Here is a 54,847-nt window from a genome sequence, read left to right as displayed (position 1 = left end):
ATCAGCTGAATGCGCTCGGTGAGGTTGAAAGCGATGAAGTTTTCCGAGTTCAGGCCCTGCTCTTTCCACTGCGGGTTGGTGCACTTCGCGCCGTTCATCACGATGAAGTCGGGCGTGAATTCCGCCAGCTCTTCGTCGCTCGGGCGGATGAACATGTTTTTAACGAAGTGCGCCTGCCAGGCCACTTCGGTAATGAAACGTACGCTGAGACGGGTATCGGCGTTAGCGCCGCAGAAGGCGTCGACGATAAACAGGCGTTTACCGGACAGCTGCTGTGTTACCAGCCCTTTCAGATGCTGCCAGGTTTCCTGCGAAAGCGGCTTGTTGTCGTTTTTACCCTTGCCTTTATCGGACCACCAGACGGTATCGCGGGTGGTGTCGTCGCGCACGAGGTACTTATCTTTCGGAGAACGACCGGTAAAAATGCCCGTGTCGACGGCGATAGCACCGAGACTGGTTAATACGCCACGTTCGTAGCCTTCCAGGTTGGGGTCGAGCTCTTCCTGAAACAACATGTCGTAGCTGGGATTGTGGACGATATCCTGAACGTCATTGATACCATAAGCCTTGAGATCCTGCGGGGTTAAACCATGATTAACGCGCATGTCACTGCTCCTTAGCCAAGATGTACTGCTGTAAATTGTAGGGTTTATTACCGGGTATTGACCGCGACCAGGCTCATAGATTTACGTATCTCGACATTCTTCAGAATGACGAAAAAAACGGTGACTCCTGTCACGAAGTGAAGTGGATTATCTCAGGAAATGGCCGGATGGTGGGGTTAGATGTTTCTCAATGGTTAAAAAGTAATTAAAAAAACTGCTGAAATGTGAATGTAATCGCTTTCCTGGAATAAAATTACGTAACTCTTTCAGCGAAAATCGATTCAACTCGTGAATAAAAAGTCAGGCACCGGGCGACATACCACATCGCCGCCCGGTGCCTGAAGAAGAAGTGAGGATTAATGGACCTGCGGATCGGCCGGAGAGGCGTTGTTACGGATCTCGGCGATGTCCATGGCGTTGAAGATATAGTGGTTACCGCAGTAGTCGCAGTGCATATCAATCTCGCCTTCGTCGGCAAGGATGCTATCTATCTCTTCGTCCGGCAGGGTTTTCAGCGCGCCGGCGCAGCGTTCGCGGGAGCAGGTGCACTTGAACTCCACGCTCTGCGGATCGTAGACCGTGACTTCTTCTTCATGGTACAGACGCCACAGCACATCGTTCGCCGGCAGGGTGAACAGCTCTTCAGCCTTGATGGTCTCGGTGAGCGTCGCCAGGTGCTCAAAGTCGGCAGTCTGGGCATCCTGCGCCGGCATCACCTGCAGCAGCATCCCGCCCGCCATCGGCTGACCTTCATGTTCGCCGGTGCGGATAATAAGGCGCGTCGGCAGCTGCTCTGAACGCTGGAAGTAATCTTCCAGGCAGGCGGCCAGCGTATCGCCTTCCAGACCGACCACGCCCTGATAACGCTCACCCTCTTCCGGGGAGATGGTGATGACCAGATAGCCGTTGCCGACCATCGCTTTCAGATCCGCATCGTCCGCAATCTCGCCCTGCACGCGCGCGACGCCGCGCAGCTGCTGCTGGTTATTGCCATTGATGACCGCCAGCTGTAAAGGCCCATCGCCCTGCAGCTGCACGGTGATGTCGCCGGCAAATTTCAGCGTCGCAGTCAGCAGACTGGTGGCGACCAGCAGCTCCGCCAGCACCGTTTTCACCGGCTGGGGATAAGTGTGATTCGCCAGAATCTGTTCCAGGGTTTCCGACACCGTCACCAGCTCACCGCGCACGGCATAGTTTTCAAACAGATAACGATGTAATTGATCGTGTTGAGTCATAATCATCTCTCTTTCTGGCGCGAGTTACTCACTCTCGCCGTGTTTAAATCTCATCAGGTCGCGGCGCTCTTTCTTGTCCGGACGTCTGTCAGGGTGCGGCATGGTCAGGGCGTTCATTTTGCGCGCCAGGGCCATTTTTTCACGCTTCTCGATACTCTCAGCCGTCTCTTCATACAGGGTGACGGCTTCGCTTGCCGGGCGGCGCTGTTCGGTGATACCGACGATGCGCACCGTCCGCTCGTCGTTGCCCTGACGCAGCGTTAGCATGGCGTCTAGTTCGACGATTTTCCCAGGCTTGCTGCGCTGTCCGTTGTAATGCACCTTGCCGCCTTCAATCATCTCTCGCGCCAGCGCGCGGGTCTTGTAAAAGCGGGCGGCCCAAAGCCATTTGTCCAGTCTGACGGTTTCGGTAGGCTTCTCTTTCATCGCCTCTCCTTCGGGGTAAGCGAAGGGATCAGTCGTCGGTAATCATTCAGCCCCGGATGGCGCAGATACTGCTTTTCCGCCAGCCCGGAGTCGGGATTGGTAATGCCCAGGCAGTAACGAATGCCAAACTCCCTCGCGGCATCCAGAATTGCCTCGCTGTCGTCGACAAACAGCGTTTTATGCGCCTCAAGGCCGGTTTCCTCCGCCACGGCGCGCCACAGACGCTGATCCTCTTTCGGATAACCAAATGTGTGGGTGGAAAGTAATAAATCAAGGTGCGCATCCAGGCCGGTGTGTTTGAGTTTCACCGCCAGATTGTGGGGATGGGCATTGGTCAACAGAATACGTCGCTTACCGCTGGCCTTGAGCGCATCAAGGAACGGCACGGTATCCTCACGCAGCGTGGCGCGCGGACCCTGTTCGCTGGTCATCGCACAAATATCCAAACCCAGGCGCTCGCTCCAGTAATCCAGACAGTACCAGTTTAGCGTATGCTGCACGGCGTGATACTCCTGGTGCATGGCCTCTTTCGCCTGTTGCAGATTGAGGCCGCGGGCGGCCCCCCAGGTTTCCGGCACCAGCGTTTGCCAGAAATAGTTGTCGAAAGCGAGATCCAGGAGCGTGCCGTCCATATCCAGCAGAACGGTATCGACCTCCTGCCAGGCGATATCAAAATGCATGATGACTCTCCAGCGAGCGGGAAATGGGCGACAGGGTATCACACCCAGTCGCCGGGAAAATTAATCTTGCGGGTCAGACGAGGGGAGCAGCACCGGGTTCAGGCAGCTTTCGTAATATTTCTGAATCTCTTCCATACGCTGGCGATGGCGTTGATAACGACGCAGCGCCTGCACCCCGTGGTAAGCCATGCATCCCACCATCGACAGCAGCAGCAGGGTGATGCCCAGATAGCGCCACAGGCCGCTGCGGTCAGGAATGCGGTGCAGGTTGATATGCTGAGTGCCGTTGGCGTCAGTAAACAGATTGGTGACTATCCCTTCGGCATGGAAGGGGGTATGCATCAGCATACCGGCCAGCCGCCGCAGTTCCCCCCACTGCTCATGCGCCGGGTAATCATACAGGCTCACCGCCGGCCACGGCTGATTGACCAGCACGCTACCCTCGTCGCTGGCGATGAGGAAGCCGCCCGGGGCCGGGCTGTTGAGCGCCTGCGCCGCCCGCGAGGTTTCACGCATGACAAAGGGGGCGGTTGAGGTGGTCACCAGATTCTCCAGCGACTCGGCGCTGACTGGCCGCAGCAGCACGTTCACGCCATCCAGTTTCCCGGCGGACGCGCGCTTAGTTAACGTCTCCCAGTTACGGGTATTGCCGAGATTAACCAGCGCATTCTTCAGCCGCAGGCAATCATCGGCAGCGGAACAGAGATCGTTGGTTTTCTGAACGATATCGCCGAAATCATCCAGCAGCACCATGCCAGATTTCTGAATGGCGGAGCGCAGCGCCGGGCTGACGCGGGAGTCGTCGTCGGTTTCCGGGTGCAGCTGACGCTGGACGGACTGCATCAGAGCGGTCGCTTTGCTGACAATGTCAGACTCCGGCAGCGGCAGAGGAGGGGCATCGTTCCACACAATCTGAGAACAATCGAAAGGCAGGAACGGCGAATCCTCTTTGGCCGTCCAGCTGCCCGGCGTGCGGATGTTGCACATCCCGGTGCCGGTCAGGCGCAGCGTATCGCCAATGCGCACATGGGCCTTTTCCAGCTGGCTGACGGTCGTGGCTTCAATGGTCTGCGCCCCCTTCAGCCACGACAGGGTGAACTTAAACGGCATATTCAGCGGTACGCTGGCCCATAGCATGATTACCACCACCAGGGCGCCGGCGGCGATAATCGCGCTGCGCAGCCAGTACTGCAGCGGGAAGTTTTTCACTTCATCATGAAGCGACAAGTAGCGTCCCTGACGGGCTACATGGCGGTTGAGATAGATATCAATATCGGTCTGCTGTCCGAGGTCCTGGGCGATCCAGGGCTGCCAGTGGCGCGGATAGATGAGATCGATAATGCCCAGCGAGATATTATTGATATGCTCCTGATCGTTTTCGCCAAACAGCCCCCAGCGCTTAGGGACGCCGCGCAGGCAATGGATTTCGCGCAGCGAGGCGCGGCGCGGCGGGGCATAGATCCCCAATAGGCCGGCGGCGAGCAGCAGCAAACCGGCGGCCACCAGCCATGGGGTAAAGACGGCAGGCCCAATCAGACTGAAATAAAAGAACAGGAAAGAGGCGACGATCAGGATCGCTTCGCGCAGACCATCCGGGCGGTTCAGGGCGTGTTCTTCCGGGCTTTCCCGACGGATCTGCCGCAACTCTACCTGTTCGCTCTCTTCGCCGCGAATTGAGGCCTGGGTGGCCGAGGCGCGTTCCAGCGCGTAGCTTTGCGCTTCCTGACGATAGTCGCTCAGGGTATGGCCGTTAAGGGTGATAACCAGCGGCAGGCTGTCGGTGGGGATCAGCTCGACGCTGTTTTCATCGTTGATATGCTGTTCCCAGAACGGCGGCAGATGTACCTCCACCGAATCGAGAAAATAGCGCCATTTATTCGGCGCGTCGGTAGTGATCCCGTAGCGGGTGATGGCTCGCGTCACCCCATAGACGGTATCGCTCTGTTCGTTTAGCGCCAGAGCGACGGGCGCGCTGGTGGCGCCGGACGCGGGAACCTGCTGGGCGCGGCTCAGTTCGGCAAGATACTTTTCGATGGCCTGGCGCTCATCGGCCGCGATCGGCCGCGTGGTGGCATCGCTAAAGGCGTGCAGTAGAGGGAGCCGGCGGCGTCTGGCGTGCGTGCGATACCACCATCCAATGAGCAATACGCAGATTAGCAGAGCTGTAAGGAATATCAGAAAGGTGCCCATGCCCATCCCATCATAGTTATATTTTTCTTACGAAATCGTCGGTGAACGTGAAGACTAACGTCAAGCTGCAGTGTTAGCGGCGCACCTGCTTGCAGGGTAGTAAATATGTCATGCAGCAGCGTATTAGCTTACCAAAAACGTTAAAGGCCAGAAATCGGTAAATTCTCAAAGATAATTCAAGCTATTGACTTTTTTATCTTTATTACTTTCCCCTTTGCAGGGAAAAGGTTACAACTCTGTAAATAAGTAGCGATTTGGATTGCCGAAAGCGTGTTGCGTATCGCACAATGACTGCTTAATCACAGCATAGACCGATGACAATGAGCAAATCATTACAAAAACCCACCATTCTCAATGTTGAAACTGTCGCCCGTTCGCGCCTCTTTAATGTCGAAAGCGTCGATCTGGAATTCAGCAACGGTGTGCGTCGCGTTTATGAACGTATGCGGCCTTCCACCCGCGAAGCGGTGATGATTGTGCCGATTGTTGATGATCATATTATTTTGATTCGCGAGTATGCCGTCGGGACGGAATCCTACGAGCTGGGCTTCTCCAAAGGGCTGATTGATCCGGGTGAAACCGTGGATGAAGCGGCCAATCGCGAGCTGAAAGAAGAGGTTGGCTTCGGCGCCAATAAGCTGACGTTTCTGAAGAAGCTAAGTATGGCTCCCTCTTACTTCTCCAGCAAAATGAACATCCTGGTGGCGGAAGATCTCTATCCGGAGTCGCTGCCGGGCGATGAGCCCGAGCCGCTGCCGCAGGTGCGCTGGCCGCTGGCGCAGTTGATGTCGCTGCTGGATGAAGAAGATTTTAACGAGGCCCGCAACGTTAGTGCGCTGTTTTTAGTGCGGGAATGGTTGCAGGCCCAGGGCCGACTCTGAACGAGCGTTTACGCTAAGCAGCAATAAAAAAGCGCCCGCAGGCGCTTTTTTTGTCAGAACAGCTCGTGGGTTTCACCGCCGCCGTCAGTCAGGGTGGTGCCCACCTCATGGACCGCCTGCTGCGTGGGCTGGGTACCCTCAATAAAGTATTCCGCCCGGCTGTTGCCACCGTTCGCCAGCTGACCGGTGCTGCGATCGATATTCACCGTGACGATTCCCGGCGGCGGCGTTAATGGCTCTTCCGGAACGCCTTCCAGCACGCTCTTCATAAAGCTGTCCCAGGCCGGCTGGGCGCTTTTGGCGCCGCCTTCGTAGCCGGAGATCTGATCTTTAATCGCCCCCGATGCGGTGGTCCGGCCAAGATCGCGACGATGATCGTCAAAGCCGATCCAAACCGAGGTCACCACGCCCGGTCCGTAGCCTGAGAACCAGGCGTCCTTCGAGCTGTTGGTGGTCCCGGTTTTGCCGCCGATGTCATGCCGCTGCAGGTCACGTCTGGCGCGCCAGCCGGTTCCCATCCAGCCCGGTTCGCCAAAGATGTTGCTGTTCAGCGCGCTCTTGATCAGGAAGGCCAGCGGGGTGTTGATCACATGCGGCGCGTATTCCTGGGCGCCGCTCTGCGCCACCAGTGACTGATTGGCCTGCTCCAGCTGCGGCTGCGGCGGCACGGTGCCATTCTGCGGTTCCGTCGAGGTGGCGACATCTTCCACATCTTTGTTTTCCAGCACGTTGGATTTTGGCGTATCGCCGTAAATCACCGGTAAATCACACTGCGGGCAGGCGATTTTCGGACGCTCTTCGAAGAGGACCCCGCCCTGATCGTTCTCAATCTTACTGATAAAGAACGGGTTCACCAGGAAGCCGCCGTTGGCCATCACCGAATAACCGCGGGCGACCTGCAGAGGCGTAAAGGAGGCGGAGCCCAGCGCCAGCGATTCGGTGTGGATAATGTTTTGCGCCGGGAAGCCAAAGCGCTGCAAATACTCGGCGGCATAGTCAACGCCCATGGCGCGCATGGCGCGCACCATGACCACGTTTTTCGACTGCCCCAGGCCCTGGCGTAAACGAATCGGACCGGCATACTGCGGCGGCGAGTTTTTCGGCCGCCAGTCGGAACCGGCTCCGGCGTCCCAGCGCGAGATTGGCACATCGTTGAGCATGCTTGCCAGAGTTAAGCCTTTATCCATCGCAGCCGTGTAGAGGAATGGCTTGATGTTGGAGCCGACCTGGCGCAGCGCCTGAGTGGCGCGGTTGAACTTGCTCTGGTTAAAGTCAAACCCACCGACAAGGGCGATAATCGCGCCGTTTTGCGGGTTAATGGAGACCAATGCCGAGTTGACGTCCGGGACCTGCGACAGCCACCAGCTGTCTCCCACTTTGCGAACCCAGATCTGCTGCCCGGCCTGCACGACGTCGTTGACTTTACGCGGGGTCGCCCCCTGCTGCGTATCGGAGATAAAGCGGCGAGCCCAGCGCACGCCGTCCATCGTCAGCGAAACGGAGTCGCCGTTAGCCAACAGCGCGACGGCCTCCTGGGCATTCGCGGAGGTGACCACCGCAGGATAAAGCGGGCCAAAGCCAGGCTGGCGCTTCAGGGCGTCAACGATCTTTTTCGCCTCCCACGGCGTTTCGCCGACCTTCCACAGCACGCTGGCCGGGCCGCGGTAGCCGTGACGCATATCGTAATCCAGCACGTTATTGCGGACCGCCTGCTGGGCCGCCTGCTGGTTTTTGCGGGTAATCGTGGTGTACACCCGGTAGCCATCTTCGTAGGCCTGCTCGCCGTAGCGATTCACCATCTCCTGGCGCACCATTTCGCTCAGATAGGGCGCGGAGAAGGCGATTTTTGGCGCGTGGTAGCTGGCGTCGATGGGTTCGCTGCGCGCCTCATCGTATTGCGCCTGGGTGATGTACCCCTCGCTCAGCATACGCGACAGCACCACGTTGCGCCGGGCTGTGGCGCGATCCATCGAATAGAGCGGGTTAAAAGTGGACGGGGCTTTCGGCAGACCGGCAATCACCGCCATTTCGCTGAGGGTCAGCTGGTCGATAGGTTTGCCAAAATAGACCTGCGCCGCGGCGCCGACGCCATAGGCGCGGTAGCCGAGGTAAATCTTGTTCAGGTACAGCTCAAGGATTTCATCTTTGTTCAGCAGCTGCTCGATGCGGATAGCCAGAAAGGCCTCTTTAATCTTACGCATCAACGTCTTCTCGGGGCTGAGGAAGAAGTTACGCGCTAACTGCTGGGTGATGGTGCTGGCGCCCTGCGAGGCGTGGCCTGAAAACATCGCCACGCTGGCGGCGCGGAAAATACCCACCGGATCGACGCCGTGATGCTCATAGAAACGACTGTCTTCGGTAGCGATAAACGCTTTCACCAGCTCGGGGGGAATTTGCTGCAACGTGACAGGGATACGGCGCTTTTCGCCGTACTGCGCAATAAGCTCACCGTCGGCGCTATAGACCTGCATCGGGATCTGCAAACGCACATCCTTCAGGGTTGCGACGTCGGGGAGTTGCGGCTCTATGTATTTGTAGAGGCCAAAAATCGAGCCTGCTCCCAGCAGTACGCAACAGACTGCAAGGATCAATAGATACTTTACGAACTTCACCGGTGTTTTCCCATTTAGTTTTATTTGGGCAGTTTATAAACAAACGCGCGGTAGTATAAAGGCAAGCCAGGTGCATTGATATAGCCGGACAGTTTTGCCGGATAAGGAGATCGTAAGCATGGCTTTCAGAAACTGGCGGATCGGAATGCATATCCAACAAGATAGCATTGCCATTGTCGCGCTACTGTTTGAGCGCTCACACTGGGCGCTGCGCCGCTGGTGGCGCATTCCGCTGCCGCCAGGCCTGGTGCGGCAGGGGATGGTGGCGGACGTCAGCGCCCTCGGCTCACGGCTGGCAGCCTGGCGGCGGGAGCTACCGGTACAGCATCAGATCAATATCGCCTTTCCCGCGGCTCGCACGCTGCAAAAACGCGTGCCTTATCCCCAGTTCGCCCTGCGAGAGCGGGAACAGGCGACGTGGATAGCCAGCGCCATGACCCAGCAGCTGGCGATGCCCGCCTCCTCTCTCTGTATTGATTATGCGCCCACCTCGCGAAATGACGGCTGGCAGGTTACGGCGGCGCAGCGGCTGGATATCAATGCTCTGCGGGAGCTGGCAGGGCGGCTGCGCCTGCGGGTAGCTGCCATCGTACCGGATGCCAGTGCGCTCGGCGCTTTTTTCCCTTGGGTGACGGCAGCAGAGCAAGGCCTGGCGTGGCGGGATGAAAAGCATTGGCTATGGGCGACCCATGAGGCCTGGGGCTGTGACGCCTGCGATGCGATAGGGTCCTTGAGCCAGCTGGCGGGGCAGCTTCAGGTTCCTCTGCGCTTGTGCGCTGACGCGGGCGACGAGGCCAGTCGTTTTGATGTCTGGCAGGTGGTTCACCGCCGGCAGCCTCCGCTGCCAGCCGACGGCGATCGCTACGCCATTGCCCTTGGGCTGGCGCTGGGGGGCGGGCGCCATGACGCATGTCGTTAATCTTCTCCCCTGGCGTGACATGCGTCGCCGCCAGCGCCTGCGCTACACCCTGTTGTTAGCCATCGGTATCGTGCTGCTGGCGGGGATGACCCTGCTGGTGGGGCGAACGGCTGGTCTACAGCGCGACGCCCTGGCGAGGCTCCACGCGACGGCCGACGCAGCGCTGCTCGCCTCGCTCAAACAACGTGAACAGGCGATGCGCGAAGCGTGGCAGCAGCATCAACGCCAGCGCGAGCAGCTCCAGCGCAGATCGACGATCGCCGCCTGGCAACCCCGACTAATGGCGCTCGCGGCGGACCTGCCCGCTCAGGCATGGCTGACGCGGCTGGAGTACCAGGGGGCGCGCCTGACGCTGGATGGCCTGGCCCTCAACCTGCAGGCGCTGGCCGGAGTGGAGGCTTCTCTGGCCAGCGTCACGGGATTCGCGCCGGCTAAAGCCGGCGGAACGCAGCGCGACGCCGAGGGGCGCTGGCGGTTCAGTTTCACCCTGTCGGGAGCGCGCGCCGATGAGGATTAATACCCTGCGTACCCGGGCGGGGCTGCTGATCCTGCTCGCGATGGGGCTGACGGGGGGCGGCGTGGCGCTTTGGCGCGATGCCCGGCCGCCGCTGGCGGCGCTGTCCCGCGATGGCGCTCTGCAAACGCAGTGGCGGCGGATCATGGCGCTGCGCATCCCTGACGGTGAAAGAGCCGGGGAGCGCATCGACAAGCAGCCGTTCTCGCCCATAGCCATTCCGCTCGCCGGGGCGAAGCTAATCGCCTGGCATCCGCAGGGGAGCGGCGGAGAGATGGAGCTGGCTCTCTCCTGGCCGACGGTACCCGCTCTGTTTTCATGGCTGGCGCGCAGCGGGATGAACCCGCGTTCGTTCTCGCTGGAGCGCGAGGGGCAGGCGCTGCGCATGCGGCTGCAGCTGGAGGCGGAAGATGGTCGGTAAATGCTGGGTTTTGCTGTGGTTGCCGCTGTCGCTGCTGGCGGCCGAGCGCGATCCTTTTCAGCCGGTTGAGGATCCCTGCCGCGCGGCGCAGCTGTCGCAATGGCGTTATGGCGGCGCGGCCGGCGATGGTGCAGGCTGGATGGGTTTTTTGCAGGACGGAAGCGGCACGTGGCGACGGGTGCGCCTGGATGAGCAATTGCCCACGGGCTGGCGGGTGAACCGGCTGACGGACAGTGAACTGGACATCGTCACGCCTCCGGGATGTGAACCGCCAGCGTGGCGCTGGCAACGTAAAGGAAAACAAGATGATGCGATGGATAAGCCTGCTTTTGCTGCTACCGCTGGCGGTGGTCGCCGCGCGAAATGATAAGCCGGTTTCGCTGGTCGTTGACGACGCGCCAGTGGCCCAGGTGCTGCAAGCCCTGGCCGAAATGAACCAGAAGAATCTCGTTGTCGCACCGGACGTCAGCGGCACGCTCTCCCTGCGCCTGCAGAAGGTTCCCTGGACCCAGGCGCTGCGGGCAGTGGCGGATAGCGCAGGCCTCTCTTTGCAACAGCAGGGGACGGTCATCTACGCACATACGCAGGCCTGGCAAAAGGCCAACCTGGCGCAGCGCGAAGCGGAACAGGCGAAACGTCTGCAGAATCTGCCGCTGCGGGCGGAGAGCGTGACCCTGCACTATGCCGATGCCGAGGAGCTGGCTAAAAGCGGCGGTAAGTTGCTTAGCGCCCGGGGAAACCTGATGGCGGACAAGCGGACCAATCGGCTGCTGATCCGCGATGATGACCGCCATCTACCGGCGCTGAAGGCCTGGGCGCAGGAGATGGATCTGCCGGTCGGACAGGTGGAGCTGGCCGCCCATATCGTGTCAATGAGCGAAACCAGCCTGCGTGAACTGGGGGTGAAATGGCGGCTGGCGGAGGCTGAAAGCACGCCGGGATCCGGGCACATCACCACCCTAAGCAGCGATCTGTCAGTCAACGACGCCAGCACCCGCGCAGGCTTTAACATCGGCAAAATTAACGGGCGCTTGCTTGAGCTGGAGCTTTCCGCGCTGGAGCGCAAGCAGCAGGTCGAGATTATCGCCAGTCCTCGTTTGCTCGCCTCTCATATGCAGCCCGCCAGCATCAAGCAGGGGAGCGAGATCCCCTATCAGGTCTCCAGCGGTGAAAGCGGCGCCACGTCGGTGGAGTTTAAAGAGGCGGTGCTGGGCATGGAGGTGACGCCGACGGTGCTGCAGCAGGGGAGAGTGCGGTTGAAGCTGCGAATAAGCGAGAACACGCCAGGCCAGGTGCTGAAGCAGGATAACGGCGAGGCGCTGGCCATTGATAAACAGGAGATCGAGACCCTGGTGGAAGTCCGCAGCGGCGAGACCCTGGCGTTGGGCGGCATCTTTTCGCAGAAAAACAAAACCGCCCGCGACAGCGTCCCGCTGCTTGGCGATATCCCGGTGCTGGGGCGTCTGTTTCGCCGCGACGGGAAAGATAATGAACGCCGTGAACTGGTTGTCTTTATTACGCCACGGATTCTGGCAGTACGTTAAGCAGGTTTTTCATGCTAAACACGTTTCAGGTGTTTGACGTGAGGACGGATTTAGCATACAAGGGGTACCGATTTGAGAGTCGGGTACGACATCAATCCTCCCTTTATTGTCCGGCGATTTTATTCAGTTGCCAAACCAGCCGGAGTATTGAGATAATTTTTAGTCTGACTCTCGCTCTATTGCATATGAGGTTTCAGTTCATGCCCTGCGGCGCTGGGTGTCTGCGAAGCGGGTTTATCATTAACGAATAGTCTTAGTAGTACCGAAAAAATGGCAGAGAAACGCAATATCTTTCTGGTTGGGCCTATGGGTGCCGGCAAAAGCACTATTGGGCGCCAGTTAGCCCAACAGCTCAACATGGAATTTTACGATTCCGATCAAGAGATTGAGAAACGCACTGGCGCTGATGTGGGCTGGGTCTTCGATGTTGAAGGCGAAGAAGGCTTCCGCGACCGTGAAGAAAAAATTATCAATGAGTTGACGGAAAAACAGGGAATTGTGCTGGCGACTGGCGGCGGCTCTGTAAAATCCCGTGAAACGCGTAACCGTCTCTCCGCCCGCGGCGTGGTGGTCTACCTGGAAACAACGATCGAGAAGCAGTTGGCCCGTACGCAGCGCGATAAAAAGCGTCCTTTGCTACAAGTCGATGCGCCGCCTCGTGAAGTACTGGAAGCGCTGGCTGACGAGCGTAACCCGCTGTATGAAGAGATCGCCGATGTGACTATCCGCACAGACGATCAGAGTGCGAAAGTCGTCGCGAACCAGATTATTCACATGCTGGAAAGCAACTGATTCTGGCTTAATAAAAGTGCGTCAGAGTAAAAGACACTGAGGTGGATGTCGCGTTATGGAGAGGCTTACTGTTACCCTCGGGGAACGTAGTTACCCGATTACCATCGCGGCTGGTTTGTTCAACGATCCAGCTTCCTTCCTGCCACTTAAGTCGGGCGACCAGGCTATGCTGGTCACCAACGAAACGCTGGCGCCGCTTTATCTGGATACCGTCCGCTCTGCGCTTGAGCAGGCAGGGGTCAACGTTGACAGCGTAGTCCTGCCCGACGGCGAGCAGTATAAAAGCCTGGCGGTGATGGATACCGTATTTACCGCGCTGTTGCAAAAACCCCATGGCCGCGACACCACGCTGGTGGCGCTCGGCGGCGGTGTTATCGGTGATTTAACCGGTTTCGCCGCGGCAAGCTATCAGCGCGGCGTGCGTTTTATCCAGGTCCCTACCACCCTGCTGTCGCAGGTCGACTCGTCGGTCGGCGGCAAAACCGCAGTGAACCACCCTCTCGGCAAAAACATGATTGGCGCCTTCTGGCAGCCGGTTTCCGTGGTGGTTGATCTTAACTGTCTGAAGACGCTGCCGAAGCGCGAACTCGCTTCCGGACTGGCTGAGGTCATTAAGTATGGGGTGATCCTCGATGGCGCCTTCTTCAGCTGGCTGGAAAACAACATTGATGCCTTGCTGGCGTTGGATGAAAAGGCCATGGCGTACTGCATTCGCCGCTGCTGTGAGCTGAAAGCGGAAGTTGTGGCTGCCGACGAGCGTGAAACCGGGTTACGTGCTTTACTCAATCTTGGACATACCTTCGGCCATGCTATCGAAGCGGAAATGGGCTACGGTAACTGGCTGCACGGCGAAGCGGTGGCGGCAGGTATGGTGATGGCGGCGCATACGTCCGAACGGCTGGGGCAGTTCCGCGCGCAGGATACTCAGCGCCTTATCGATCTGCTCAAGCGTGCAGGCTTACCGGTACGCGGCCCGCAGGAAATGCGTGCGCAGGCGTATTTGCCCCATATGATGCGCGATAAGAAAGTACTGGCTGGCGAAATGCGGCTGGTGCTCCCGCTCGCAATAGGAAGCAGCGAGCTGCGCGGCGGAGTGCCGCACGATGTGGTTCTTGGCGCGATTGCTGACACTCAGCAGGCGCAACAATAAGAAGGTCTGGCCGCGTTCGCGCGGCGTTATCATTTCGGGTGATGTGCAATAATCGTGAGCATAAGCCTTTTAGTGGGGTGTTAAATGGATGATTTCAAACCAGAAGACGATATGAAAGCCGATCGCAACGATCGTCGTGCTGGTCGTTCCCGTCAGTCTTCCGAGCGTGATGCCGATCCGCAGATCAATTTTGACGATGTCGATCTTGATGCCGATGAAGGCCGTCCGACGCGCGCCGGCAAGGCCCGTCGTGAGCGTGAAGAGGAAGAATTCGAAGAAGAACTGGATGCGGAAGATGAGGAGATGCTCGAAGAGCAGCCTGTAGAGCGTCGTCCGCGTAAGCGTAAAAAAGCGCCGGCGAAACCCGCTTCCCGCCAGTACATCATGATGGGCGTGGGCATTCTGGTACTGTTGCTGTTAATCGTGGGTATCGGTTCCGCGCTGAAATCGCCATCTTCTTCCAGCCAGCAGACCGCTTCCGGCGAGAAGAGCATTAATCTGTCTGACGACCAGTCCACCAGCACGCCAGCTGCCGGCCAGGATCAGACTGCCGCCAATACCACCACCCAGCAGGACGTCACGGTACCGCCTATTGCCGCGAACCCGACCCAGGGCCAGGCCGCGGCAGAGCCGCAGGGCCAGCAGCGCGTTGAAGTTCAGGGCGATCTGAATAATGCGTTGACCCAGCAGCAGGGCCAGCTGGACGGCGCCGTAGCTAACTCGACGCTGCCAACTGAACCGGCAACCGTCGCGCCGATCCGTAATGGCGCCAGTGGCACCGCGGCGCCGCGCCAGACGACCGAACGTCAGACGGCGGCAACGCCGCGTCCTGCTGAGCGTAAGCACACCGTCATCGAAGCGAAGCCGCAGCCGAAACCACAGGCGGTGGCAAAAGCGCCGGTAGAAACGAAGCCGGTTCAGCCGAAGCATGTTGAAAGCGCGGCGACCACTGCCCCGGCGCAAACGACCGTCGCGGAAAGCAAACCGGTAGCCACCGCGCAGAGTAAACCTGCAGCACCAGCAACCACCACCACTGCTGCGCCAGCCGCAACGGCGGCCGCGGCAGCGCCGGCGAAGAGCGGTAAAACGGCAGGCGACGTCAGCTCGATGAAATCTGCGCCGTCGGGTAACTATACCCTGCAGCTCAGCAGCTCCTCTAACTATGAAAACCTGAACAACTGGGCGAAGAAAGAGAAGCTGGACAGATATGTTGTCTATGAAACGTCACGTAACGGCCAACCGTGGTACGTGCTGGTGAGCGGTATCTATTCATCGAAAGATGAAGCGAAACGCGCGGTCACCTCGCTGCCGCCGGACGTGCAGGCGAAAAATCCATGGGCAAAACCACTGCATCAGGTTCAGGCTGATCTGAAATAATGCCGTGGGGTAGTCTTAAGCGCAGGATGCTGTCGGAGCTTTCTCCACAGCCGGAGAACGTGTAATTAGTTAGGCAGCATGAAAAAGAATCGCGCTTTTCTAAAGTGGGCAGGGGGGAAGTACCCCCTGCTTGACGATATTAAAAAGCATTTGCCGGAAGGTGAGTGCTTAATCGAGCCCTTTGTGGGCGCCGGGTCGGTATTTCTCAATACCGACTTTTCTCGTTATATCCTCGCGGATATCAACAGTGATTTAATCGGCCTGTACAACATCGTCAAATTGCGCACCGACGAGTACGTCGCTGCCGCCCGCGAGATGTTTACCCCGGAAAATAACGTCGCTGAGCGCTACTACCAGTACCGTGATGAGTTCAATCAGAGCCAGGACCCGCTGCGTCGCGCGGTGCTGTTCCTGTATCTGAACCGTCACGGTTACAACGGCCTGTGTCGCTACAATTTGCGCGGCGAGTTCAATGTGCCGTTTGGCCGCTATAAGAAGCCCTATTTCCCCGAGGCTGAGCTCTATCATTTTGCCGACAAGGCGCAAAACGCTGAGTTTTACTGCGAATCTTATGAAGAGTGCATGCAGCGTGCGGATAGCCGCACGGTGGTGTATTGCGATCCGCCCTATGCGCCGTTGACGGCGACGGCGAACTTTACCGCCTACCACACCAACAGCTTCAACCTGGAGCAACAGGTGCTGCTGGCGCAAAAGGCGGAATCGCTGATGAAGAAACGGATCCCGGTGCTGATTTCCAACCACCGCACGCCGTTGACGCAGGAGTGGTATAAAAATGCGGCAGAAACGCATATTGTGAAGGTTCGGCGCAGCATCAGCAGCAACGGTGGTACGCGTAAAAAGGTGGACGAGCTCTTAGCGCTCTACCGTCCGCCTAAGACCAAATAAATTTCAAGGAGATGCGGATGAAGCAGTATTTGATTGCCCCTTCGATTCTGTCGGCTGATTTTGCCCGTCTGGGTGAGGATACCGCGAAGGCGCTGGCGGCGGGTGCGGATGTCGTGCACTTCGACGTCATGGACAACCACTACGTGCCGAACCTGACGATTGGCCCGATGGTGCTGAAGTCGCTGCGTAACTACGGTATTACCGCGCCGATCGACGTCCACCTGATGGTGAAGCCGGTCGACCGCATCATTCCTGATTTTGCCGAAGCTGGCGCCAGCATCATCACCTTCCACCCGGAAGCCTCCGAACACGTCGACCGCAGCCTGCAGCTTATCAAAGAGCATGGCTGTAAAGCGGGCCTGGTGTTTAACCCCGCGACGCCGCTGAGCTATCTCGATTATGTGATGGATAAACTGGACGTCATCCTGCTGATGTCGGTTAACCCGGGCTTTGGCGGCCAGTCCTTTATTCCCCAGACGCTGGATAAACTACGTGAAGTGCGCCAGCGCATCGATGCGTCCGGCTACGACATCCGTCTGGAAGTGGATGGCGGGGTGAAAGCGAGCAATATCGGCGAAATCGCCGCGGCGGGCGCGGATATGTTCGTTGCCGGTTCGGCGATCTTCGGCCAGCCGGACTACAAGAAAGTGATTGATCAAATGCGTAGTGAATTAGCGAAGGTGAGTCATGGATAAATTACAGGCGATCCGCGGCATCGCGTTTGATCTCGACGGCACGCTGGTGGACAGCGCGCCGGGTCTGACCGCCGCCGTTGATAACGCCCTCTACGCCCTGGAACTGCCGGTGGCGGGAGAAGAGCGCGTCGTAACCTGGATCGGCAACGGCGCCGATGTCCTGATGGAGCGGGCGCTGAGCTGGGCTCGCCAGGAGCGTGCCACGTTACGTGCGGCGATGGGCAAGCCTTCCGTCGACGATCATGATATTCCGCAAGACGAACAGCTGCGCATTTTGCGTAAACTGTTTGACCGCTATTACGCCGAGGCGGCGGAAGAGGGCAGTTTCCTGTTTCCGGCAGTGGCCGATACGCTCGGCGCGCTGCAGGGCAAAGGTCTGCCGCTGGCGTTGGTGACCAATAAGCCGACGCCGTTCGTCGCCCCGCTGCTGGACGCGCTCGATATTGCGAAATATTTTACCGTGGTGATCGGCGGCGATGACGTCCAGAACAAAAAGCCGCATCCGGAACCGCTGCTGCTGGTAGCGCAAAAGCTCGGCCTGACGCCGGAGGCGCTGCTGTTCGTCGGCGATTCACGTAATGATATTCAGGCGGCCAAAGCGGCTGGCTGCTGCTCGGTTGGCCTGACCTACGGTTATAACTATGGCGAACCGCTTGCGCTGAGCGAGCCGGACTATCTCTTCGACCAGTTTAATGAACTCTTACCCGCTCTCGGGTTACCGCACAGTGAAACTCAGGAATTGAAACATGACTAAGCCCATCGTTTTTAGTGGCGCACAGCCCTCAGGTGAACTGACCATTGGCAACTACATGGGTGCGCTGCGTCAGTGGGTAAACATGCAGGACGATTACCACTGCATCTATTGCATCGTGGATCAGCACGCCATCACCGTGCGCCAGGATCCGCAGCAGCTGCGTAAGGCGACGCTGGACACCCTGGCGCTGTATCTGGCCTGCGGCATCGACCCGCAGAAAAGCACTATCTTCGTTCAGTCGCACGTGCCGGAACACGCCCAGTTAGGCTGGGCGTTGAACTGCTACACCTATTTCGGCGAACTGAGCCGCATGACCCAGTTTAAAGACAAGTCCGCGCGCTACGCGGAGAACATCAACGCCGGTCTGTTTGATTATCCGGTACTGATGGCCGCTGACATCCTGCTGTACCAGACCAACCAGGTTCCGGTGGGCGAAGATCAGAAACAGCACCTTGAACTGAGTCGCGATATCGCCCAGCGTTTTAACGCCATCTACGGCGATATTTTTAAAGTGCCTGAGCCGTTTATCCCTAAATCCGGCGCGCGCGTGATGTCGCTGCTGGAGCCGACGAAAAAGATGTCCAAGTCCGACGACAACCGCAACAACGTCATCGGCCTGCTGGAAGACCCGAAATCGGTGGTCAAGAAGATCAAACGTGCGGTCACCGACTCCGACGAGCCGCCGGTGGTGCGCTACGACCTGAAAGAGAAAGCGGGCGTCTCCAACCTGCTGGATATCCTCTCCGCGGTCACCGGGAAAACCATTCCTGAGCTGGAGCAGCACTTCGAAGGCAAAATGTATGGCCACCTGAAAGGCGAAGTCGCCGAAGCGGTATCGGGCATGCTGATTGACCTGCAGGAGCGCTATCACCGTTTCCGTAACGACGAAGCGTTTCTCAATCAGGTGATGAAAGACGGTGCAGAAAAGGCCAGCGCGCGGGCTTCTCAAACCCTGAGAGCGGTATACGAAGCGATTGGCTTTGTCGCCAAGCCGTAAGCGACGCAACAGCTAAACAGGGCGGGATTATCCCGCCCTTTTTTATGCCTGTCGTTCACGCCGCGAGGCGAAGGTTAGTGGTTTGAGAACCAGTTCAGTTTATCCCGCAGGCCGACCACGCGGCCGACAATGATCAGCGCCGGGCTGGCCATCTGCTGCGCCAGAATATCCAGCTGTCCTAAGGTGCCGCTGACCACTTTTTGCGTCACGGCGGTGCCGTTCTCGACGATGGCGGCAGGCATATCTTCCGCCATGCCGTGGGCGATAAGCTTCTCGCGGATCGCCGGCGCCTGGTTCAGACCCATGTAGAACACCAGGGTCTGCTTCTCCACCGCCAGGTTCGCCCAGTCCAGCTCGCCGCCGGTTTTCAGATGGCCGGTGACCAGGCGTACGCCCTGGGCGAAATCGCGATGGGTCAACGGGATCCCCGAGTAGGCGGAGCAGCCGGAGGCGGCGGTGATGCCTGGCACAACCGAGAAGGGGATGCCCGCCTCGCAGAGGGTCTCCAGCTCCTCTCCGCCGCGGCCAAAGATAAAGGGATCGCCGCCTTTCAGCCGGACCACGCGTCTTCCTTTTTGCGCTTCGCGCAGCAGGATCTGGTTGATCTCCTTCTGAGGCACGCAGTGATAGCCTGAGCGCTTGCCAACGAACACCCGGTCGGCATCGCGGCGCACCAGATTCATGATGTCGTCGGAGACCAGTCGGTCATAGACCACCACGTCGGCCTGCTGGATCTGCTGCAGGCCTTTGAGCGTGAGCAGCCCGGCGTCACCGGGGCCGGCGCCAACCAGGACGACCTCGCCGCGATGCTCTAACGGCTCGGTCAGCAGTTGCTCGGTGGTATCCGCCACCGCCTGCCGATCGTCATTGGCCAGCGACTGCGCCAGGCGGTCGTTAACGAACAGCTTCTCCCAGAACCGTCGGCGTTCGCCTACGGTGGCAAACTGCTGCTTGACGCGAGCGCGCAGATGGCCGGCGTAGCGGGCCAGCTGACCAAGATGCAGGGGTAAGATTGACTCCAGCTTCTCGCGCAGCAGGCGCGCCAGCACCGGTGATGTCCCGCCCGAGGAGACGGCGACCATCAGCGGCGAGCGGTCGATGATCGACGGCATGATAAAGCTGGCCTGGCGCGGGGCATCCACCACGTTACAGAAAATACGCCGCGCTTCGGCCGCGTCGCTGACCTGCTGATTCACTGTTTCATTATCGGTAGCGGCGATGGCCAGCCAGCAGTTGTCCAGCAGCGAGGGGATAAACTCCCCCTGCACCAGGGTCAGCATCTGTGAATCGGCCCACACCTGAAACTGAGGGGTAAAGTCGAGCGCATTGACCGTGACGTTTGCGCCAGCATCCAACAGCAGACGGGCCTTGCGTTCGGCGACATCCCCGCCGCCAACCAGTAAACAATCCCGCTGGCGTAACTGGCAGAATATGGGTAAGTGATCCACAGAATAACCTCATAAAAATAAGGGGTAGAAAGTGAGTGGTCGTAGAATAGCAGCAAAGGTAATACAAAACATGCGACATATCCCGCACTCATGCGCTGTCGGTCAGAAGTGTTACTTATATCTCCCCCCGTGACCGGGGGGAGGAAGCGGGACTCACGCTTTAAGCTGAACGTGGCCGTCTTTTACCCGGGCGTCGAAACGGGCGATAGAGTGGCTGGCATCTTCCATACACAGGCCATCGCTCAGGCGGAAGCGCTGTTTTTTCAGCGGGCTGGCAACCCACAGGGCGCCGTCATGCTCGGCGATAATTCCGCGAGACAGTACGCTGGCGTTAAAGAACGGATCAATGTTGCTGATGGCGAACACCCTGTCGTCATGATAGGGACGGAAGATCGCCACCTGCTGCTGACCGAGCAGGGCGCAGACGCCGGTGGCGGGCAGGATGTCGTCAATTTTGCAGATGTTTACCCACTGGCTCATGCTTTTTCCTCCACCAGAGTAACCGGGATACGCTCATATGGCGTGGCCGGGCGATGCTGGTCACGTTCCGGCACCACCTGAACGTTCGGGTCGCGCTGGTCGCTGTTGATAAAGTGTTTGAAGCGAGTCTGCGCCGCCGGGTTATTGACGGTCTCGGTCCACTCGCAGGCGAAGGCGGCGCGCAGCCGAGCCAGCTCCTCTTCCAGATGGTCGTTCAGACCGAGCTTGTCATCGATGATCACGCTGCGCAGATAGTCGATCCCGCCTTCCATGTTGTCCAGCCACGGCGCGGTGCGGGTCAGCTTATCGGCGGTGCGGATGTAGAACATCATAAAGCGGTCGAGATACGTAATCAGCGTCTCGCGATCGAGGTCCGCGGCCAGCAGATCGGCGTGGCGCGGCTTCATCCCCCCGTTACCGCATACGTACAGATTCCAGCCTTTCTCGGTGGCGATGATCCCGACGTCTTTGCCCTGGGCTTCCGCGCATTCGCGGGTACAGCCGGAGACGCCGAACTTCATTTTGTGCGGGGTGCGGATGCCTTTGTAGCGGTTTTCCAGTTCGACGCCGAAGCCGACGCTGTCGCCGACCCCGTAGCGGCACCAGGTGCTGCCGACGCAGGTTTTCGCCATCCGCAGCGCTTTGGCGTAGGCGTGGCCGGTTTCGAAGCCCGCTTCAATCAGCTGCCGCCAGATCTCCGGCAGGTCGTCTTTCTGCGCGCCAAACAGGCCGATGCGCTGGGAGCCGGTGATTTTGGTGTACAGATTGAATTCACGAGCGATACGGCCCACGGCGACCAGCCCTTCCGGGGTGATTTCGCCGCCCGCGGAGCGCGGAATGACCGAGTAGGTGCCATCTTTCTGGATGTTGGCGAGGAAGTTGTCGTTGGTGTCCTGCAGCGGCGTGTGCTGAGGCTTGAGGATGTACTCATTCCAGCAGGAGGCCAGCAGGGAGCCGACGGTTGGTTTACACACTTCACAGCCGTAGCCCTGGCCGTGTTTGGCCAGCAGTTCGTCGAAGGTTTTGATGCCTTCCACGCGGATCAGGTGGAACAGCTCCTGGCGGGAGTAAGCGAAGTGTTCGCACAGGTTGTTGTTGACCTCGATGCCCTGTTTCGCCAGCTCGGCGTTGAGCACCTGGGTGACCAGCGGGATACAGCCGCCGCAGCCGGTACCGGCCTTGGTTTCCGCTTTCAGCGCCGCGACGGTATGGCAGCCTTTGTTGATGGCGGCGATCAGGTCGCCTTTGCTGACGTCGAAGCAGGAGCAGATTTGCGCGCTGTCCGGCAGTTTATCGACGCCGATCGACGGCTTGCCGCTGCCGGCGTGGGCCGGGAGGATCAGCGAATCCGGATTCTCCGGCAGCTCGATGGCGTTGAGCACCAGCTGCAGCAGGTTGCCGTAGTCGCTGGTGTCGCCGACCAGCACCGCGCCGAGCAGGGTTTTGTTGTCGGCGCTGACGATCAGACGCTTATAAACTTCTTTGCTTTCGTCAAGATAGACGTAGCTGCGGGCGCCCGGCGTGCGGCCGTGGGCATCGCCGATGCCGCCCACGTCCACGCCCAGCAGCTTCAGCTTGGCGCTGAGGTCGGCGCCGGTGAAGCTGTTTTCACTGCCGAGGAGGTGATCGACGGCCACCTGGGCCATTTTATAACCCGGCGCGACGAGGCCATACACGCGGTTGTTCCAGCTGGCGCATTCGCCGATGGCATAGATATCCGGGTCGGAGGTCTGGCAGCTATCGTTGACCATGATGCCGCCGCGCTGGGCAACCGCCAGCCCACACTGGGTGGCCAGTTTATCGCGCGGGCGGATCCCGGTAGAGAAGACGATGAAATCGACCTGCAGCTCGCTACCGTCGGCGAAGCGCATGGTTTTGCGCGCCTCGATGCCCTGCTGAACGATCTCTTTGGTGTTTTTACTGGTGTGAACTTTCACGCCCATGCTTTCAATTTTGCGCCGCAGCTGCTCGCCGCCCATCTGGTCGAGCTGCTCGGCCATCAGCATCGGCGCGAACTCGATAACATGGGTTTCCACGCCGAGGTTTTTCAGCGCGCCTGCGGCTTCGAGGCCGAGCAGACCGCCGCCGACCACCGCGCCGCGTTTACTGCGACGGGCGCAGGATTCAATGGCGTTGAGATCTTCAATGGTGCGATAGACGAAGCAATCCTGGGTTTCCGCGCCTTTAATCGGCGGGATCCAGGGGTATGAGCCGGTCGCCATGATCAGCTTGTCGTAGAACACCGTGCGCCCGGCGCTGGAGTGGATCACCTTCTCCTGGCGGTTGATGGTGATGGCCCTTTCGCCGACCAGCACCTTGACGCCGTGTTTCTCATAGAAACCTTCGCGGACCAGCGACAGCTCTTCTGCGGTATGGTGGGAGAAATAAGACGACAGGTGGACACGGTCGTAGGCGATACGCGGCTCTTCACAGAACACGGTAATGTCGAATTGTCCGGCAGGCGCCTTATCAAGAAGCTCTTCGATAAAGCGATGGCCAACCATGCCGTTACCGATAATAGCGATTCTGACTTTGCTCATTTTTGCCTCGATTTCTTTTCTATTACCGCCTACCTTAACGATTCAGCCATCAGGCTTATTGATGCAAATCAATGACAACTTCACCTACCACTTAATGGGTATATAATTGATTTGTCTGTATTTTTCTAAGTTGTGGAAAACGCTGACTTTTCCTTTTTGCTGATTTTGTGTACAAGAATTGGGTGGGTCGCGATTGGGGTTGAGTAGAAAACAAGCCGTATTGAATGGAGAGGTTGATATGACAGCAGCGCCGCTTTGGTTGATTCAGAACGTACGCCTGGCAGACCGCGACGGCCTGTGGCAGATAGCGATAGATAAGGGGCGCTTTGGCGAGATCACGCCGATGGGGGAGGCGCGGGACGAAAGCTACGAAGTGTTAAACGCTCGCGGCGGGCTGGCGATCCCGCCTTTTATTGAGCCGCATATCCATCTGGATACCACCCAGACGGCCGGCGAGCCAAACTGGAACCAGTCCGGCACTCTGTTTGAGGGGATTGAGCGCTGGGCGGAGCGGAAAGCGCTGCTCAGCCATGAAGACGTTAAAGCCCGGGCGTGGAAAACCCTCAAGTGGCAGATCGCCAATGGCGTGCAGTTTGTCCGTACCCATGTCGATGTCTCCGATCCGACGTTGACGGCGCTGAAGGCGATGCTGGAGGTCAAACAGGAGGTGGCGCCATGGGTCGAGCTGCAGATTGTCGCTTTTCCGCAGGAGGGGATCCTCTCTTACCCCAACGGCGAGGCGCTGCTGGAAGAGGCCCTGAAGCTGGGGGCGGATGTCGTTGGGGCGATCCCCCACTTTGAGTTCACCCGTGAATATGGGGTGGAATCGCTGCATATCGCTTTCCGGCTGGCGCGGAAATATGACCGCCCGCTGGATATTCACTGCGATGAAATTGACGACGAACAGTCGCGCTTTGTGGAAACCGTTGCCGCGCTGGCGTTAAAAGCGGGAATAGGGCCGCGGGTGACGGCCAGCCATACCACCGCCATGCACTCCTATAATGGCGCTTATACCTCGCGCTTGTTCCGCCTGCTTAAGCTCTCCGGCATCAATTTTGTCGCCAATCCGCTGGTCAATATTCATCTGCAGGGCCGGTTTGACGACTACCCGAAGCGACGAGGCATTACCCGGGTGAAGGAGCTGATGGCGGCGGGGATCAACGTTTGCTTTGGTCATGATGATGTCTTTGACCCGTGGTACCCGCTGGGGACCGGTAATATGCTGCAGGTCCTGCATATGGGGCTCCACGTTTGCCAGCTGATGGGCTACCAGCAAATTAACGACGGCCTGCAGCTTGTCACCGACAACAGCGCCCGCACGTTTGGCCTGACGGATTACGGCATCGTCAGCGGCAATCCGGCTAACCTAATCATTCTGCCGGCGGAGAATGGCTTTGAGGCGGTACGCTGCCAGGTGCCGGGGCGCTGGTCAATTCGCGAGGGAAGGGTGATTGCGACCACCCAACTGGCGCAAACCTGGATCCAGACCGACCGCGGTGGCGAGGAGCTTTCTTTTATGAGAAACAGCCCCCTTGCGGACGCAAAGGGGCCGAAGGCTTAGTGAGACGCCGCCTGAGCGTTGTTCTGGCGGTGACGGGAGACGAAGCCAAGGATAAAGCACATCACGAACACCACGGCGTAGAGGCCGTTAGCGGTGTGCAGCGCGGCCAGCGGACCGCTGGCCGCCACAATCGGGCCGGTGACCACGAAAGTCAGCATGGTGCCGATGGTGCCGCAGGTGAGGATAAAGTTCACCAGCTTTGGTGAAGCGACTTTAGTTTGCTGCGAACCGAGCGTAATGATCGAGGTGTAGATGGCGCTGGAGAAGAAGCCCAGGGTCAGAATAAACCACGGCATATGCTCCGGCGAACCATTGATAAACAGGTACATCAGCACCGTCGCGAGGCCGGCGAGGACGGTTAAGATGCGCTGCAGGTCGAAGAAGCGCAGGATAAAGCTGAATGACCACATGCCGATCATGTAGGACATCCAGAAATCGCTCACCAGCTTACCGGCATCGCCGAGGCTCATGCCAAGGCTCTTGGCATATTCCGGTACCCAGGAGATAAAGCCCAGCTGACCGAGGATATAGCACAGCGCCGCGACGGAGAGGAACAGCACGCCGATGCCCCACTTCTCTTTCACCACCGGCTGGCTGTTTTCGCTCTGCGCTTTTTTGCCGAGTACCGGGAAGTCACAGCCGAATGTCAGGACGAAAATAGCGACATACACCAGACCGATACAGGCGTAGACCCAGTACCACTCGATGCTGCGCGCCAGCAGGACCGCGGCGACCATCGGGAAAATCATTCCCGCCATGCTAAAAAAGGAGTCGGTAAACAGCAGACGTGCCCCGCGCTGACGGCCTTCATACATATGGGTGATCAGGAAGGTCCCGATCGACATGGTGATCCCGCTCACCAGGCCGAGAACGAACATTGATGCGGAGAACAGCGCCAGGCTGTGGCTGAGCATCAGGCCGGCCACCGCCAGCACCATCAAAATAAAGCCAAAACGCAGCTGAGTTTTCAGCGGCACGATCTCCATCAGCCAGGCATTGAGGAAGATGGAGATCAGAATACCGGCGTTCAGAAAGGTAAAGGTGTTGCTCATACTGGAAACGGGCAGATGGAAATAATCCGCAATGTTACCCATCACCATCCCGGTGACGATCACCAACGCGCCGGTCAGGGCGTAGGAGAAGAAGCTGATCCATGTGAGCTTAATACGGTTGCTGTTAGTCATGACTGGCCTGTGAATAGAAAGGTAAAGCGCGTTGACGCCGCGCCGGGCGGACAGATTTTAGTCGTTCAGGTGATGTAATTAAATGTTTATTGTGAAATACGTTATCTTTTGCATGTTTTAATGTGACTTGAATCACGTTTTTTCGACGCGGGGAGAACGTTTGCGCGGTTACAATTATTACAGCTAAGTAAAATTTGGTAAAAGGCTGGCCCAGGATGCAAAGGCTCTTTAGAATCAAGGCACTCGCTTTTATTCTGCTCCGTTAAGGATTTTCCATGCTCAAATCAACACTGGCGGCGATGGCTGCCGTTTTCGCCATTTCAGCGTTCTCCCCGGCCATGGCGGCAAAGGGCGACCCGCATGTGCTGCTGACCACCTCGGCAGGTAACATTGAGCTTGAGTTAAACAGCCAGAAAGCCCCGATTTCCGTGGATAACTTCCTGAAGTACGTTAACAGCGGCTTCTACAACAACACTACCTTCCATCGCGTGATCCCGGGATTCATGGTGCAGGGCGGCGGCTTTAACGAGCAGATGCAGCAGAAACAGCCTAACCCGCCGATCAAAAATGAAGCAGACAACGGCCTGCGCAACACCCGCGGCACCATCGCCATGGCGCGTACCGCCGATCAGGATAGCGCCACCAGCCAGTTCTTCATCAACGTGGCGGATAACGCCTTCCTCGACCATGGCCAGCGCGACTTTGGCTATGCGGTGTTTGGCAAGGTAGTGAAAGGCATGGACGTTGCGGATAAGATTTCCCAGGTTCAGACCCATAACGTCGGCCCATACCAGAATGTGCCGACTAAACCGGTCGTTATCCTCTCTGCGAAAGTGCTGCCCTAATCCTCCCACGGCGCGGTAGTCTATCGCCGCGCCGGTTGCCTCCCGGCATAACCTGTAATTGCTGCTTATACTTGTGGCACACAGGGGACGATAAGGGGGCGACGATGCGTCCACTCACCGATAAGCAAAAATCCCGACTCTGGGAACAGACACGTAATAGCAATTTTCAGGCCAGCCGTCGCCTCGAAGGCGTATCGGTGCCACTGGTTACGCTGACTGCCGAGGAGGCGCAGGCGCGCCTCGCGACGCTGCGGAGGGAGTATGAGCGATAAATTTGGCGATGAACGCGATCCTTACCTCTATCCGGCCCTGAACGTCCTGCGCAACCGCCTCGGCATCCGCCAGGCCAACACTCTGCAGCAGGCTGCCCTGGAGATGACGTCGCTGCGGGCGGCTACCCTGCCGCTGGGGCCGCGGGTGCGCGGCTTACCCTATCTGTGCGCTATTCATCATCAGCTGTATCAGGATCTGTTTGACTGGGCGGGTAGGCTGCGTGAAGTGAACCTCTACCTGGGCGATACGCCGTTCTGTCACTTTGCCCGCATCGAAGAGGAAGGGAACGCCCTGATGCAGGCCCTGGAGCAGGAGGATTATCTCTGCGGCCTGCCGCGGGATACCTTTATCGAACGCCTGAGCTGGTTCTATGGTGAAATTAATGTGCTGCACCCTTTTCGTCTCGGCAATGGCCTGACCCAGCGCATTTTCTTTGAACAGCTGGCGATACATGCCGGCTACCTTCTTGACTGGCGTGATGTCGATCCTGCCGCCTGGAACACCGCCTGCCAGCAGGGCGCGATGGGCGATCCGGACCCGCTGGCGGCGATCTTTCGCAAAGTGGTAAGCGAAGCGCGGGAATCTGAGTAGAATAGCCCGGTTTGATTGTTCCGGAGCCGCTATGATCCTGCTTATCGATAACTATGACTCTTTCACCTGGAATCTGTATCAGTACTTTTGCGAACTGGGGGCGGAAGTGCTGGTCAGGCGCAACGATGCGTTGACGCTGGAGGAGATAGCGTCGCTGGCGCCGGAGAAGATGGTGATTTCGCCCGGTCCCTGTACGCCGGATGAAGCGGGGATTTCCCTCTCAGTAATCCGTCACTATGCAGGGAAAACGCCGCTGCTGGGCGTCTGCCTCGGGCATCAGGCGATAGCCCAGGCGTTTGGCGCGACCATTGTGCGGGCGGCGCAGGTGATGCATGGAAAAACTTCGCTTATCGAGCATAACGGCGAAGGGGTGTTTCAGGAGCTGAATAATCCTCTGACGGTGACCCGCTATCATTCGCTGGTGATTGACCCGCCGACGCTGCCGCCTGAGTTTATCGTCACCGCCCGCAGCGCCAGCGGTGAGATTATGGGGATCCGTCATCGCGACTGGGATCTCGAGGGCGTGCAGTTCCATCCGGAAAGCATCCTTAGCGAACAGGGCCATCAATTGCTGGCGAACTTTATAAAGCGGTGATTTCGGTTGCCATTGACTGACTTTTTATGCATATTTTGTGATTATATTATCATAATCATATCTGCATAACGAAGAGGGATGGGCAAGACATGGCAACTGAACAACCGGCAATCACCCGCGCCACATTCGATGAAGTTATTTTGCCAATTTATGCACCGGCAGAATTCATCCCGGTAAAGGGGAAAGGCAGCCGCGTCTGGGATCAGCAGGGCAAAGAGTATATTGATTTCGCCGGCGGTATCGCGGTGACGGCGCTGGGCCATTGCCACCCGGCGCTGGTGGCGGCGCTTCACGAGCAGGGCGAAACGCTGTGGCATACCAGCAACGTCTTTACCAATGAGCCAGCGCTGCGCCTGGGACGTAAGCTTGTCGATGCCACCTTCGCCGAGCGAGTGGTGTTTATGAACTCCGGTACCGAAGCCAATGAAACAGCCTTTAAGCTGGCGCGTCACTATGCGGTGACCCGCCATAGCCCATATAAAACCAAAATCATCGCCTTCCATAATGCCTTTCATGGCCGCTCTCTGTTTACCGTCTCGGTCGGCGGGCAGCCGAAGTACTCCGATGGTTTCGGCCCTAAACCGGCGGATATTGTCCATGTTCCCTTCAACGACCTGCAGGCGGTAAAAGCGGTGATGGATGACCACACCTGCGCGGTGGTGGTGGAGCCGATTCAGGGCGAAGGCGGCGTGACGGCAGCGACGCCGGCCTTCCTGCAGGGACTGCGCGAACTGTGCGATCAGCACCAGGCGCTGTTAGTCTTTGATGAAGTGCAGTGCGGAATGGGGCGTACCGGATCGCTGTTCGCCTACATGCACTATGGCGTAACCCCGGATATTCTCACCAGTGCCAAAGCGCTGGGCGGCGGTTTCCCGGTCAGCGCCATGTTGACCACCCACGAGATCGCCAGCGCCTTCCATGCCGGTTCCCATGGGTCAACCTACGGCGGCAACCCGCTGGCCTGCGCGGTCGCCAACGCCGCTTTCGATCTGATCAATACTCCGGCGGTGCTGGATGGCGTGAACGCGAAACGCGAACTGTTCGTCAAACACCTGCAGCAGCTGGATGCCGAGTTTGATCTGTTCAGTGATATTCGCGGGATGGGCCTGCTGATTGGCGCCGAACTTAAGCCGCAGCACAAGGGCCGCGCGCGCGATTTCCTCTATGCCGCTGCGGAAACCGGCGTCATGGTGCTTAACGCCGGGCCGGATGTGATGCGTTTTGTTCCCTCGCTGATCATCGAAGAGCAGGATATCGCCGAGGGGATGGCGCGCTTTGCCCAGGCCGTGGCAAAGGTGATTAACGGCTGATCTTCCGTAGCCAGATGCCATGATGCGGCCGCTGACGCCATGCTACGGACGAGATAGTGTGCATGGTGTTCAGATGGCCCAGAATGCGTTGCAGATGCTGCTCCAGGGTGCTCAACGGACCGATCGGCACCTCGCTTTCCGGTGACTCCATAATATTGACATCCCCTGTGCTGCCGGGGCCATCGCTGTCCAGCCGCTGCTGACAGCGCTGCAGGGCAATCTCACAGGATTCGAGATAGCGCTGGGCAAGATCCGGGGTGAGCATCGTATGCTCCCGGGCCAGGGTGGTCATGGCGTTGATATGTTCGACGATAAACTGGCTGTGCGTCACCCATAGCTTCATATCTTCCAGGTAGTGGGTATTGAACCCCGGCTCCTGCATCGCCTGATTCAGGGAGTTGTAGAGCGCGTTGTGCGCCTGATTAACGCGCATACGTTGATAGGCCAGCGCGGGCGCTTTGGGATCGGGGCTGAGGATCAGGCGAATCGCCTGCTGGTCGGCCTCCAGCGCATCGTGGGCGTTTTTTTTCAGCAGGCCGCTCTGCCACTGCGGCCACAGCCAGACCATCCCGCCGAAGGCGATCAGGCAGCCGATCAGCGTGTCGATCAGCCGGGCGATAATAAACTGTTCGCCGTTGAGCGTCAGCAGCTGCAGGGTATATACCGCCGTCACCGTAAAGCCCACCATCGCCCAGCCATAGTGTTTGCGGATAATCAGATAGCTGAGCAGTGTGATCAGCAGCATCCCGCTCAGGGTGTAGCTCTCCGGAACGTGAAAGTGCAAGGTCAGCCCGGCTATGATCAGGCCGGCGAGCGTCCCCGCCGCCCGGTGGACAATACGAACCCGCGTGGCGCCATAGCCATTCTGGGTAACAAAGAGCACCGTCATCAGGATCCAGTAGGGCTTCGGCAAATGCAGGGCGTTGCCCATCAGGCTGGCGATGCTCAGCATCACGCTGATGCGGGCGGCATTGCGCAGCGCGGGCGATTTCAGCGACAGATAGTTTTTTAGCGCGGGAAACAGCGGTAAACGACGCTCTTTGTCAGCCATCAGATCCCGGGCATATAGCGGGCGCTGGGTATGCAGCACCCGGGCGATGCGGCTGAAGTGCCAGGCGCAGAAGTGGCCGACCGGGTTGTCCGGATGCTGGCGGGCGATCTTTTCCAGGGCGCCGATCTGTTTATCCATCTGGAAGCGCTGCGGAAAGCGATGATAGAGCATGTCATCCGCCAGCACCCGCAGACGGGCGGCGACGGTCTGCGCGTTCCAGCGGATCACCGCTTCGGCATGGCTGCGTTCTACCAGTTTTTGCACCTCTTCCGGCTGATGCAGGCTGACCGAAATATGCTCCTGTAGATCCAGCCCCATCTGGAACGCCCGCAGAAGACGTTTGTGGTCGTTACGTTGGTTGGTGGCCAGCATATGCATCTGCTGATAGCACTGGGTGATTAAATCGACCACCTTCTGCTGGCGGATGAGCAGCGGCGGCAGGGCGGTCGAGGGATCGGTATGCTGGGTCAACAGGCTATATTTGGCTTCGCAATAATTGGCCAGTTCCCGGTAGAGCAGACTGAGCGACTCCCGCAGCGGCTGTTCACGCCACAGCCAGAACCAGAACCAGTTAAACACGCCGTACCATAGCGTGCCGAAGGCGTAGATCATCAGCGGCTCCCAGATGGGCATATTGCCCGCCAGGCTGAGGGTAAAAATGGCGGCGATCAGCGACGCGGGCAGCAGGCGCGCGTGCAGCGAACTGATCTCCGCGGTGACGCCGAGCAATAGCGCCAGGCCGCTGAGAATAAGCGGCAGGGGAATCGCCTGGGCGAGCAGCAGCTGCACCACCAGGCTGCATCCGGCAAACAGACAGCCGCCGATAATCAGACGTTTAAAAAAGCGCTTATGCGGGGTGTCGAGGCCGGCGATGTTGCAGCAGGCGGGGACTAAGGAGAACAGGAGCCCCTGCTGGAGATGGCCGAGCAGAAGACCGATGGCCACAGGCAGACACAGCACCAGCGTTTGCCGCAGTGCATAGTTAACTTCCGGGTGGTAAATCAGCCTGCGCCACATGAGGGAAAAACAAAAACGGCGTACTGCAGGAGCAATACGCCGCTTAGCAACTTAACGGGTACCGTAGACGACGATAGTTTTACCGTGGGCGGAAATCAGGTTCTGATCTTCCAGCATTTTCAAAATACGGCCAACGGTTTCACGAGAGCAGCCGACGATCTGACCAATTTCCTGACGGGTAATTTTAATTTGCATACCGTCCGGGTGGGTCATGGCATCGGGTTGCTTCGCCAGGTTCAGCAGCGTCTGGGCGATACGGCCCGTCACGTCGAGGAAGGCGAGGTTGCCCACTTTCTCAGACGTCACCTGCAGACGGCGAGCCATTTGCGAAGAGAGACGCATCAGAATGTCCGGGTTCACCTGGATCAGCTGACGGAATTTCTTATAAGAGATTTCGGCCACTTCACATGCGGTTTTCGCCCGTACCCAGGCGCTACGCTCCTGACCCTCTTCAAACAGGCCTAATTCACCGATGAAATCGCCCTGGTTGAGGTAGGAGAGGATCATCTCTTTACCTTCTTCATCCTTGATGAGTACAGCCACGGAGCCTTTAACGATGTAGTACAGCGTTTCTGCTTTCTCACCCTGGTGGATCAGCGTGCTCTTTGATGGGTACTTATGAATGTGGCAATGAGACAAGAACCATTCAAGGGTAGGGTCTGTTTGCGGTTTGCCAAGCACCATGCGCGGTTATCCTCTGTTATAAGCTATCTCCGGGCGCCGACACTACACGGCGTCCGGGCATGCAATCGTATTGTTTCCCTATACCTGGGAAGCTGGCTGATGATTTTTCGACAGCCCGTAATGTGAACTCCTCTGCATACATGCAGTACATCAATGTATTACTGTAGCATCCAGACTGTTTTAGCATAGCTTTCGCCGCATGTCTCCTGGTGTCTCGCTTCAGCATGACGCAGGTCGCCTTCCGTTGCGAGAATTGTTATGTGCGCGTAATCTGACAAGAATATTGCGATACTGGAGTTAAATTTTATGCAAGCGCGTGTGAAATGGGTTGAAGGGTTAACCTTTATCGGGGAGTCCGCGTCAGGACACCAGATTCTGATGGATGGCAACTCCGGGGATAAGGCGCCCAGCCCGATGGAGATGGTGCTGATGGCGGCGGGCGGTTGCAGTGCGATCGATGTGGTCTCCATTTTGCAAAAAGGTCGCAATGAGGTGACTAACTGCGAAGTGAAGCTGACCTCTGAACGCCGGGAAGAGGCGCCGCGCCTGTTCACGCATATTAATCTGCACTTTATCGTCACCGGTAAGGCGCTGAAAGATGCCGCGGTCTCCCGTGCGGTGGATCTGTCGGCAGAGAAATACTGCTCGGTGGCGCTGATGCTGGAAAAAGCGGTGAAGATCACCCACTCCTATGAAGTGATCGAGGCGTAGTCTTCGCCTGCTGTTGTGAATTTTCTTAACCCCGGCCTGGCCGGGGTTTCTTCTGTTAGCCGATCTTGCGGCCTTCCATCAGGCGTTCGACCAGCGGCGCCATAATAAGCTCCATCGCCAGCCCCATTTTACCGCCCGGCACCACCAGAGTGTTCATGTGCGAGATAAACGAGCCCTGTAGCATCGCCAGCAGCCAGGGGAAGTCGATGTTCTGCAGATTGCGGAAATGGATCACCACAAAGCTCTCGTCCAGAGAGGGGATCGCTTTCGCGGCAAACGGGTTGGAGGTGTCCACCGTCGGCACGCGCTGAAAGTTGATGTGGGTGCGGGAAAACTGCGGGGTGATGAAGTTGATGTAATCTTCCATCGATCGGACGACGGAGTCCATCACCGCCTCCCGGGAGTGGCCGCGCTCGCTGGTGTCGCGAATGAGTTTCTGTATCCACTCGAGATTAACGATAGGCACGACCCCGACCAGCAGGTCGACATGGCTGGCGACATCATGCTGCGGCGTGACAACCCCGCCGTGCAGCCCCTCATAGAACAGCACGTCCGTCGGCTCCGGCAGCGGCTGCCACGGGGTGAAGGTTCCCGGCACCTGATTCCACGGCACGGCTTCGTCATAGGTGTGGAGGTATTTACGCGACTGACCTTTGCCATGGCGGCCATAGTCGACAAAGGTCTGTTCCAGCAGACCGAAGTCGTTCGCCTCCGGGCCAAAGTAGCTGATATGTTTGCCCTGATCCCGCGCTTTGCGGATCGCCATGTCCATTTCCGGGCGGGTGTAGCGATGAAAGCTGTCGCCTTCCACCTCCGCAGCGTGCAGATTTAGCTGCGCGAAGATTTTGCGAAAGGCGAGGCTGGTGGTGGTAGTGCCCGCGCCGCTGGAGCCTGTGACGGCGATCACCGGATGTTTGGCAGACATAACAACTCCCTGGTTAAACGATGTAGTGGCGTCGCCTTAGCCGTTAAACAGGGCGCGCGGCATAATATTGACCGTCTCATGCAGTTCCGACCACACGAGGACTGCCTCTCCGCGTTTCAGCTGCTGTTTTACATCGGCGACTTTATCGGCAAGTGAACGTTCATGTTCACCATAATCGGTGCCTTCACGTAACACAAAGCTTTCAATCAGGTTATCCAGCGTTTCGGGATCCAGATCCTGCCAGGGAATAATCATACGGGAACCTCCAGCCAGCGGTTTAACCAGTCGGGAATGCGTCTTTCCAGCCACATCTCCGGTTTACGCAGGGTGCCGCCGACGAAGCCAACGTGGCCGCCTTGTTCAGTCAATTGATACTCGACGTTCGCCGGCAGTTGTTCCTGCGGGGGAATGGAATGGTGGTCCATAAACGGATCGTCTTTCGCGTGAATGATGAGCGTCGGCTTAGTGATATCGCTGAGCCGCGGCATGGCGCTGCATTGCCGGTAGTAATCCAGCGCATCGGCAAAGCCATGGATTTTGGCGGTGATCATATCGTCAAATTCCCGGATGCGGCGCATCCCTTTGAGCTGACGTAAATCGACGGGCAGCGAGCCAGGATACGCTTTCAGCTTGCGTGAGGCGTTGGCTTTTAACAGATTGAGCAGGTAGCGCTGATAAACCCGCGAGAAGCCCTTATCCATATGATAGCTGCAGGCTTCCAGCATGAAAGGCGCGGAGACGATCACCGCCGCATCCAGCGGGCAGCGGTCGCCTTCTTCTGCCAGCAGGCAGCCCAGCATATTGCCGCCCAGCGAATAGCCGACGGCGGCGGTCGGCGCGGGGCCAAACTCGCGCTGCAGCCAGTGCAGAAACCAGGTGCCATCTTCCGTTTCGCCGGAGTGATAGATGCGGTGATTGCGGTTAGGTTCGCCGCTGCAGCCGCGAAAATGCATGACTACGCCAAGCCAGCCGCGCTGCATCGCCGCGTGGATCAGTCCATGGGCATACGGGCTGTGCAGACTCCCTTCCAGACCATGAAAGACGACGAGGCGCGGCTTGTGGCACGCCTGGTGCGGGTCTTCGCTCCAGGCGAGATCGACAAAATCGCCGTCTGGCAGCTCAAGGCGCTGCCAGTGCGGGGTAAAGCGCAATTTACGGCGGATCAGCCGCGGCAGCATGGTTTGCAGATGACGATTGCCCGCGCCGCGCATGGGATGGAACTCACGCGAATCGTTTTCGGGGGGCGTCATGTCTGTGGGGATGATTTCAACCATAGCACCAGAATAATTAATAAACGTGATGATGACTATACCGCGCAGGGCGCGCAGGAGTTAGCCAATATGTGGTCTTGTGGCCAGTGACGCCAGGTTACACCACAACAAACCATTGATGTCACTGATGGCCAGACCGCGAGGGCGGGCAGAAATACACTCTGCCCGCGCCATAGTAGGCGCAGGCAGAATGATGACGCGGCGATTAGCCTTCCTGAAGCATGCGCTCCAGCTGCTCCTGTGCCTCCAGCCAGGCCATTTCGCACTCCTCCAGCCCGGATTTCGCGCTGGCCTGCTGCTGCAGGCATTCAGTCAGTTCTGCTTTACGCGAGGCGTCGTAGAGTTCGCTGTCGCCAAGTTTCTCTTCTGCACTGGCCAGCTGCGCGTTGAGCTTATCCATCTCTTTTTCCAGACGGGCGATCTCTTTGCGCAGCGGTTGGGTCTGGCTGCGTAGCTCCGCTTCCCGACGCTTCTGGTCTTTGCGCGCTTGCGCGCTGTTGCCGCTCTCTTTTGGCGCGTCGCCGCTCTGGGACTCCTGTTTTTGCGAGTCGCTGAGCCACTGCTGATAATCTTCCAGATCGCCGTCGAACGGTTCGACTTTGCCATCGTGGACAAGGTACAGATCGTCGGTGGTGGAGCGGATCAGGTGGCGATCGTGCGATACGACCACCAGCGCCCCTTCAAAGTCGATCAGCGCTTCGGTTAAAGCCTGACGCATATCGAGGTCGAGGTGGTTGGTCGGTTCGTCGAGCAGCAGCAGGTTAGGGCGCTGCCAGACGATCAGGGCCAGCACCAGACGCGCCTTTTCTCCACCGGAGAAGCGGCGGGTCTCTTCGCTGACCTTATCGCCCTGGAAACCAAAGCCGCCCAGATAATCGCGCAGCTTCTGCTCCAGCTCCTGCGGCGCCAGGCGCGCCAGATGCTGCAGCGGCGACTCATCGGCGCGCAGAAACTCCAGCTGATGCTGGGCGAAGTAGCCGAGCTTGATGCCTTTGGCGAGGCCGATCTCCCCGCTTACGGGCTGGAGTTCGCCAGCCAGGAGCTTAATCAGCGTCGATTTCCCGGCGCCGTTGCGGCCCAGCAGGCCGATACGCGACCCCGGCACCAGATTGAGCTTGATGGAGTCGAGGATAATACGCTCGCCATAGCCGGCGCTGACTTTCTCCATCTTCAGCAGCGGGTTAGGCAGGCTCTCCGGCTGGCGGAAGCTGAAGTGGAACGGGTTATCCACGTGCGCCGGGGCGATGAGCTCCATCCGCTCCAGCATTTTAATACGGCTCTGCGCCTGCTTGGCTTTGGTGGCTTTGGCGCGGAAGCGATCGATATAGCTTTGCAGATGCGCGACACGCTGCTGCTGGCTTTCGTACATCGCCTGCTGCTGAGCGAGACGGGTGGCGCGCTGCACTTCAAACGAACTGTAGTTGCCGGTGTACTCAAACATCGTCTGCTGTTCGATGTGGATAATTTTGTCGACGATAGGATCGAGGAAATCGCGATCGTGGGAGATCAGGATCAGCGTCCCCGTGTAGCCCTTCAGCCACTTCTCCAGCCAGATCACCGCATCAAGGTCGAGGTGGTTAGTCGGTTCATCGAGCAGCAGCAGATCGGAGCGGCAGATCAGCGCCTGCGCGAGATTAAGGCGCATACGCCAGCCGCCGGAAAAATCGCTGACTGGCCGCTCAAGCTGTTCATTGCTGAAACCCAGGCCGTGCAGCAGGCTGGCGGCGCGGGAGCGGATGGTCCAGGCGTCGATGGCGTCCAGCTTGCCGTGGACGGTGGCGATGGCATGGCCGTCGTTGCGCTCGTTAGCCTGCTGGAGCGCGGCTTCCAGCTGGCGATATTCACGATCGCCGTCAATGACATAATCGATTGCCGGCTGCGGCAGGGCCGGGGTTTCCTGATTCACCCAAGCCAGCTGCCAGTTGCCGGGAAAGGTCATACTGCCGCCGTCAGCGCTTATCTCGTTTTTCAAAAGCGATAGCAGCGTCGATTTCCCGCAGCCGTTTTTCCCCACCAGACCGACCTTCTGGCCAGGGTTGATGGTAGCGGTGGCGTTGTCCAGCAGGACGCGTACGCCGCGACGAATTTGTAACGAGGAGAAAACAATCATAAGGCGCCGTATGTTCAGACTATGTTAATTTGTCATTATGATAATGTAGTTTGGAAGCGAATCGCTTCACCGGGCCGCCATGGTAGCCCAAAACGAAGACGATACACAAAGTCATTCTGGCTGTGTCAAAAAGCCGGGGCTGTGCAGGCCGCCAGAAGACCTACGGGAGGGGAATGATGTCTCAGACAGCGAAAGTGTTGCTGCTGTATGCCCACCCAGAATCTCAGGATTCCGTGGCCAACCGGGTTTTATTACAACCCGCCTTACAGTTGCCGAACGTCACCGTGCACGATCTCTACGCGCACTATCCGGATTTTTTTATCGATATTGCTCACGAACAGGACCTGCTGCGCCAGCATGAGGTGATTGTTTTCCAGCATCCTTTATATACCTGGAGCTGTCCTGCGCTGCTCAAAGAGTGGCTGGATCGTGTCTTAAGCCGCGGCTTCGCCAGCGGCGCCGGAGGGAACGAACTGGCGGGAAAGTACTGGCGCAGCGTGATCACCACCGGCGAACCAGAGAGCGCTTACCGTCGCGATGCAAATCGCTATCCGATGAACGATATTCTGCGTCCTTTTGAACTGACCGCCGGTATGTGCCGTATGCACTGGATGAGCCCCATTATCGTCTACTGGGCCCGGCGGCAGCAGCCAGAGGAGCTGCGCAGCCGCGCCCTGGCCTATCGGGACTGGCTGGCCAACCCCCTAGCCGCCGGAGGTGTCCATGGCGGGATTTGATCTGCTGCTGGCGGGGGTGCTGTTTTTGTTCGCGGCCGTCATTGCCGTCCCTCTGGCTTCAAGACTGGGGATTGGCGCGGTGCTGGGCTATCTGCTGGCTGGGATCGCCATTGGCCCTTGGGGGCTCGGGTTTATCAGCGATGTGGATGAAATTCTCCATTTCTCTGAACTCGGCGTGGTGTTCCTGATGTTTATCATCGGCCTGGAGCTCAATCCCGCCAAGCTATGGCGGCTGCGAAGCTCCATCTTCGGCGTTGGCGCGGCGCAAGTGATGCTCAGCGCGGCGATCCTCGGCGGTCTGTTGATGACGACAGGGTTTTCATGGCAGGCGGCGGTGGTCGGCGGGATTGGCCTGGCGATGTCCTCTACCGCGATGGCACTGCAGCTGATGCGCGAGAAGGGAATGAGCCGCAGCGAATCAGGGCAGTTAGGCTTTTCGGTCCTGCTGTTTCAGGATCTGGCGGTGATCCCGGCGCTGGCGCTGGTGCCTCTGCTGGCTGGTTCCGCGGATGAGCATGTGAACTGGCTGACGGTCGGCATGAAGGTCCTGGCGTTTGCCGGGATGCTGATTGGCGGACGCTATCTGCTGCGGCCGGTGTTCCGCTTTATCGCCAGCTCCGGGGTCAGGGAAGTGTTCACTGCCGCCACGCTGCTGCTGGTCCTCGGATCCGCCCTGTTTATGGAGGCGCTGGGGCTGTCGATGGCGCTGGGTACCTTTATCGCCGGCGTGCTGCTGGCGGAAAGCGAGTATCGCCATGAACTGGAGATCGCCATCGATCCGTTCAAGGGGCTGCTGCTTGGGTTGTTCTTTATCTCCGTCGGTATGGCGCTGAACCTTGGCGTGCTGTACACCCATCTGCTGTGGGTGGCGGTGAGCGTGGCGGTGCTGGTGGCGGTAAAAATGCTGGTGCTTTATCTGCTGGCCCGTCTCTATGGCCTGCGGAGTTCCGAACGTATGCAGTTTGCGGGCGTATTAAGCCAGGGCGGCGAGTTCGCGTTTGTCCTCTTTTCGCTGCCCGCCTCGCAGCGGTTGTTCCAGCACGACCAGATGGCGCTGCTGCTGGTGGCCGTCACCTTGTCGATGATGACCACGCCGCTGCTGATGAAAGGGATCGATAAGATACTGTCTCGACGCCTGAATCCAGCGGAGGATACCGATGAGGCGCCGTGGGTAGAGGATGATAAACCGCAGGTGATTATTGTTGGCTTTGGCCGTTTCGGCCAGGTGATCGGTCGCCTGCTGATGGCTAATAAGATGCGTATTACGGTGCTGGAGCGAGACATCAGCGCGGTAAATCTGATGCGCAACTATGGCTATAAAGTCTATTTTGGCGACGCTACTCAGCTGGAGCTGCTGCGCTCGGCAGGGGCGGAGGAGGCGCAGTCGATCGTCATTACCTGTAATGAGCCGGAAGACACCATGCGGCTGGTGGAGATGTGTCAACAACACTTTCCACATCTGCACATCCTGGCCCGCGCTCGCGGGCGCGTCGAGGCGCATGAGCTGCTGCAGGCCGGCGTGACGCAGTTTTCTCGTGAGACTTTCTCCAGTGCGCTTGAGCTGGGGCGTAAAGCCCTCATTACCCTGGGGATGCATCCTCACCAGGCCCAGCGCGCGCAGCTGCACTTCCGACGCCTCGATATGCGAATGCTGCGTGAGTTAATGCCGGTGCATACTGATACGGTACAGATATCACGCGTGCGGGAAGCCCGGCGCGAACTGGAAGAGATTTTTCAGCGCGAAATGCAGAAAGAGAGCCGGCAGCTGGACGGCTGGGACGAGTTTGAATAAAGGTAAATCATATGGCAGTGCGTAAACGTTTTATTGCCGGGGCGAAATGTCCGGCGTGCCAGGCGCAGGATTCACTGGCGATGTGGCGTGAGAATAATGTCGATGTTGTTGAATGCGTTAAGTGCGGTCATCAGATGCGTGAGGCGGATAAAGAGGCCCGTGAGCATGTACGCAAAGAGGAGCAGGTGATTGGCATTTTTCATCCCGACTAGCGTTATCCGTCGGCTTTTTTTAAGCTAAAGGGTACACGGCAGCAGAATTCCGCTACAATCTGCGCCACTATTCTTCCCATCTCAGGAGATATCATGAAAGTAGCAAAAGACCTGGTGGTCAGCCTGGCCTATCAGGTACGTACAGAAGACGGTGTGTTGGTTGATGAGTCTCCGGTAAGCGCGCCGCTGGATTACCTGCACGGTCACGGCTCCCTGATTTCCGGCCTGGAAAACGCGCTGGATGGCCACGAAGTGGGCGACAAATTTGACGTAGCCGTCGGCGCTAACGACGCTTACGGTCAGTATGACGAAAACCTGGTGCAGCGTGTACCGAAAGACGTCTTCATGGGCGTTGATGAACTGCAGGTTGGCATGCGCTTCCTGGCGGAAACCGATCAGGGTCCGGTACCAGTAGAAATCACTGAAGTTGAAGACGACCACGTTGTGGTTGATGGCAACCACATGCTGGCAGGCCAGAACCTGAAGTTCAATGTGGAAGTTGTCGCCATCCGCGAAGCGACCGCTGAAGAGCTGGAGCACGGTCACGTGCACGGCGCGCATGGTCACGATCACGACCACGATCATGGTCACGATGGCTGCTGCGGCGGTCACGGTCACGACCACGATCATGGCCACGACCATGGTAAAGGCGGCTGCGGCGGCCACGGTGGCTGCGGCTGCCACTAATCTTTGCGCCTCGGCACGAAGACGACAAAAAGCGGGGAAACCCGCTTTTTTTACGCCTCAATAGTGCGGCGGTGGCGTCTCTTCGGCCTGGGAGGCGATATGGGAGGGTTGGGTCGCCTTCAGCTTCTCGATCATCAGACGCATATGCTCCCGCATCTTCGCCATCTCGATCTCGTGGGCGGTCACGGTTTTGTTGAGGTCTTCGATGGTGATTTCCTGAAACGCCAGCCGGCTTTCCAGCTCCGCAAGGCGCGTTTCTAATGTGCTATCGTGCATGGGTAACCTCTTTAGTCTGATCCTGCGGGCGGATTCTACTTAAGTTTCCCCCGGCGCGCAGCATCGCTGCGTCCTACAGGAAACTTATTCATACAAAAATAGTCCTAAAAGAGGCGATATTCAGGAACGTCCGTATGTAGATTTTAACGGCGACGTTCTATAGTACGTTTTTTGCTTTTTACGATAACCCTGGGGTGAGAGGCCCCGGCCCTGGAGAAATGGATGAAATCACTGTTTAAAGTAACGCTGCTGGCGACCACAATGGCCGTCGCCCTGAATGCACCGCTGACCTTTGCTGCAGATACCGCGGCGAAAGCAGCCCCGGCGGCTGAGAGTAAATCGGCATTTAAAAATGACGATCAGAAATCAGCCTATGCGCTGGGCGCGTCCCTGGGGCGTTACATGGAAAACTCCCTGAAAGAACAAGAAAAACTGGGCATTAAGCTGGATAAAGCCCAGCTGATCGCCGGCGTACAGGACGCGTTTGCCGATAAGAGCAAACTGTCCGACCAGGAGATCGAACAGACTCTGCAGGCCTTTGAAACACGCGTGAAGACCGCAGCTCAGCAGAAAATGGAAAAAGACGCTACTGAGAACGAAACCAAAGGTAAAGCTTTCCGTGACAGCTTTGCCAAAGAGAAGGGCGTGAAAACGTCTAAGACTGGCCTGCTGTATAAAGTCGAGAAAGAAGGCACTGGCGATGCGCCTAAAGACAGCGACAACGTGGTGGTTAACTACAAAGGTACGCTGATCGACGGCAAAGAGTTTGATAACTCTTATACCCGCGGCGAGCCGCTCTCTTTCCGTCTCGACGGGGTGATCCCGGGCTGGACTGAAGGCCTGAAGAACATCAAGAAAGGCGGCAAAATCAAGCTGGTCATTCCGCCAGATCTGGCCTACGGCAAAACCGGCGTCCCGGGGATCCCGGCCAACTCCACGCTGGTCTTTGATGTAGAGCTGCTGGATATCAAACCGGCGCCGAAAGCAGATGCTCAGCCGGAAGCCGCTGGCGATGCGAAAGCCGCAGACGCGAAAGCTGACGCTAAGAAGTAATCGGGTTCAGGCCGCCGTCTCGTCAGAGGCGGCGGCTTTTTTATTGCGCGCAGATATAATTAAAACTGGAAAGATCCTCAGGCGCTGTATTACTTTAGATAGCTTAATAATGATGATGAGCCTGCCCTGACAATAACGACAGGCTCCTGAAAAGGAGTGCTTTTTTTCATGTCCAGGTCGCTTTTAACCAACGAAACCAGCGAGCTTGACCTGCTGGATCAACGTCCCTTTGACCAGACCGATTTCGATATTCTTAAATCTTATGAAGCGGTGGTGGACGGGTTGGCGATGCTCATCGGTTCGCACTGTGAAATCGTGCTGCATTCTTTGCAGGATCTGAAATGCTCTGCCATCCGTATCGCCAATGGTGAACATACCGGCCGCCAAATCGGTTCACCGATTACCGATCTTGCGCTGCGCATGCTGCACGATATGACGGGCGCCGATAGCAGCGTTTCCAAATGCTACTTTACCCGCGCCAAAAGCGGCGTCCTGATGAAGTCGGTGACGATTGCCATCCGCAACCGCGATCACCGGGTGATTGGTCTGTTGTGCATCAACATGAATCTGGATGTGCCGTTTTCGCAGATCATGAGCACCTTTATTCCACCAGAAACGCCTGAGGTTAACTCGCCGGTGAACTTTGCTTCCTCGGTTGACGATCTGGTCGCCCAGACTCTGGAATTCACCATCGAAGAGGTGAATGCCGATCGCAGCGTGTCGAACAATGCTAAAAACCGTCAAATCGTGCTGAATCTCTACGAGAAAGGGATCTTCGATATTAAAGACGCCATTAACCAGGTGGCCGATCGTCTGAATATCTCCAAGCACACCGTCTACCTCTATATTCGCCAGTTCAAAAGCGGTGATTTCCAGGGGCTGGATAAGTAATGCGTTTTGCCCTCACGGTGACCGGACCTGCCTATGGCACGCAGCAGGCGAGCAGCGCCTGGCAATTTGCTCAGGCCGTGCTGCAGGAAGGCCATGAGCTGGCGTGCGTTTTTTTCTATCGCGAAGGCGTGCTTAACGCTAACCAGTTGACGGCGCCCGCCAGCGATGAGTTCGATCTGGTGCGCGGGTGGCAATCCCTCCACAATGAGCACGGCGTCGCGCTGCATATCTGCGTGGCGGCCGCCTTGCGTCGTGGCGTAACGGACGAACGCGAAGCGCAACAGCTCGCTCTGCCTGGCCATAATCTGCAGCCGGGTTTTACGTTAAGCGGACTTGGCGCGCTGGCGGAAGCGGCGCTCACTTGCGATCGGATGGTACAGTTCTGATGAAACGTGTGGCTTTCGTTTTTTCTTCCGCACCGCACGGCAGCGCCGCCGGCAGGGAAGGCCTCGATGCCTTATTAGCCACCTCCGCCCTCACCGACGAGATTGGCGTGTTTTTCGTAGGCGACGGCGTGTTTCAGCTGTTGCCCGCCCAGCGGCCTGGTGCTGTGCTGGCCCGCGACTACATCGCCACCTTTAAACTGCTGTCGCTATACGATATCGACCAGTGCTGGCTGTGCGCCGAGTCGGCGCGAGAGCGCGGCCTGGATCCCGCGACCCCGTGGGTGGTGGATGCCGAATGCCTGGCGCCGGATGCCCTGCGCGCCCGTCTGCATGAATTTGATGTGATTTTGCGTTTCTGAGGCCCCCATGCTCCATACGCTCAGTGTTTCTCCCTGGCATGCCGATATCGCAGCAATGCTTCGCTTGATGGAGCAAGGTGACGATCTGTTACTGCTGTCTGATGGCGTCGCGGCGGCTATCGCCGGCGGCCGCTTCCTTGAGATCCTGCAATCCGCCCCCATAACCCTTTACGTGCTGCAAGACGACGTTGACGCCCGCGGGCTAACTGGTCAAATTGCGGACAGTGTCGGCAGGGTTAGCTATACTGATTTCGTCAGACTCACAGTCAAACATGCCGGTCAGTTGGCCTGGTGATGGCGGGATCGTTGTATATTTCTTGACACCTTTTCGGCACCGCCCTAAAATTCTGCGTCCTCATAATATATGAGGCGATTTATTACGTGTTTACGAAGCAAAAGCTAAAACCAGGAGCTATTTAATGGCAACAATTAACCAGCTGGTACGCAAACCACGCGCGCGCAAAGTTGCAAAGAGCAACGTGCCAGCGCTGGAAGCCTGCCCGCAGAAACGTGGCGTATGTACTCGCGTATATACCACCACTCCTAAGAAACCGAACTCCGCACTGCGTAAAGTTTGCCGTGTGCGTCTGACTAACGGTTTCGAAGTCACCTCCTACATCGGTGGTGAAGGTCACAACCTGCAGGAGCACTCCGTGATCCTGATCCGTGGCGGTCGTGTTAAAGACCTTCCGGGTGTTCGTTACCACACCGTTCGTGGTGCGCTTGACTGCTCCGGCGTTAAAGACCGTAAGCAGGCTCGCTCCAAGTACGGCGTGAAGCGTCCTAAGGCTTAATGGTTCTCCGTTAAGTAAGGCCAAACTGATTTATCTTAATGTCATACTAAACTCTTAGAGTTTTGGACAATCCTGAATTAACAACGGAGTATTTCCATGCCACGTCGTCGCGTCATTGGTCAGCGTAAAATTCTGCCGGATCCGAAGTTCGGATCAGAACTGCTGGCTAAATTTGTCAATATCCTGATGGTAGATGGTAAAAAATCTACTGCAGAAACTATCGTATACAGCGCGCTGGAGACCCTGGCTCAGCGTTCTGGTAAATCTGAACTGGAAGCCTTCGAAGTTGCGCTCGAAAACGTGCGCCCGACTGTCGAAGTTAAGTCCCGCCGCGTAGGTGGTTCTACTTATCAGGTTCCAGTTGAAGTTCGTCCGGTCCGTCGTAATGCCCTGGCAATGCGTTGGATCGTTGAAGCTGCTCGTAAACGCGGTGATAAATCCATGGCTCTGCGCCTGGCGAACGAACTCACTGATGCTGCAGACAACAAAGGTACTGCAGTTAAGAAACGTGAAGACGTTCACCGTATGGCCGAAGCCAACAAGGCGTTCGCTCACTACCGTTGGTAATCCCTTCGGAGTCATAGTCACCAGGCGGGCGCTTCAGATGAGTCGCCCGCTCTGGATAACTTAACTGAACGCCTAAAGAAATAAACGAGGAATCAAATGGCTCGTACAACACCCATCGCACGCTACCGTAACATCGGTATCAGTGCGCACATCGACGCCGGTAAAACCACTACTACCGAACGTATTCTGTTCTACACCGGTGTAAACCACAAAATCGGTGAAGTTCATGACGGCGCCGCTACCATGGACTGGATGGAGCAGGAGCAGGAACGTGGTATCACCATCACTTCCGCTGCGACTACTGCATTCTGGTCTGGTATGGCTAAGCAGTATGAACCGCACCGTGTAAACATCATCGACACCCCGGGGCACGTTGACTTCACTATCGAAGTAGAACGTTCCATGCGTGTTCTTGATGGTGCGGTAATGGTTTACTGCGCAGTTGGTGGTGTTCAGCCGCAGTCTGAAACCGTATGGCGTCAGGCAAACAAATATAAAGTTCCGCGCATCGCGTTCGTTAACAAAATGGACCGCATGGGCGCTAACTTCCTGAAAGTTGTTGGTCAGATCAAAACCCGTCTGGGCGCGAACCCGGTTCCGCTGCAGCTGGCAATTGGTGCTGAAGAAGGTTTCACCGGCGTTGTTGACCTGGTGAAAATGAAAGCCATCAACTGGAACGATGCAGACCAGGGCGTAACCTTCGAATACGAAGATATCCCGGCTGACATGCAGGACCTGGCTGACGAATGGCACCAGAACCTGATCGAGTCCGCAGCTGAAGCTTCTGAAGAGCTGATGGAAAAATACCTGGGTGGTGAAGAACTGACTGAAGAAGAGATCAAAAAAGCTCTGCGTCAGCGCGTTCTGAACAACGAAATCATCCTGGTAACCTGTGGTTCTGCGTTCAAGAACAAAGGTGTTCAGGCGATGCTGGATGCGGTAGTTGACTACCTGCCATCCCCGGTTGACGTTCCGGCGATCAACGGCATCCTGGACGACGGTAAAGATACTCCGGCTGAGCGTCACGCAAGCGACGACGAGCCGTTCTCTGCACTGGCGTTCAAAATCGCTACCGACCCGTTCGTGGGCAACCTGACCTTCTTCCGCGTGTACTCCGGTGTGGTTAACTCTGGTGATACCGTACTGAACTCCGTGAAAGCTGCACGTGAGCGTTTCGGTCGTATCGTACAGATGCACGCTAACAAACGTGAAGAGATCAAAGAAGTTCGCGCGGGCGACATCGCTGCTGCAATCGGTCTGAAAGACGTAACTACTGGTGACACCCTGTGTGACCCGGATGCGCCGATCATTCTGGAGCGTATGGAATTCCCTGAGCCGGTAATCTCCATCGCCGTTGAGCCGAAAACCAAAGCTGACCAGGAAAAAATGGGTCTGGCTCTGGGGCGTCTGGCTAAAGAAGACCCGTCTTTCCGCGTATGGACTGACGAAGAGTCTAACCAGACCATTATCGCCGGTATGGGTGAGCTGCACCTCGACATCATCGTTGACCGTATGAAGCGTGAATTCAACGTTGAAGCGAACGTCGGTAAACCTCAGGTTGCTTACCGTGAAGCGATTCGCGCGAAAGTTACCGATATCGAAGGTAAACACGCCAAGCAGTCTGGTGGTCGTGGTCAGTACGGTCACGTTGTGATCGACATGTACCCGCTGGAGCCGGGCTCTAACCCGAAAGGTTACGAGTTCATCAACGACATCAAAGGTGGTGTAATTCCTGGCGAATACATCCCGGCCGTTGATAAAGGCATCCAGGAACAGCTGAAAGCTGGTCCGCTGGCAGGTTACCCGGTAGTTGATATGGGTATCCGTCTGCACTTCGGTTCTTACCACGACGTTGACTCCTCTGAGCTGGCGTTTAAACTGGCTGCGTCTATTGCCTTTAAAGAAGGCTTTAAGAAAGCAAAACCAGTTCTGCTTGAGCCGATCATGAAGGTTGAAGTAGAAACTCCGGAAGAGAACACTGGTGACGTTATCGGTGACTTGAGCCGTCGTCGCGGTATGCTGCGCGGTCAGGAATCCGAAGTAACCGGCGTTAAGATCCACGCTGAAGTACCGCTGTCCGAAATGTTCGGTTATGCAACTCAGCTGCGTTCTCTGACCAAAGGTCGTGCATCATACACCATGGAATTCCTGAAGTATGATGATGCGCCGAACAACGTTGCTCAGGCCGTTATTGAAGCCCGTGGTAAATAATCCACAGGATTAAAACCTAAGTCCCGTGCTCTCTCCGAAGGGGAGAGCACTATAGTAAGGAATATAGCCGTGTCTAAAGAAAAATTTGAACGTACAAAACCGCACGTCAACGTTGGTACTATCGGCCACGTTGACCATGGTAAAACTACCCTGACTGCTGCCATCACTACCGTTCTGGCTAAAACCTACGGTGGTTCCGCTCGCGCATTCGACCAGATCGATAACGCGCCGGAAGAAAAAGCTCGTGGTATCACCATCAACACCTCTCACGTTGAATATGACACCCCGACTCGCCACTACGCGCACGTAGACTGCCCGGGCCACGCCGACTATGTTAAAAACATGATCACCGGTGCTGCGCAGATGGACGGCGCGATCCTGGTTGTTGCTGCGACTGACGGCCCGATGCCGCAGACTCGTGAGCACATCCTGCTGGGTCGTCAGGTAGGCGTTCCGTACATCATCGTGTTCCTGAACAAATGCGACATGGTTGATGACGAAGAGCTGCTGGAACTGGTTGAGATGGAAGTTCGTGAACTGCTGTCTCAGTACGATTTCCCGGGCGACGACACCCCGATCGTTCGTGGTTCTGCTCTGAAAGCGCTGGAAGGCGACGCAGAGTGGGAAGCGAAAATCATCGAACTGGCTGGCCACCTGGATACCTATATCCCGGAACCAGAGCGTGCGATTGACAAGCCGTTCCTGCTGCCGATCGAAGACGTATTCTCCATCTCCGGTCGTGGTACCGTTGTTACCGGTCGTGTAGAGCGCGGTATCATCAAAGTGGGTGAAGAAGTTGAAATCGTTGGTATCAAAGAAACCGCGAAAACCACCTGTACTGGCGTTGAAATGTTCCGCAAACTGCTGGACGAAGGCCGTGCTGGTGAGAACGTAGGTGTTCTGCTGCGTGGTATCAAACGTGAAGAAATCGAACGTGGTCAGGTACTGGCTAAGCCGGGCACCATCAACCCGCACACCAAGTTCGAATCTGAAGTGTACATCCTGTCCAAAGACGAAGGCGGCCGTCATACTCCGTTCTTCAAAGGCTACCGTCCGCAGTTCTACTTCCGTACAACTGACGTGACTGGCACCATCGAACTGCCGGAAGGCGTAGAGATGGTAATGCCGGGCGACAACATCAAAATGGTTGTTACCCTGATCCACCCGATCGCGATGGACGATGGTCTGCGTTTCGCAATCCGTGAAGGCGGCCGTACCGTTGGCGCGGGCGTTGTAGCTAAAGTTCTGGGCTAATTCGTTAGCTTTGAATAAAAAAGGGCGCTTCGGCGCCCTTTTTGCTGTCCGTCGTTCAGCGAAAAAGGCGGTTATGCTGGCGATTCATAACGTGCGCTGCGGCGGATAATGAGTAAATGGTCTATTGTAATCATAACTATTCTCATTTAATATTTGTGCATAAATTGAACGGGAGTTTATATGTACGTTTGTTTGTGCAATGGCATCAGCGATAAAAAAATTCGCCAGGTTGTCCGCCAGTTTCAACCGCAATCTTTTCAGCAATTACGTAAGTTTGTTCCCGTTGGAAATCAATGCGGTAAGTGTGTTCGCGCGGCGCGGGAAGTTATGGAAGATGAATTAACCACCATGCCGGAATTCAAAGAAATCGCCTGAAGTCCACGCTTCTCTTTTGACATCCCTATAGGCCGGACTACGCTTCAATGAGTGGAAGCGGAGGGACTATATAATGAAAGGTGATGTCAAAATCATAAGTTATCTCAATAAATTATTGGGAAATGAGCTGGTCGCAATTAATCAGTACTTTCTCCATGCGAGAATGTTCAAAAACTGGGGCCTGATGCGCCTCAACGATATCGAGTACCACGAATCCATCGACGAAATGAAGCATGCCGATAAATACATCGAGCGTATTCTTTTTCTCGAAGGTATCCCTAATCTGCAGGATCTCGGCAAACTTGGCATCGGTGAAGATGTGGAAGAGATGCTGCAGTCCGATTTAAGACTGGAGCTGGAAGGGGCGCAAAATCTGCGCGAGGCGATCGCCTACGCCGACAGCGTCCATGACTACGTCAGCCGCGATATGATGATTGAGATCCTGGCGGATGAAGAAGGCCATATTGACTGGCTGGAAACCGAACTCGATCTGATCGGCAAAATCGGCCTGCAAAATTACCTGCAGTCGCAGATCAAAGTGTCAGACTAGCCAGCGTCTGACACCCGCACCAGAAACCCGCGGCCGCCAGAAATGGCCCAAACGGCAGCGGGTTGTTCCCCCTCCATTTACTGCTCCCGCCGTACCTGGCGTGCAAACCTGATACTGCCCACACCGTGCCGGCGAGCAGCGATGCCACCAGTAGCAGCTGCGGCAACAATTGCCAGCCATGCCAGGCGCCTAGGGCGGCGAGATATTTGATATCCCCATACCCCAACCCCTCATAGCCGCGGATCCCGCGATATAGCCAGTAAAGCGCAGCCAAACACAGATAGCCGCCTATCGCTCCCCAGACGGCATCATGAAGGTGGTGCGGCGCCAGACAGAGATAAAAAAGTAAACCACTCCACAGCAGGGGACAGGTGTAACGGTCGGGCAGCAGGCCGTGACGCAGGTCCTGGTGGCATAAGGCTAAGGTCAATCCGCTATAGCACAGCAAGAAGGGGAGGGCGGCGAGCATGGTTAACCCCGTAATCGTCAAAGAACATCGCCTCACTATGCTTATTGTCACCCGTCCGGTGCAAAAAGGACTTTCCTGGAATGGATGGCGCTACCCGCGTTAATTTGCCGCGTTGTCGGTCCGTACAGTTCGCTGGCGCGAAGGCGCGCAAATCCTGGTGATGATTTTCTAAACAGCACTTGCGTAGCGCCAGAATTTGCGTATAATGCGCGGGCCTGTCAAAGTTGACGGCCGGTTCAATATGAACCCTGGTAATCGCAGTTGGGTTATCAAACAATGTCCCCAATCGGGGGACTATGTAAGAACGGTTACACTCTCCCATCAATCGTAATGGGTATGAGGAGTAATCATTTCGTCTATAAAATAATTGGAGCTCTGGTCTCATGCAGAACCAAAGAATCCGTATCCGCCTGAAAGCGTTTGATCATCGTCTGATCGATCAATCAACCGCGGAAATCGTCGAGACTGCTAAGCGCACTGGTGCGCAAGTCCGTGGTCCGATCCCGCTGCCGACCCGCAAAGAGCGCTTTACCGTTCTGATCTCCCCGCACGTCAACAAAGACGCGCGTGACCAGTACGAAATTCGCACTCACAAGCGTCTGGTTGACATCGTTGAGCCAACTGAAAAAACCGTTGATGCTCTGATGCGTCTGGATCTGGCTGCCGGTGTAGACGTGCAGATCAGCCTGGGTTAATCAGGTCATCGAGCGATTGAGAGGTTGAAACAATGATTGGTTTAGTCGGTAAAAAAGTGGGCATGACCCGCATCTTCACTGAAGATGGCGTTTCTATCCCAGTAACCGTAATCGAAGTTGAAGCAAACCGTGTTACTCAGGTTAAAGACCTGGCTAACGATGGCTACCGCGCAATCCAGGTTACCACCGGTGCTAAAAAAGCTAACCGTGTAACCAAGCCGGAAGCGGGTCACTTCGCTAAAGCTGGCGTTGAAGCTGGCCGTGGTCTGTGGGAATTCCGTCTGGCTGACGGCGAAGAATTCACCGTAGGTCAGAACATTAGCGTTGAACTGTTTGCTGACGTTAAAAAAGTTGACGTAACCGGTACCTCTAAAGGTAAAGGTTTTGCTGGTACCGTTAAGCGCTGGAACTTCCGTACCCAGGACGCTACTCACGGTAACTCCTTGTCTCACCGCGTTCCGGGTTCTATCGGTCAGAACCAGACTCCGGGCAAAGTGTTCAAAGGCAAGAAAATGGCAGGTCAGCTGGGTAATGAGCGTGTAACCGTTCAGAGCCTGGACGTAGTACGTGTTGACGCTGAGCGCAACCTGCTGCTGGTTAAAGGTGCTGTCCCGGGTGCGACCGGTAGCGACCTGATCGTTAAACCAGCTGTGAAGGCGTGAGGAGATAGCAATGGAATTAGTATTGAAAGACGCGCAGAGCGCGCTGACTGTTTCCGAAACTACCTTCGGTCGTGATTTCAACGAAGCGCTGGTTCACCAGGTTGTTGTTGCTTATGCAGCTGGTGCGCGTCAGGGCACTCGTGCTCAGAAGACTCGTGCTGAAATCACTGGCTCCGGTAAAAAACCGTGGCGCCAGAAAGGTACCGGCCGTGCGCGTTCTGGTTCTATCAAGAGCCCGATCTGGCGTTCCGGTGGCGTGACCTTTGCTGCTCGTCCGCAGGACCACAGTCAAAAAGTTAACAAGAAGATGTACCGCGGCGCGCTGAAAAGCATCCTGTCCGAACTGGTACGTCAGGATCGTCTGATCGTTGTCGAGAAGTTCTCTGTTGAAGCGCCGAAAACTAAGCTGCTGGCACAGAAACTGAAAGACATGGCTCTGGAAGATGTGCTGATCATCACCGGTGAGCTGGACGAGAACCTGTTCCTGGCCGCACGTAACCTGCACAAGGTTGACGTACGTGATGCGAACGGTATCGACCCGGTTAGCCTGATCGCCTTCGACAAAGTCGTAATGACTGCTGATGCTGTTAAGCAAGTTGAGGAGATGCTGGCATGATTCGTGAAGAACGTCTGCTGAAGGTGCTGCGCGCACCGCACGTTTCTGAAAAAGCGTCTACTGCGATGGAAAAAACAAACACCATCGTTCTCAAAGTTGCTAAAGACGCGACCAAAGCAGAAATCAAAGCTGCTGTGCAGAAACTGTTTGAAGTCGAAGTCGAAGTCGTTAACACCCTGGTTGTTAAAGGGAAAGTTAAACGTCACGGACAGCGTATCGGTCGTCGTAGCGACTGGAAAAAAGCTTACGTCACCCTGAAAGAAGGCCAGAATCTGGACTTCGTTGGCGGCGCTGAGTAAGTCGGAGGAGTAATACAATGGCAGTTGTTAAATGTAAACCGACATCTCCGGGTCGTCGCCACGTCGTTAAAGTGGTTAACCCAGAGCTGCACAAGGGCAAACCTTTTGCTCCGTTGCTGGAAAAAAACAGCAAATCCGGTGGTCGTAACAACAATGGCCGTATCACCACCCGTCATATCGGTGGTGGCCACAAGCAGGCTTACCGTATTGTTGACTTCAAACGCAACAAAGATGGTATCCCGGCAGTTGTTGAACGTCTTGAGTACGATCCGAACCGCTCCGCGAACATCGCGCTGGTTCTGTACAAAGACGGCGAGCGCCGTTACATCCTGGCCCCGAAAGGCCTGAAAGCTGGCGACCAGATTCAGTCTGGCGTTGATGCTGCAATCAAAGCAGGCAACACCCTGCCGATGCGCAATATCCCGGTTGGTTCTACCGTTCATAACGTAGAAATGAAACCAGGTAAAGGCGGTCAGCTGGCTCGTTCCGCTGGTACTTACGTTCAGATCGTTGCTCGCGACGGTGCTTATGTCACCCTGCGTCTGCGTTCTGGTGAAATGCGTAAAGTCGAAGCAGACTGCCGCGCTACTCTGGGCGAAGTTGGCAATGCTGAGCATATGCTGCGCGTTCTGGGTAAAGCAGGTGCTGCACGCTGGCGTGGTGTTCGTCCTACCGTTCGCGGTACTGCGATGAACCCAGTAGACCACCCACATGGTGGTGGTGAAGGTCGTAACTTTGGTAAGCACCCGGTATCCCCGTGGGGCCTGCAGACCAAAGGTAAGAAGACCCGCAGCAACAAGCGTACTGATAAATTCATCGTACGTCGCCGTAGCAAATAATTTTAGAGGATAAGCCATGCCACGTTCTCTCAAGAAAGGTCCTTTTATTGACCTGCACTTGCTGAAGAAGGTAGAGAAAGCGGTGGAAAGCGGAGACAAGAAGCCCCTGCGCACTTGGTCCCGTCGTTCAACGATCTTTCCTAACATGATCGGTTTGACCATCGCTGTCCATAATGGTCGTCAGCACGTTCCAGTATTTGTTTCCGACGAAATGGTCGGTCACAAACTGGGTGAATTCGCACCGACTCGTACTTATCGCGGCCACGCTGCTGATAAAAAAGCGAAGAAGAAATAAGGTAGGAGGAAGAGATGGAAACTTTAGCTCAACATCGCCATGCTCGTTCTTCTGCTCAGAAGGTTCGCCTTGTAGCTGACCTGATTCGCGGTAAGAAAGTGTCGCAGGCCCTGGATATTCTGACCTACACCAACAAAAAAGCTGCTGTACTGGTCAAGAAGGTACTGGAATCTGCCATTGCTAACGCTGAACACAACGATGGCGCTGACATTGATGATCTGAAAGTTGCGAAAATTTTCGTAGACGAAGGCCCGAGCATGAAGCGCATTATGCCGCGTGCTAAAGGTCGTGCAGATCGCATCCTGAAGCGCACCAGCCACATCACTGTGGTTGTGTCCGATCGCTGAGACTCTGGAGACTAGCAATGGGTCAGAAAGTACATCCTAATGGTATTCGCCTGGGTATTGTCAAACCATGGAACTCTACCTGGTTCGCGAACACCAAAGAATTCGCTGACAACCTGGACAGCGATTTTAAAGTACGTCAGTTCCTGACTAAAGAACTGGCTAAAGCGTCTGTATCTCGCATCGTTATCGAGCGTCCGGCTAAGAGCATCCGTGTGACCATTCACACCGCTCGCCCGGGTATCGTTATCGGTAAGAAAGGCGAAGACGTAGAAAAACTGCGCAAGGTCGTAGCGGATATCGCTGGCGTACCTGCACAGATCAATATCGCCGAAGTTCGTAAACCTGAACTGGACGCAAAACTGGTTGCTGACAGCATCACTTCTCAGCTGGAACGTCGCGTTATGTTCCGTCGTGCGATGAAGCGTGCTGTACAGAACGCAATGCGTCTGGGCGCTAAAGGTATCAAAGTTGAAGTTAGCGGCCGTCTGGGCGGCGCGGAAATCGCACGTACCGAATGGTACCGTGAAGGTCGCGTACCGCTGCACACTCTGCGTGCTGACATCGACTACAACACCTCTGAAGCGCACACCACTTACGGTGTAATCGGCGTTAAGGTATGGATCTTCAAAGGTGAGATCCTGGGTGGTATGGCTGCTGTTGAACAACCGGAACCGGCTGCTCAACCTAAAAAGCAGCAGCGTAAAGGCCGTAAATAAGGAGCGTCGCTGATGTTACAACCAAAGCGTACAAAATTCCGTAAAGTGCACAAAGGCCGCAACCGTGGTCTGGCGCAGGGTACGGATGTTAGCTTCGGCACTTTCGGTCTGAAAGCTGTTGGCCGTGGTCGTCTGACTGCACGTCAGATCGAAGCAGCACGTCGTGCTATGACCCGTGCAGTTAAGCGTCAAGGTAAGATCTGGATCCGTGTATTCCCGGACAAACCGATCACCGAGAAGCCGCTGGAAGTTCGTATGGGTAAAGGTAAAGGTAACGTGGAGTACTGGGTTGCCTTGATTCAGCCGGGTAAAGTCCTGTATGAAATGGACGGTGTACCGGAAGAGCTGGCCCGTGAAGCATTCGGCCTGGCAGCAGCGAAACTGCCGATCAAAACCACCTTTGTAACTAAGACGGTGATGTAATGAAAGCAAAAGAGCTGCGTGAAAAAAGCGTTGAAGAGCTGAACGCTG

At 56.9% G+C, this 54,847-nt stretch carries 63 protein-coding genes (2 of these 63 cut by a window edge); 45 read left to right on the top strand and 18 right to left on the bottom strand.

Features of this window, described 5'->3' with window-relative positions:
* The 5 genes from pckA to CE636_RS13185 all read right to left on the bottom strand — a co-directional run.
* Positions 1–605, bottom strand: the beginning of a protein-coding gene (pckA, locus tag CE636_RS13205) for a phosphoenolpyruvate carboxykinase (ATP) (RefSeq protein ID WP_004202159.1). It extends 1,018 nt beyond the left edge of the window; only the first 605 of its 1,623 coding nucleotides appear in the window; the start codon lies at positions 603–605; the stop codon falls past the left edge of the window.
* 356 nt (positions 606–961) lie between these two features.
* Positions 962–1,846: an Hsp33 family molecular chaperone HslO gene (gene hslO, locus CE636_RS13200; protein ID WP_017899960.1), complete on the bottom strand. Its 885-nt coding sequence runs from the start codon at positions 1,844–1,846 to the stop codon at positions 962–964.
* A gap of 18 nt (positions 1,847–1,864) precedes the next feature.
* Positions 1,865–2,266, bottom strand: coding sequence for a ribosome-associated heat shock protein Hsp15 (hslR, locus tag CE636_RS13195; protein WP_017899959.1), 402 nt, complete (start codon positions 2,264–2,266; stop codon positions 1,865–1,867).
* Positions 2,263–2,946, bottom strand: coding sequence for a GMP/IMP nucleotidase (gene yrfG, locus CE636_RS13190; RefSeq protein ID WP_004202162.1), 684 nt, complete (start codon positions 2,944–2,946; stop codon positions 2,263–2,265). Before yrfG ends, hslR begins: the two co-directional genes overlap by 4 nt.
* 60 nt (positions 2,947–3,006) lie before the next feature.
* Complete coding sequence (locus tag CE636_RS13185) at positions 3,007–5,136, bottom strand: intracellular growth attenuator family protein (RefSeq protein ID WP_004202163.1); 2,130 nt, start codon at positions 5,134–5,136, stop codon at positions 3,007–3,009.
* 320 nt (positions 5,137–5,456) lie between these two features.
* On the opposite strand from CE636_RS13185, the gene nudE reads away from it, so the two are divergent.
* A complete protein-coding gene (gene nudE, locus CE636_RS13180; RefSeq protein WP_004202164.1) occupies positions 5,457–6,017 on the top strand; it encodes an ADP compounds hydrolase NudE in 561 nt (186 codons plus the stop codon).
* A 53-nt stretch (positions 6,018–6,070) separates the two neighbouring features.
* On the opposite strand, the gene mrcA is transcribed toward nudE, so the two are convergent.
* A complete protein-coding gene (mrcA, locus tag CE636_RS13175; protein WP_017899958.1) occupies positions 6,071–8,629 on the bottom strand; it encodes a peptidoglycan glycosyltransferase/peptidoglycan DD-transpeptidase MrcA in 2,559 nt (852 codons plus the stop codon).
* 118 nt (positions 8,630–8,747) lie between these two features.
* Between mrcA and CE636_RS13170 the strand changes: the two genes are divergently transcribed.
* The 12 genes from CE636_RS13170 to trpS all read left to right on the top strand — a co-directional run bounded on the left by CE636_RS13170 (position 8,748) and on the right by trpS (position 18,698).
* A complete protein-coding gene (locus CE636_RS13170) occupies positions 8,748–9,548 on the top strand; it encodes a hypothetical protein (RefSeq protein WP_017899957.1) in 801 nt (266 codons plus the stop codon).
* Complete coding sequence (locus CE636_RS13165) at positions 9,532–10,065, top strand: PilN domain-containing protein (protein WP_017899956.1); 534 nt, start codon at positions 9,532–9,534, stop codon at positions 10,063–10,065. Before CE636_RS13170 ends, CE636_RS13165 begins: the two co-directional genes overlap by 17 nt.
* Positions 10,055–10,483: a hypothetical protein gene (locus CE636_RS13160; RefSeq protein WP_017899955.1), complete on the top strand. Its 429-nt coding sequence runs from the start codon at positions 10,055–10,057 to the stop codon at positions 10,481–10,483. The genes CE636_RS13165 and CE636_RS13160 overlap by 11 nt, the downstream gene beginning before the upstream one ends.
* A complete protein-coding gene (locus CE636_RS13155; protein ID WP_004202171.1) occupies positions 10,473–10,850 on the top strand; it encodes a HofP DNA utilization family protein in 378 nt (125 codons plus the stop codon). The genes CE636_RS13160 and CE636_RS13155 overlap by 11 nt, the downstream gene beginning before the upstream one ends.
* Positions 10,789–12,027, top strand: coding sequence for a DNA uptake porin HofQ (gene hofQ / locus CE636_RS13150; RefSeq protein ID WP_017899954.1), 1,239 nt, complete (start codon positions 10,789–10,791; stop codon positions 12,025–12,027). Before CE636_RS13155 ends, hofQ begins: the two co-directional genes overlap by 62 nt.
* 270 nt (positions 12,028–12,297) lie before the next feature.
* Positions 12,298–12,819 carry a shikimate kinase AroK gene (aroK, locus tag CE636_RS13140; protein WP_002920267.1) on the top strand — a complete coding sequence of 174 codons (522 nt, stop codon included), beginning with the start codon at positions 12,298–12,300 and terminating at the stop codon, positions 12,817–12,819.
* 55 nt (positions 12,820–12,874) lie between these two features.
* The gene (gene aroB, locus CE636_RS13135; protein ID WP_004202175.1) at positions 12,875–13,969 is read left to right on the top strand and encodes a 3-dehydroquinate synthase; all 1,095 of its coding nucleotides are present in this window, start codon (positions 12,875–12,877) and stop codon (positions 13,967–13,969) included.
* 84 nt (positions 13,970–14,053) lie between these two features.
* Positions 14,054–15,346 carry a cell division protein DamX gene (damX, locus tag CE636_RS13130; RefSeq protein WP_017899953.1) on the top strand — a complete coding sequence of 431 codons (1,293 nt, stop codon included), beginning with the start codon at positions 14,054–14,056 and terminating at the stop codon, positions 15,344–15,346.
* A gap of 78 nt (positions 15,347–15,424) precedes the next feature.
* Positions 15,425–16,252 carry an adenine-specific DNA-methyltransferase gene (gene dam, locus CE636_RS13125; RefSeq protein ID WP_004202178.1) on the top strand — a complete coding sequence of 276 codons (828 nt, stop codon included), beginning with the start codon at positions 15,425–15,427 and terminating at the stop codon, positions 16,250–16,252.
* Between the two features lie 17 nt (positions 16,253–16,269).
* Positions 16,270–16,947 (top strand): ribulose-phosphate 3-epimerase, encoded by a 678-nt coding sequence (gene rpe / locus CE636_RS13120; RefSeq protein ID WP_004202179.1) that lies wholly within the window; start codon positions 16,270–16,272, stop codon positions 16,945–16,947.
* Complete coding sequence (gene gph / locus CE636_RS13115; protein ID WP_004202180.1) at positions 16,940–17,701, top strand: phosphoglycolate phosphatase; 762 nt, start codon at positions 16,940–16,942, stop codon at positions 17,699–17,701. The genes rpe and gph overlap by 8 nt, the downstream gene beginning before the upstream one ends.
* Entirely contained in the window at positions 17,694–18,698 is a 1,005-nt protein-coding gene (trpS, locus tag CE636_RS13110; protein ID WP_017899952.1) for a tryptophan--tRNA ligase, read from the top strand. The genes gph and trpS overlap by 8 nt, the downstream gene beginning before the upstream one ends.
* A gap of 74 nt (positions 18,699–18,772) precedes the next feature.
* Here the strand turns inward: trpS and cysG are convergent, their stop codons facing one another.
* From cysG to nirB, 3 genes are all read right to left on the bottom strand, one after another.
* Positions 18,773–20,146 carry a siroheme synthase CysG gene (cysG, locus tag CE636_RS13105; RefSeq protein ID WP_017899951.1) on the bottom strand — a complete coding sequence of 458 codons (1,374 nt, stop codon included), beginning with the start codon at positions 20,144–20,146 and terminating at the stop codon, positions 18,773–18,775.
* Between the two features lie 153 nt (positions 20,147–20,299).
* Positions 20,300–20,626: a nitrite reductase small subunit NirD gene (nirD, locus tag CE636_RS13100; RefSeq protein WP_004202186.1), complete on the bottom strand. Its 327-nt coding sequence runs from the start codon at positions 20,624–20,626 to the stop codon at positions 20,300–20,302.
* A complete protein-coding gene (nirB, locus tag CE636_RS13095) occupies positions 20,623–23,166 on the bottom strand; it encodes a nitrite reductase large subunit NirB (RefSeq protein WP_017899950.1) in 2,544 nt (847 codons plus the stop codon). Before nirB ends, nirD begins: the two co-directional genes overlap by 4 nt.
* Positions 23,167–23,404: 238 nt before the next feature.
* On the opposite strand from nirB, the gene CE636_RS13090 reads away from it, so the two are divergent.
* The gene (locus CE636_RS13090; protein ID WP_017899949.1) at positions 23,405–24,727 is read left to right on the top strand and encodes a cytosine deaminase; all 1,323 of its coding nucleotides are present in this window, start codon (positions 23,405–23,407) and stop codon (positions 24,725–24,727) included.
* On the opposite strand, the gene tsgA is transcribed toward CE636_RS13090, so the two are convergent.
* A complete protein-coding gene (gene tsgA, locus CE636_RS13085; RefSeq protein WP_004202192.1) occupies positions 24,724–25,911 on the bottom strand; it encodes an MFS transporter TsgA in 1,188 nt (395 codons plus the stop codon). The genes CE636_RS13090 and tsgA overlap by 4 nt on opposite strands.
* A 275-nt stretch (positions 25,912–26,186) precedes the next feature.
* Here tsgA and ppiA point away from each other — a divergent pair, with 275 nt between their 5' ends.
* From ppiA to argD, 5 genes are all read left to right on the top strand, one after another.
* Positions 26,187–26,756: a peptidylprolyl isomerase A gene (ppiA, locus tag CE636_RS13080; protein WP_002920238.1), complete on the top strand. Its 570-nt coding sequence runs from the start codon at positions 26,187–26,189 to the stop codon at positions 26,754–26,756.
* Positions 26,757–26,860: 104 nt separating this feature from the next.
* Positions 26,861–27,028 carry a YhfG family protein gene (locus tag CE636_RS13075; protein ID WP_004202194.1) on the top strand — a complete coding sequence of 56 codons (168 nt, stop codon included), beginning with the start codon at positions 26,861–26,863 and terminating at the stop codon, positions 27,026–27,028.
* Positions 27,018–27,620, top strand: a complete 603-nt coding sequence (locus CE636_RS13070) for a putative adenosine monophosphate-protein transferase Fic (RefSeq protein ID WP_017899948.1) — start codon at positions 27,018–27,020, stop codon at positions 27,618–27,620. Before CE636_RS13075 ends, CE636_RS13070 begins: the two co-directional genes overlap by 11 nt.
* A 31-nt stretch (positions 27,621–27,651) precedes the next feature.
* A complete protein-coding gene (gene pabA, locus CE636_RS13065) occupies positions 27,652–28,215 on the top strand; it encodes an aminodeoxychorismate synthase component 2 (protein WP_004202196.1) in 564 nt (187 codons plus the stop codon).
* 89 nt (positions 28,216–28,304) lie between these two features.
* Positions 28,305–29,525, top strand: a complete 1,221-nt coding sequence (gene argD / locus CE636_RS13060) for a bifunctional acetylornithine/succinyldiaminopimelate transaminase (RefSeq protein ID WP_017899947.1) — start codon at positions 28,305–28,307, stop codon at positions 29,523–29,525.
* Here argD and CE636_RS13055 read toward each other — a convergent pair.
* Both CE636_RS13055 and crp read right to left on the bottom strand, forming a co-directional pair.
* Positions 29,515–31,593 carry a YccS/YhfK family putative transporter gene (locus CE636_RS13055; protein WP_017899946.1) on the bottom strand — a complete coding sequence of 693 codons (2,079 nt, stop codon included), beginning with the start codon at positions 31,591–31,593 and terminating at the stop codon, positions 29,515–29,517. The genes argD and CE636_RS13055 overlap by 11 nt on opposite strands.
* 51 nt (positions 31,594–31,644) lie before the next feature.
* On the bottom strand, positions 31,645–32,277 hold the full coding sequence (gene crp / locus CE636_RS13050; RefSeq protein WP_000242758.1) for a cAMP-activated global transcriptional regulator CRP: 633 nt from the start codon (positions 32,275–32,277) through the stop codon (positions 31,645–31,647).
* 306 nt (positions 32,278–32,583) lie between these two features.
* On the opposite strand from crp, the gene CE636_RS13045 reads away from it, so the two are divergent.
* A complete protein-coding gene (locus tag CE636_RS13045; protein WP_017899945.1) occupies positions 32,584–32,988 on the top strand; it encodes an OsmC family protein in 405 nt (134 codons plus the stop codon).
* A gap of 55 nt (positions 32,989–33,043) precedes the next feature.
* Here the strand turns inward: CE636_RS13045 and CE636_RS13040 are convergent, their stop codons facing one another.
* The 4 genes from CE636_RS13040 to CE636_RS13020 form a co-directional block, all read right to left on the bottom strand.
* Positions 33,044–33,913 (bottom strand): phosphoribulokinase, encoded by an 870-nt coding sequence (locus tag CE636_RS13040; protein ID WP_004202201.1) that lies wholly within the window; start codon positions 33,911–33,913, stop codon positions 33,044–33,046.
* Between the two features lie 36 nt (positions 33,914–33,949).
* Positions 33,950–34,168 (bottom strand): YheU family protein, encoded by a 219-nt coding sequence (locus CE636_RS13035; RefSeq protein WP_002920151.1) that lies wholly within the window; start codon positions 34,166–34,168, stop codon positions 33,950–33,952.
* Positions 34,165–35,163: a hydrolase gene (locus tag CE636_RS13030; protein ID WP_072206932.1), complete on the bottom strand. Its 999-nt coding sequence runs from the start codon at positions 35,161–35,163 to the stop codon at positions 34,165–34,167. Before CE636_RS13030 ends, CE636_RS13035 begins: the two co-directional genes overlap by 4 nt.
* Before the next feature lie 226 nt (positions 35,164–35,389).
* Entirely contained in the window at positions 35,390–37,294 is a 1,905-nt protein-coding gene (locus CE636_RS13020; protein ID WP_017899944.1) for an ABC transporter ATP-binding protein, read from the bottom strand.
* A 173-nt stretch (positions 37,295–37,467) separates the two neighbouring features.
* Here CE636_RS13020 and kefG point away from each other — a divergent pair, with 173 nt between their 5' ends.
* From kefG to slyD, 4 genes are all read left to right on the top strand, one after another.
* Positions 37,468–38,031, top strand: coding sequence for a glutathione-regulated potassium-efflux system ancillary protein KefG (gene kefG, locus CE636_RS13015; protein ID WP_004202208.1), 564 nt, complete (start codon positions 37,468–37,470; stop codon positions 38,029–38,031).
* The gene (kefB, locus tag CE636_RS13010; RefSeq protein ID WP_004202210.1) at positions 38,018–39,823 is read left to right on the top strand and encodes a glutathione-regulated potassium-efflux system protein KefB; all 1,806 of its coding nucleotides are present in this window, start codon (positions 38,018–38,020) and stop codon (positions 39,821–39,823) included. Before kefG ends, kefB begins: the two co-directional genes overlap by 14 nt.
* An 11-nt stretch (positions 39,824–39,834) precedes the next feature.
* Positions 39,835–40,035, top strand: coding sequence for a YheV family putative zinc ribbon protein (locus CE636_RS13005; protein WP_002920143.1), 201 nt, complete (start codon positions 39,835–39,837; stop codon positions 40,033–40,035).
* Positions 40,036–40,128: 93 nt separating this feature from the next.
* Positions 40,129–40,722, top strand: coding sequence for a peptidylprolyl isomerase (gene slyD, locus CE636_RS13000; protein WP_004202213.1), 594 nt, complete (start codon positions 40,129–40,131; stop codon positions 40,720–40,722).
* A gap of 57 nt (positions 40,723–40,779) precedes the next feature.
* On the opposite strand, the gene CE636_RS12995 is transcribed toward slyD, so the two are convergent.
* On the bottom strand, positions 40,780–40,998 hold the full coding sequence (locus CE636_RS12995) for a protein SlyX (protein WP_002920136.1): 219 nt from the start codon (positions 40,996–40,998) through the stop codon (positions 40,780–40,782).
* Positions 40,999–41,220: 222 nt separating this feature from the next.
* Between CE636_RS12995 and fkpA the strand changes: the two genes are divergently transcribed.
* The 11 genes from fkpA (at position 41,221) to bfr (ending at position 49,438) form a co-directional block, all read left to right on the top strand.
* On the top strand, positions 41,221–42,051 hold the full coding sequence (gene fkpA, locus CE636_RS12990; protein WP_017899943.1) for an FKBP-type peptidyl-prolyl cis-trans isomerase: 831 nt from the start codon (positions 41,221–41,223) through the stop codon (positions 42,049–42,051).
* A 168-nt stretch (positions 42,052–42,219) separates the two neighbouring features.
* Positions 42,220–42,942, top strand: a complete 723-nt coding sequence (locus tag CE636_RS12985; RefSeq protein WP_002920130.1) for a helix-turn-helix transcriptional regulator — start codon at positions 42,220–42,222, stop codon at positions 42,940–42,942.
* On the top strand, positions 42,942–43,328 hold the full coding sequence (gene tusD / locus CE636_RS12980) for a sulfurtransferase complex subunit TusD (protein ID WP_004202218.1): 387 nt from the start codon (positions 42,942–42,944) through the stop codon (positions 43,326–43,328). The genes CE636_RS12985 and tusD overlap by 1 nt, the downstream gene beginning before the upstream one ends.
* Positions 43,328–43,687, top strand: a complete 360-nt coding sequence (gene tusC / locus CE636_RS12975; RefSeq protein WP_004202220.1) for a sulfurtransferase complex subunit TusC — start codon at positions 43,328–43,330, stop codon at positions 43,685–43,687. The genes tusD and tusC overlap by 1 nt, the downstream gene beginning before the upstream one ends.
* A 7-nt stretch (positions 43,688–43,694) precedes the next feature.
* The gene (gene tusB / locus CE636_RS12970) at positions 43,695–43,982 is read left to right on the top strand and encodes a sulfurtransferase complex subunit TusB (protein WP_004202221.1); all 288 of its coding nucleotides are present in this window, start codon (positions 43,695–43,697) and stop codon (positions 43,980–43,982) included.
* Between the two features lie 124 nt (positions 43,983–44,106).
* On the top strand, positions 44,107–44,481 hold the full coding sequence (gene rpsL / locus CE636_RS12965) for a 30S ribosomal protein S12 (RefSeq protein WP_002920115.1): 375 nt from the start codon (positions 44,107–44,109) through the stop codon (positions 44,479–44,481).
* Between the two features lie 96 nt (positions 44,482–44,577).
* Entirely contained in the window at positions 44,578–45,048 is a 471-nt protein-coding gene (rpsG, locus tag CE636_RS12960) for a 30S ribosomal protein S7 (protein ID WP_002920113.1), read from the top strand.
* 96 nt (positions 45,049–45,144) lie between these two features.
* Positions 45,145–47,259, top strand: coding sequence for an elongation factor G (gene fusA / locus CE636_RS12955; RefSeq protein WP_004202222.1), 2,115 nt, complete (start codon positions 45,145–45,147; stop codon positions 47,257–47,259).
* Positions 47,260–47,328: 69 nt separating this feature from the next.
* Positions 47,329–48,513, top strand: a complete 1,185-nt coding sequence (gene tuf / locus CE636_RS12950) for an elongation factor Tu (protein WP_004174069.1) — start codon at positions 47,329–47,331, stop codon at positions 48,511–48,513.
* Positions 48,514–48,693: 180 nt separating this feature from the next.
* Complete coding sequence (gene bfd, locus CE636_RS12945) at positions 48,694–48,888, top strand: bacterioferritin-associated ferredoxin (RefSeq protein WP_017900608.1); 195 nt, start codon at positions 48,694–48,696, stop codon at positions 48,886–48,888.
* Between the two features lie 73 nt (positions 48,889–48,961).
* Positions 48,962–49,438 carry a bacterioferritin gene (bfr, locus tag CE636_RS12940; protein ID WP_004206792.1) on the top strand — a complete coding sequence of 159 codons (477 nt, stop codon included), beginning with the start codon at positions 48,962–48,964 and terminating at the stop codon, positions 49,436–49,438.
* On the opposite strand, the gene CE636_RS12935 is transcribed toward bfr, so the two are convergent.
* On the bottom strand, positions 49,422–49,907 hold the full coding sequence (locus CE636_RS12935; RefSeq protein ID WP_017900609.1) for a prepilin peptidase: 486 nt from the start codon (positions 49,905–49,907) through the stop codon (positions 49,422–49,424). The two genes, bfr and CE636_RS12935, sit on opposite strands and share 17 nt — an antisense overlap.
* Before the next feature lie 383 nt (positions 49,908–50,290).
* Here CE636_RS12935 and rpsJ point away from each other — a divergent pair, with 383 nt between their 5' ends.
* The 10 genes in view from rpsJ to rpmC are tightly spaced (at most 32 nt apart) and all read left to right on the top strand, a layout consistent with a single transcriptional unit that may run on beyond the window.
* Positions 50,291–50,602, top strand: a complete 312-nt coding sequence (rpsJ, locus tag CE636_RS12930; protein ID WP_001181005.1) for a 30S ribosomal protein S10 — start codon at positions 50,291–50,293, stop codon at positions 50,600–50,602.
* A gap of 32 nt (positions 50,603–50,634) precedes the next feature.
* Positions 50,635–51,264 (top strand): 50S ribosomal protein L3, encoded by a 630-nt coding sequence (rplC, locus tag CE636_RS12925; RefSeq protein WP_002919796.1) that lies wholly within the window; start codon positions 50,635–50,637, stop codon positions 51,262–51,264.
* A 10-nt stretch (positions 51,265–51,274) separates the two neighbouring features.
* Positions 51,275–51,880 (top strand): 50S ribosomal protein L4, encoded by a 606-nt coding sequence (gene rplD / locus CE636_RS12920; protein ID WP_002919794.1) that lies wholly within the window; start codon positions 51,275–51,277, stop codon positions 51,878–51,880.
* Positions 51,877–52,179 (top strand): 50S ribosomal protein L23, encoded by a 303-nt coding sequence (gene rplW, locus CE636_RS12915; protein WP_000617546.1) that lies wholly within the window; start codon positions 51,877–51,879, stop codon positions 52,177–52,179. Before rplD ends, rplW begins: the two co-directional genes overlap by 4 nt.
* 17 nt (positions 52,180–52,196) lie before the next feature.
* Positions 52,197–53,018, top strand: a complete 822-nt coding sequence (gene rplB, locus CE636_RS12910) for a 50S ribosomal protein L2 (protein ID WP_002919786.1) — start codon at positions 52,197–52,199, stop codon at positions 53,016–53,018.
* Positions 53,019–53,034: 16 nt separating this feature from the next.
* Positions 53,035–53,313, top strand: a complete 279-nt coding sequence (gene rpsS / locus CE636_RS12905) for a 30S ribosomal protein S19 (protein WP_001138115.1) — start codon at positions 53,035–53,037, stop codon at positions 53,311–53,313.
* A gap of 14 nt (positions 53,314–53,327) precedes the next feature.
* The gene (gene rplV, locus CE636_RS12900) at positions 53,328–53,660 is read left to right on the top strand and encodes a 50S ribosomal protein L22 (RefSeq protein ID WP_002919773.1); all 333 of its coding nucleotides are present in this window, start codon (positions 53,328–53,330) and stop codon (positions 53,658–53,660) included.
* A gap of 17 nt (positions 53,661–53,677) precedes the next feature.
* Positions 53,678–54,376 (top strand): 30S ribosomal protein S3, encoded by a 699-nt coding sequence (rpsC, locus tag CE636_RS12895; protein ID WP_002919766.1) that lies wholly within the window; start codon positions 53,678–53,680, stop codon positions 54,374–54,376.
* A 12-nt stretch (positions 54,377–54,388) separates the two neighbouring features.
* The gene (rplP, locus tag CE636_RS12890; RefSeq protein WP_002919759.1) at positions 54,389–54,799 is read left to right on the top strand and encodes a 50S ribosomal protein L16; all 411 of its coding nucleotides are present in this window, start codon (positions 54,389–54,391) and stop codon (positions 54,797–54,799) included.
* Positions 54,799–54,847, top strand: the start of a protein-coding gene (gene rpmC, locus CE636_RS12885; RefSeq protein ID WP_002919754.1) for a 50S ribosomal protein L29. 143 nt of this gene lie beyond the right edge of the window; only the first 49 of its 192 coding nucleotides appear in the window; it begins with the start codon at positions 54,799–54,801; its stop codon lies off the right edge, out of view. The genes rplP and rpmC overlap by 1 nt, the downstream gene beginning before the upstream one ends.

This window comes from Klebsiella sp. LY (assembly GCF_004010915.1).
GTDB classification, from domain to species: domain Bacteria; phylum Pseudomonadota; class Gammaproteobacteria; order Enterobacterales; family Enterobacteriaceae; genus Klebsiella; species Klebsiella quasipneumoniae.
The sequence above is the reverse complement of the archived record's forward strand: the minus strand, read 5'-3'. Positions and strand labels throughout refer to the sequence as shown.

Bases quoted from the DNA above. Each gene is read 5' to 3' on its own strand.
- hslO (WP_017899960.1), bottom strand. From the start codon at position 1,846: ATGATTATGACTCAACACGATCAATTACATCGTTATCTGTTTGAAAAC.
- hslR (WP_017899959.1), bottom strand. From the start codon at position 2,266: ATGAAAGAGAAGCCTACCGAAACCGTCAGACTGGACAAATGGCTTTGG.
- yrfG (WP_004202162.1), bottom strand. From the start codon at position 2,946: ATGCATTTTGATATCGCCTGGCAGGAGGTCGATACCGTTCTGCTGGAT.
- CE636_RS13185 (WP_004202163.1), bottom strand. From the start codon at position 5,136: ATGGGCACCTTTCTGATATTCCTTACAGCTCTGCTAATCTGCGTATTG.
- nudE (WP_004202164.1), top strand. From the start codon at position 5,457: ATGAGCAAATCATTACAAAAACCCACCATTCTCAATGTTGAAACTGTC.
- CE636_RS13170 (WP_017899957.1), top strand. From the start codon at position 8,748: ATGGCTTTCAGAAACTGGCGGATCGGAATGCATATCCAACAAGATAGC.
- CE636_RS13165 (WP_017899956.1), top strand. From the start codon at position 9,532: ATGACGCATGTCGTTAATCTTCTCCCCTGGCGTGACATGCGTCGCCGC.
- CE636_RS13160 (WP_017899955.1), top strand. From the start codon at position 10,055: ATGAGGATTAATACCCTGCGTACCCGGGCGGGGCTGCTGATCCTGCTC.
- CE636_RS13155 (WP_004202171.1), top strand. From the start codon at position 10,473: ATGGTCGGTAAATGCTGGGTTTTGCTGTGGTTGCCGCTGTCGCTGCTG.
- hofQ (WP_017899954.1), top strand. From the start codon at position 10,789: ATGATGCGATGGATAAGCCTGCTTTTGCTGCTACCGCTGGCGGTGGTC.
- aroK (WP_002920267.1), top strand. From the start codon at position 12,298: ATGGCAGAGAAACGCAATATCTTTCTGGTTGGGCCTATGGGTGCCGGC.
- aroB (WP_004202175.1), top strand. From the start codon at position 12,875: ATGGAGAGGCTTACTGTTACCCTCGGGGAACGTAGTTACCCGATTACC.
- damX (WP_017899953.1), top strand. From the start codon at position 14,054: ATGGATGATTTCAAACCAGAAGACGATATGAAAGCCGATCGCAACGAT.
- dam (WP_004202178.1), top strand. From the start codon at position 15,425: ATGAAAAAGAATCGCGCTTTTCTAAAGTGGGCAGGGGGGAAGTACCCC.
- rpe (WP_004202179.1), top strand. From the start codon at position 16,270: ATGAAGCAGTATTTGATTGCCCCTTCGATTCTGTCGGCTGATTTTGCC.
- gph (WP_004202180.1), top strand. From the start codon at position 16,940: ATGGATAAATTACAGGCGATCCGCGGCATCGCGTTTGATCTCGACGGC.
- trpS (WP_017899952.1), top strand. From the start codon at position 17,694: ATGACTAAGCCCATCGTTTTTAGTGGCGCACAGCCCTCAGGTGAACTG.
- nirD (WP_004202186.1), bottom strand. From the start codon at position 20,626: ATGAGCCAGTGGGTAAACATCTGCAAAATTGACGACATCCTGCCCGCC.
- nirB (WP_017899950.1), bottom strand. From the start codon at position 23,166: ATGAGCAAAGTCAGAATCGCTATTATCGGTAACGGCATGGTTGGCCAT.
- CE636_RS13090 (WP_017899949.1), top strand. From the start codon at position 23,405: ATGACAGCAGCGCCGCTTTGGTTGATTCAGAACGTACGCCTGGCAGAC.
- tsgA (WP_004202192.1), bottom strand. From the start codon at position 25,911: ATGACTAACAGCAACCGTATTAAGCTCACATGGATCAGCTTCTTCTCC.
- ppiA (WP_002920238.1), top strand. From the start codon at position 26,187: ATGCTCAAATCAACACTGGCGGCGATGGCTGCCGTTTTCGCCATTTCA.
- CE636_RS13075 (WP_004202194.1), top strand. From the start codon at position 26,861: ATGCGTCCACTCACCGATAAGCAAAAATCCCGACTCTGGGAACAGACA.
- CE636_RS13070 (WP_017899948.1), top strand. From the start codon at position 27,018: ATGAGCGATAAATTTGGCGATGAACGCGATCCTTACCTCTATCCGGCC.
- pabA (WP_004202196.1), top strand. From the start codon at position 27,652: ATGATCCTGCTTATCGATAACTATGACTCTTTCACCTGGAATCTGTAT.
- argD (WP_017899947.1), top strand. From the start codon at position 28,305: ATGGCAACTGAACAACCGGCAATCACCCGCGCCACATTCGATGAAGTT.
- CE636_RS13055 (WP_017899946.1), bottom strand. From the start codon at position 31,593: ATGTGGCGCAGGCTGATTTACCACCCGGAAGTTAACTATGCACTGCGG.
- crp (WP_000242758.1), bottom strand. From the start codon at position 32,277: ATGGTGCTTGGCAAACCGCAAACAGACCCTACCCTTGAATGGTTCTTG.
- CE636_RS13045 (WP_017899945.1), top strand. From the start codon at position 32,584: ATGCAAGCGCGTGTGAAATGGGTTGAAGGGTTAACCTTTATCGGGGAG.
- CE636_RS13040 (WP_004202201.1), bottom strand. From the start codon at position 33,913: ATGTCTGCCAAACATCCGGTGATCGCCGTCACAGGCTCCAGCGGCGCG.
- CE636_RS13035 (WP_002920151.1), bottom strand. From the start codon at position 34,168: ATGATTATTCCCTGGCAGGATCTGGATCCCGAAACGCTGGATAACCTG.
- CE636_RS13030 (WP_072206932.1), bottom strand. From the start codon at position 35,163: ATGACGCCCCCCGAAAACGATTCGCGTGAGTTCCATCCCATGCGCGGC.
- CE636_RS13020 (WP_017899944.1), bottom strand. From the start codon at position 37,294: ATGATTGTTTTCTCCTCGTTACAAATTCGTCGCGGCGTACGCGTCCTG.
- kefG (WP_004202208.1), top strand. From the start codon at position 37,468: ATGATGTCTCAGACAGCGAAAGTGTTGCTGCTGTATGCCCACCCAGAA.
- kefB (WP_004202210.1), top strand. From the start codon at position 38,018: ATGGCGGGATTTGATCTGCTGCTGGCGGGGGTGCTGTTTTTGTTCGCG.
- CE636_RS13005 (WP_002920143.1), top strand. From the start codon at position 39,835: ATGGCAGTGCGTAAACGTTTTATTGCCGGGGCGAAATGTCCGGCGTGC.
- slyD (WP_004202213.1), top strand. From the start codon at position 40,129: ATGAAAGTAGCAAAAGACCTGGTGGTCAGCCTGGCCTATCAGGTACGT.
- CE636_RS12995 (WP_002920136.1), bottom strand. From the start codon at position 40,998: ATGCACGATAGCACATTAGAAACGCGCCTTGCGGAGCTGGAAAGCCGG.
- fkpA (WP_017899943.1), top strand. From the start codon at position 41,221: ATGAAATCACTGTTTAAAGTAACGCTGCTGGCGACCACAATGGCCGTC.
- CE636_RS12985 (WP_002920130.1), top strand. From the start codon at position 42,220: ATGTCCAGGTCGCTTTTAACCAACGAAACCAGCGAGCTTGACCTGCTG.
- tusD (WP_004202218.1), top strand. From the start codon at position 42,942: ATGCGTTTTGCCCTCACGGTGACCGGACCTGCCTATGGCACGCAGCAG.
- tusC (WP_004202220.1), top strand. From the start codon at position 43,328: ATGAAACGTGTGGCTTTCGTTTTTTCTTCCGCACCGCACGGCAGCGCC.
- tusB (WP_004202221.1), top strand. From the start codon at position 43,695: ATGCTCCATACGCTCAGTGTTTCTCCCTGGCATGCCGATATCGCAGCA.
- rpsL (WP_002920115.1), top strand. From the start codon at position 44,107: ATGGCAACAATTAACCAGCTGGTACGCAAACCACGCGCGCGCAAAGTT.
- rpsG (WP_002920113.1), top strand. From the start codon at position 44,578: ATGCCACGTCGTCGCGTCATTGGTCAGCGTAAAATTCTGCCGGATCCG.
- fusA (WP_004202222.1), top strand. From the start codon at position 45,145: ATGGCTCGTACAACACCCATCGCACGCTACCGTAACATCGGTATCAGT.
- bfd (WP_017900608.1), top strand. From the start codon at position 48,694: ATGTACGTTTGTTTGTGCAATGGCATCAGCGATAAAAAAATTCGCCAG.
- bfr (WP_004206792.1), top strand. From the start codon at position 48,962: ATGAAAGGTGATGTCAAAATCATAAGTTATCTCAATAAATTATTGGGA.
- CE636_RS12935 (WP_017900609.1), bottom strand. From the start codon at position 49,907: ATGCTCGCCGCCCTCCCCTTCTTGCTGTGCTATAGCGGATTGACCTTA.
- rpsJ (WP_001181005.1), top strand. From the start codon at position 50,291: ATGCAGAACCAAAGAATCCGTATCCGCCTGAAAGCGTTTGATCATCGT.
- rplC (WP_002919796.1), top strand. From the start codon at position 50,635: ATGATTGGTTTAGTCGGTAAAAAAGTGGGCATGACCCGCATCTTCACT.
- rplD (WP_002919794.1), top strand. From the start codon at position 51,275: ATGGAATTAGTATTGAAAGACGCGCAGAGCGCGCTGACTGTTTCCGAA.
- rplW (WP_000617546.1), top strand. From the start codon at position 51,877: ATGATTCGTGAAGAACGTCTGCTGAAGGTGCTGCGCGCACCGCACGTT.
- rplB (WP_002919786.1), top strand. From the start codon at position 52,197: ATGGCAGTTGTTAAATGTAAACCGACATCTCCGGGTCGTCGCCACGTC.
- rpsS (WP_001138115.1), top strand. From the start codon at position 53,035: ATGCCACGTTCTCTCAAGAAAGGTCCTTTTATTGACCTGCACTTGCTG.
- rplV (WP_002919773.1), top strand. From the start codon at position 53,328: ATGGAAACTTTAGCTCAACATCGCCATGCTCGTTCTTCTGCTCAGAAG.
- rpsC (WP_002919766.1), top strand. From the start codon at position 53,678: ATGGGTCAGAAAGTACATCCTAATGGTATTCGCCTGGGTATTGTCAAA.
- rplP (WP_002919759.1), top strand. From the start codon at position 54,389: ATGTTACAACCAAAGCGTACAAAATTCCGTAAAGTGCACAAAGGCCGC.